The organism is Dorea longicatena (genome assembly GCF_025150085.1).
Taxonomy (GTDB): Bacteria; Bacillota; Clostridia; order Lachnospirales; family Lachnospiraceae; genus Dorea_A; species Dorea_A longicatena.
On record NZ_CP102280.1, the window covers coordinates 2,795,143 to 2,852,813 of the forward strand.

At 42.5% G+C, this 57,671-nt stretch carries 56 protein-coding genes and 1 pseudogene (1 of these 57 running past the window's edge); 9 read left to right on the forward strand and 48 right to left on the reverse strand.

The features are described from left to right. Positions 1-307: 307 nt before the first annotated feature. Together NQ508_RS13410 and NQ508_RS14405 are read right to left on the reverse strand one after the other, a co-directional pair. Positions 308-781, reverse strand: coding sequence for a DUF6147 family protein (locus NQ508_RS13410; protein WP_006428835.1), 474 nt, complete (start codon positions 779-781; stop codon positions 308-310). A gap of 73 nt (positions 782-854) precedes the next feature. Next, a complete protein-coding gene (locus NQ508_RS14405) occupies positions 855-1,388 on the reverse strand; it encodes a DUF4367 domain-containing protein (RefSeq protein WP_416387611.1) in 534 nt (177 codons plus the stop codon). Between the two features lie 518 nt (positions 1,389-1,906). Between NQ508_RS14405 and NQ508_RS13420 the strand changes: the two genes are divergently transcribed. Further along, on the forward strand, positions 1,907-2,974 hold the full coding sequence (locus NQ508_RS13420) for an undecaprenyldiphospho-muramoylpentapeptide beta-N-acetylglucosaminyltransferase (RefSeq protein WP_006428837.1): 1,068 nt from the start codon (positions 1,907-1,909) through the stop codon (positions 2,972-2,974). Positions 2,975-3,083: 109 nt separating this feature from the next. On the opposite strand, the gene NQ508_RS13425 is transcribed toward NQ508_RS13420, so the two are convergent. Together NQ508_RS13425 and NQ508_RS13430 are read right to left on the reverse strand one after the other, a co-directional pair. Beyond that, positions 3,084-3,647 carry an RNA polymerase sigma factor gene (locus NQ508_RS13425; RefSeq protein ID WP_049940550.1) on the reverse strand — a complete coding sequence of 188 codons (564 nt, stop codon included), beginning with the start codon at positions 3,645-3,647 and terminating at the stop codon, positions 3,084-3,086. 23 nt (positions 3,648-3,670) lie between these two features. Then, complete coding sequence (locus NQ508_RS13430) at positions 3,671-4,078, reverse strand: HIT family protein (protein WP_259829119.1); 408 nt, start codon at positions 4,076-4,078, stop codon at positions 3,671-3,673. 86 nt (positions 4,079-4,164) lie between these two features. Here NQ508_RS13430 and NQ508_RS13435 point away from each other — a divergent pair, with 86 nt between their 5' ends. Continuing rightward, positions 4,165-4,941 carry a sensor histidine kinase gene (locus NQ508_RS13435; protein WP_006428840.1) on the forward strand — a complete coding sequence of 259 codons (777 nt, stop codon included), beginning with the start codon at positions 4,165-4,167 and terminating at the stop codon, positions 4,939-4,941. On the opposite strand, the gene NQ508_RS13440 is transcribed toward NQ508_RS13435, so the two are convergent. The 18 genes from NQ508_RS13440 to NQ508_RS13525 all read right to left on the reverse strand — a co-directional run bounded on the left by NQ508_RS13440 (position 4,882) and on the right by NQ508_RS13525 (position 19,693). After that, the gene (locus NQ508_RS13440) at positions 4,882-5,496 is read right to left on the reverse strand and encodes a rhomboid family intramembrane serine protease (protein ID WP_006428841.1); all 615 of its coding nucleotides are present in this window, start codon (positions 5,494-5,496) and stop codon (positions 4,882-4,884) included. The genes NQ508_RS13435 and NQ508_RS13440 overlap by 60 nt on opposite strands. 105 nt (positions 5,497-5,601) lie before the next feature. After that, positions 5,602-6,357 carry a DUF6382 domain-containing protein gene (locus NQ508_RS13445; protein WP_006428842.1) on the reverse strand — a complete coding sequence of 252 codons (756 nt, stop codon included), beginning with the start codon at positions 6,355-6,357 and terminating at the stop codon, positions 5,602-5,604. 13 nt (positions 6,358-6,370) lie between these two features. After that, positions 6,371-6,778: a TadE family protein gene (locus tag NQ508_RS13450; protein ID WP_006428843.1), complete on the reverse strand. Its 408-nt coding sequence runs from the start codon at positions 6,776-6,778 to the stop codon at positions 6,371-6,373. Between the two features lies 1 nt (position 6,779). Continuing rightward, a complete protein-coding gene (locus tag NQ508_RS13455) occupies positions 6,780-7,211 on the reverse strand; it encodes a prepilin peptidase (protein ID WP_006428844.1) in 432 nt (143 codons plus the stop codon). Next, positions 7,199-8,035: a TadE/TadG family type IV pilus assembly protein gene (locus NQ508_RS13460; protein WP_006428845.1), complete on the reverse strand. Its 837-nt coding sequence runs from the start codon at positions 8,033-8,035 to the stop codon at positions 7,199-7,201. Before NQ508_RS13460 ends, NQ508_RS13455 begins: the two co-directional genes overlap by 13 nt. A gap of 114 nt (positions 8,036-8,149) precedes the next feature. After that, the gene (locus NQ508_RS13465; protein WP_006428846.1) at positions 8,150-9,586 is read right to left on the reverse strand and encodes a DUF5702 domain-containing protein; all 1,437 of its coding nucleotides are present in this window, start codon (positions 9,584-9,586) and stop codon (positions 8,150-8,152) included. Between the two features lie 6 nt (positions 9,587-9,592). Beyond that, on the reverse strand, positions 9,593-9,769 hold the full coding sequence (locus NQ508_RS13470) for a Flp1 family type IVb pilin (RefSeq protein ID WP_006428847.1): 177 nt from the start codon (positions 9,767-9,769) through the stop codon (positions 9,593-9,595). A 23-nt stretch (positions 9,770-9,792) separates the two neighbouring features. Next, the gene (locus NQ508_RS13475; protein ID WP_242654804.1) at positions 9,793-10,998 is read right to left on the reverse strand and encodes a type II secretion system F family protein; all 1,206 of its coding nucleotides are present in this window, start codon (positions 10,996-10,998) and stop codon (positions 9,793-9,795) included. Continuing rightward, positions 10,998-11,774 carry a type II secretion system F family protein gene (locus NQ508_RS13480; protein ID WP_006428849.1) on the reverse strand — a complete coding sequence of 259 codons (777 nt, stop codon included), beginning with the start codon at positions 11,772-11,774 and terminating at the stop codon, positions 10,998-11,000. The genes NQ508_RS13475 and NQ508_RS13480 overlap by 1 nt, the downstream gene beginning before the upstream one ends. Then, positions 11,704-12,948: a CpaF family protein gene (locus NQ508_RS13485; protein WP_006428850.1), complete on the reverse strand. Its 1,245-nt coding sequence runs from the start codon at positions 12,946-12,948 to the stop codon at positions 11,704-11,706. The genes NQ508_RS13480 and NQ508_RS13485 overlap by 71 nt, the downstream gene beginning before the upstream one ends. 6 nt (positions 12,949-12,954) lie before the next feature. Beyond that, entirely contained in the window at positions 12,955-13,872 is a 918-nt protein-coding gene (locus NQ508_RS13490) for a P-loop NTPase family protein (protein ID WP_044920673.1), read from the reverse strand. A 201-nt stretch (positions 13,873-14,073) separates the two neighbouring features. Then, positions 14,074-14,283 (reverse strand): pro-sigmaK processing inhibitor BofA family protein, encoded by a 210-nt coding sequence (locus NQ508_RS13495; protein WP_006428852.1) that lies wholly within the window; start codon positions 14,281-14,283, stop codon positions 14,074-14,076. 175 nt (positions 14,284-14,458) lie between these two features. Beyond that, positions 14,459-14,947 (reverse strand): deoxycytidylate deaminase, encoded by a 489-nt coding sequence (locus tag NQ508_RS13500; RefSeq protein WP_006428854.1) that lies wholly within the window; start codon positions 14,945-14,947, stop codon positions 14,459-14,461. Positions 14,948-14,963: 16 nt separating this feature from the next. Then, positions 14,964-15,593, reverse strand: a complete 630-nt coding sequence (gene upp, locus NQ508_RS13505; protein WP_006428855.1) for a uracil phosphoribosyltransferase — start codon at positions 15,591-15,593, stop codon at positions 14,964-14,966. Positions 15,594-15,619: 26 nt separating this feature from the next. Beyond that, complete coding sequence (locus NQ508_RS13510) at positions 15,620-16,672, reverse strand: L-threonylcarbamoyladenylate synthase (protein WP_044920734.1); 1,053 nt, start codon at positions 16,670-16,672, stop codon at positions 15,620-15,622. Between the two features lie 20 nt (positions 16,673-16,692). Next, the gene (locus tag NQ508_RS13515) at positions 16,693-17,373 is read right to left on the reverse strand and encodes an N-acetylmuramoyl-L-alanine amidase family protein (RefSeq protein WP_044920676.1); all 681 of its coding nucleotides are present in this window, start codon (positions 17,371-17,373) and stop codon (positions 16,693-16,695) included. Between the two features lie 75 nt (positions 17,374-17,448). Beyond that, positions 17,449-19,365, reverse strand: a complete 1,917-nt coding sequence (locus NQ508_RS13520) for a glycosyl hydrolase family 18 protein (protein ID WP_044920679.1) — start codon at positions 19,363-19,365, stop codon at positions 17,449-17,451. Positions 19,366-19,480: 115 nt separating this feature from the next. After that, entirely contained in the window at positions 19,481-19,693 is a 213-nt protein-coding gene (locus NQ508_RS13525; protein ID WP_006428860.1) for a hypothetical protein, read from the reverse strand. A gap of 439 nt (positions 19,694-20,132) precedes the next feature. Between NQ508_RS13525 and NQ508_RS13530 the strand changes: the two genes are divergently transcribed. Then, positions 20,133-20,879 (forward strand): adaptor protein MecA, encoded by a 747-nt coding sequence (locus tag NQ508_RS13530; protein ID WP_044920682.1) that lies wholly within the window; start codon positions 20,133-20,135, stop codon positions 20,877-20,879. A gap of 73 nt (positions 20,880-20,952) precedes the next feature. Here NQ508_RS13530 and NQ508_RS13535 read toward each other — a convergent pair whose 3' ends face one another. Together NQ508_RS13535 and NQ508_RS13540 are read right to left on the reverse strand one after the other, a co-directional pair. Further along, positions 20,953-21,174: a DUF1858 domain-containing protein gene (locus NQ508_RS13535; RefSeq protein WP_006427234.1), complete on the reverse strand. Its 222-nt coding sequence runs from the start codon at positions 21,172-21,174 to the stop codon at positions 20,953-20,955. A 446-nt stretch (positions 21,175-21,620) separates the two neighbouring features. Next, complete coding sequence (locus NQ508_RS13540; RefSeq protein ID WP_006427232.1) at positions 21,621-22,556, reverse strand: C40 family peptidase; 936 nt, start codon at positions 22,554-22,556, stop codon at positions 21,621-21,623. Between the two features lie 255 nt (positions 22,557-22,811). Between NQ508_RS13540 and NQ508_RS13545 the strand changes: the two genes are divergently transcribed. Beyond that, the gene (locus NQ508_RS13545) at positions 22,812-23,219 is read left to right on the forward strand and encodes a Fur family transcriptional regulator (RefSeq protein WP_006427231.1); all 408 of its coding nucleotides are present in this window, start codon (positions 22,812-22,814) and stop codon (positions 23,217-23,219) included. A 160-nt stretch (positions 23,220-23,379) separates the two neighbouring features. After that, on the forward strand, positions 23,380-23,922 hold the full coding sequence (locus NQ508_RS13550; protein ID WP_006427230.1) for an NADH peroxidase: 543 nt from the start codon (positions 23,380-23,382) through the stop codon (positions 23,920-23,922). Positions 23,923-24,090: 168 nt separating this feature from the next. On the opposite strand, the gene NQ508_RS13555 is transcribed toward NQ508_RS13550, so the two are convergent. Further along, positions 24,091-24,678, reverse strand: a complete 588-nt coding sequence (locus NQ508_RS13555; RefSeq protein WP_006427229.1) for an ECF transporter S component — start codon at positions 24,676-24,678, stop codon at positions 24,091-24,093. A 279-nt stretch (positions 24,679-24,957) separates the two neighbouring features. On the opposite strand from NQ508_RS13555, the gene trhA reads away from it, so the two are divergent. After that, positions 24,958-25,620, forward strand: coding sequence for a PAQR family membrane homeostasis protein TrhA (gene trhA / locus NQ508_RS13560; protein ID WP_022416418.1), 663 nt, complete (start codon positions 24,958-24,960; stop codon positions 25,618-25,620). A 281-nt stretch (positions 25,621-25,901) separates the two neighbouring features. Here trhA and NQ508_RS13565 read toward each other — a convergent pair. The 18 genes and pseudogenes from NQ508_RS13565 to NQ508_RS13650 form a co-directional block, all read right to left on the reverse strand. Beyond that, positions 25,902-26,135, reverse strand: a pseudogene (locus tag NQ508_RS13565) (GIY-YIG nuclease family protein); the annotation flags it as partial. Between the two features lie 182 nt (positions 26,136-26,317). Further along, complete coding sequence (locus NQ508_RS13570) at positions 26,318-27,148, reverse strand: M23 family metallopeptidase (RefSeq protein ID WP_022416416.1); 831 nt, start codon at positions 27,146-27,148, stop codon at positions 26,318-26,320. A gap of 44 nt (positions 27,149-27,192) precedes the next feature. Further along, positions 27,193-28,101 (reverse strand): SpoIID/LytB domain-containing protein, encoded by a 909-nt coding sequence (locus NQ508_RS13575; RefSeq protein ID WP_006427225.1) that lies wholly within the window; start codon positions 28,099-28,101, stop codon positions 27,193-27,195. An 84-nt stretch (positions 28,102-28,185) separates the two neighbouring features. Further along, positions 28,186-30,663 carry a glycogen/starch/alpha-glucan phosphorylase gene (locus tag NQ508_RS13580; RefSeq protein ID WP_006427224.1) on the reverse strand — a complete coding sequence of 826 codons (2,478 nt, stop codon included), beginning with the start codon at positions 30,661-30,663 and terminating at the stop codon, positions 28,186-28,188. 33 nt (positions 30,664-30,696) lie between these two features. Further along, a complete protein-coding gene (gene ileS / locus NQ508_RS13585) occupies positions 30,697-33,846 on the reverse strand; it encodes an isoleucine--tRNA ligase (RefSeq protein ID WP_044919824.1) in 3,150 nt (1,049 codons plus the stop codon). A 387-nt stretch (positions 33,847-34,233) separates the two neighbouring features. Further along, positions 34,234-35,844, reverse strand: coding sequence for a D-alanyl-D-alanine carboxypeptidase family protein (locus NQ508_RS13590; protein WP_006427222.1), 1,611 nt, complete (start codon positions 35,842-35,844; stop codon positions 34,234-34,236). Between the two features lie 49 nt (positions 35,845-35,893). Further along, complete coding sequence (locus NQ508_RS13595) at positions 35,894-36,832, reverse strand: LCP family protein (protein ID WP_006427221.1); 939 nt, start codon at positions 36,830-36,832, stop codon at positions 35,894-35,896. A 14-nt stretch (positions 36,833-36,846) separates the two neighbouring features. After that, positions 36,847-38,385, reverse strand: coding sequence for a tyrosine-protein kinase domain-containing protein (locus NQ508_RS13600; RefSeq protein ID WP_006427220.1), 1,539 nt, complete (start codon positions 38,383-38,385; stop codon positions 36,847-36,849). A gap of 5 nt (positions 38,386-38,390) precedes the next feature. Continuing rightward, positions 38,391-39,839 carry a polysaccharide biosynthesis tyrosine autokinase gene (locus NQ508_RS13605; protein ID WP_006427219.1) on the reverse strand — a complete coding sequence of 483 codons (1,449 nt, stop codon included), beginning with the start codon at positions 39,837-39,839 and terminating at the stop codon, positions 38,391-38,393. Further along, positions 39,829-40,737, reverse strand: coding sequence for an HYR domain-containing protein (locus NQ508_RS13610; RefSeq protein WP_006427218.1), 909 nt, complete (start codon positions 40,735-40,737; stop codon positions 39,829-39,831). The genes NQ508_RS13605 and NQ508_RS13610 overlap by 11 nt, the downstream gene beginning before the upstream one ends. Before the next feature lie 18 nt (positions 40,738-40,755). Further along, positions 40,756-41,523: a tyrosine-protein phosphatase gene (locus tag NQ508_RS13615; RefSeq protein WP_006427217.1), complete on the reverse strand. Its 768-nt coding sequence runs from the start codon at positions 41,521-41,523 to the stop codon at positions 40,756-40,758. A 75-nt stretch (positions 41,524-41,598) separates the two neighbouring features. Next, entirely contained in the window at positions 41,599-42,705 is a 1,107-nt protein-coding gene (locus NQ508_RS13620) for a radical SAM/SPASM domain-containing protein (RefSeq protein ID WP_006427216.1), read from the reverse strand. 82 nt (positions 42,706-42,787) lie between these two features. Next, entirely contained in the window at positions 42,788-43,156 is a 369-nt protein-coding gene (locus tag NQ508_RS13625) for a hypothetical protein (protein ID WP_006427215.1), read from the reverse strand. A gap of 245 nt (positions 43,157-43,401) precedes the next feature. Then, positions 43,402-45,198 (reverse strand): ABC transporter ATP-binding protein, encoded by a 1,797-nt coding sequence (locus NQ508_RS13630; RefSeq protein ID WP_006427214.1) that lies wholly within the window; start codon positions 45,196-45,198, stop codon positions 43,402-43,404. Further along, positions 45,199-46,113, reverse strand: coding sequence for a hypothetical protein (locus NQ508_RS13635; protein WP_006427213.1), 915 nt, complete (start codon positions 46,111-46,113; stop codon positions 45,199-45,201). It lies immediately after the preceding gene. Further along, the gene (locus tag NQ508_RS13640) at positions 46,107-46,394 is read right to left on the reverse strand and encodes a PqqD family protein (protein ID WP_006427212.1); all 288 of its coding nucleotides are present in this window, start codon (positions 46,392-46,394) and stop codon (positions 46,107-46,109) included. The genes NQ508_RS13635 and NQ508_RS13640 overlap by 7 nt, the downstream gene beginning before the upstream one ends. Positions 46,395-46,527: 133 nt before the next feature. Further along, entirely contained in the window at positions 46,528-47,322 is a 795-nt protein-coding gene (locus NQ508_RS13645; protein ID WP_006427211.1) for a dCTP deaminase, read from the reverse strand. Positions 47,323-47,413: 91 nt separating this feature from the next. After that, positions 47,414-47,854, reverse strand: coding sequence for a S24/S26 family peptidase (locus NQ508_RS13650; RefSeq protein ID WP_022416496.1), 441 nt, complete (start codon positions 47,852-47,854; stop codon positions 47,414-47,416). A gap of 399 nt (positions 47,855-48,253) precedes the next feature. Between NQ508_RS13650 and NQ508_RS13655 the strand changes: the two genes are divergently transcribed. Beyond that, positions 48,254-48,973, forward strand: a complete 720-nt coding sequence (locus tag NQ508_RS13655) for a LytR/AlgR family response regulator transcription factor (protein ID WP_006427208.1) — start codon at positions 48,254-48,256, stop codon at positions 48,971-48,973. Between the two features lie 79 nt (positions 48,974-49,052). Here the strand turns inward: NQ508_RS13655 and NQ508_RS13660 are convergent, their stop codons facing one another. The 4 genes from NQ508_RS13660 to NQ508_RS13675 form a co-directional block, all read right to left on the reverse strand. After that, entirely contained in the window at positions 49,053-49,385 is a 333-nt protein-coding gene (locus NQ508_RS13660) for a hypothetical protein (protein ID WP_044919822.1), read from the reverse strand. Between the two features lie 53 nt (positions 49,386-49,438). Then, positions 49,439-50,374: a metallophosphoesterase gene (locus NQ508_RS13665; protein ID WP_006427206.1), complete on the reverse strand. Its 936-nt coding sequence runs from the start codon at positions 50,372-50,374 to the stop codon at positions 49,439-49,441. A 495-nt stretch (positions 50,375-50,869) separates the two neighbouring features. Beyond that, entirely contained in the window at positions 50,870-53,545 is a 2,676-nt protein-coding gene (locus NQ508_RS13670) for a hypothetical protein (protein WP_006427204.1), read from the reverse strand. Between the two features lie 104 nt (positions 53,546-53,649). Continuing rightward, positions 53,650-54,909, reverse strand: a complete 1,260-nt coding sequence (locus NQ508_RS13675) for a nucleotidyltransferase domain-containing protein (RefSeq protein ID WP_006427203.1) — start codon at positions 54,907-54,909, stop codon at positions 53,650-53,652. Positions 54,910-55,098: 189 nt separating this feature from the next. Between NQ508_RS13675 and NQ508_RS13680 the strand changes: the two genes are divergently transcribed. Continuing rightward, positions 55,099-55,320 carry a hypothetical protein gene (locus NQ508_RS13680; protein WP_006427202.1) on the forward strand — a complete coding sequence of 74 codons (222 nt, stop codon included), beginning with the start codon at positions 55,099-55,101 and terminating at the stop codon, positions 55,318-55,320. Positions 55,321-55,461: 141 nt separating this feature from the next. Here the strand turns inward: NQ508_RS13680 and NQ508_RS13685 are convergent, their stop codons facing one another. After that, complete coding sequence (locus tag NQ508_RS13685; protein WP_006427201.1) at positions 55,462-56,478, reverse strand: DUF5050 domain-containing protein; 1,017 nt, start codon at positions 56,476-56,478, stop codon at positions 55,462-55,464. Positions 56,479-56,980: 502 nt separating this feature from the next. Here NQ508_RS13685 and NQ508_RS13690 point away from each other — a divergent pair. Further along, positions 56,981-57,671 carry the beginning of an eL24 family ribosomal protein gene (locus NQ508_RS13690; RefSeq protein WP_006427200.1) on the forward strand. 1,907 nt of this gene lie beyond the right edge of the window, so 691 of the gene's 2,598 nt are visible here — the first part of the coding sequence; the start codon lies at positions 56,981-56,983; its stop codon lies beyond the right edge, outside the window.

Sequence of the window (57,671 nt, forward strand, 5' to 3'; positions counted from 1 at the left end):
CTAGTATTGATGCATTACTTATCTTTTATTTGTTTTATGGATATTTGTCTTTATTAGTTTATGGTTTTTTTGTTATACATTATAATTACATATTTTTACGTCTTTGCCTTGTTATAAACTACCTTATTTTTCAATCCCTGCCAACTACATCTTTTACCACTGCTTTATAATCTTCTGCTTGCATCGGACCTTCGGTCCTTTAATTACCTCGAGTTATTCCGTCCTATTGTTCTACTTTAAACATTCATCGTCGTTTTTTTGCTTCTTGTGTTGTGTTTTTTGCTTCTATGCTCTTTTAAGGATTGTGCTATTCAACATAAACGCCATTTGTAAAAGAACTGCTCACGTCGCTGTTAGCTGCATGTGTGCAACGTACACGGTAATAATAATCACCTTCAACGTATAACGTCCTGTTAGAAGTTACACGATTCATATTCAGGTTTTCTTTCTGCCATCCGTCGTAGTAAGACCATTCTGTATCTTCTTCTTTGGCGCGTTCTACAAGTACACCTATTTGTACGCTGTCAACTACATGTGCTGCGATTGTCGTTCCACCAGCATAAATTTTTCCTTCTCCAAGTTTTGTACACTTAGAGTATCCGGCCATTAAGTCAACACCTCTGGTAATCTTGGTATCATAACCAATTGATTCATTTTCGTGCGTTAATTCCGAACCATCTATTACTTTATTTTCCGCAGCCTTCACTTCCAGCATCGATGTAAGCGATAATCCTCCGACCAGCATTACTGCCAGACACATAGACACTAATCTCCTCTTCATATTTCACCTCCATTCGTACTTATTTTTTCGCCCTCATATATTAATACACATAACTTTCAAAAAACTGTCGCATTTATTTTGGAAAAAATAAATTTTTTAATATTTTTTCAAAATTTTGTTCACTCATTGTTCCCATCAGTATATATTCTATATTCCCATATTTAAATTTAGCAACGCATTTAGGGACATTGCTATCTTCTATTTCATATAGTGTTATGTTTATCTTACATTTATGAATTTCTTTTGAATATTTCTTTTCTACCGAATCTTCAAAATCCACTCCCCATGAGCTATCTCTATATGGCATATTAATTATATATCCTATTGTTTCTCCATCATAACTATAATACATCTCCGCAACTTGCTTACTCTCATCCAGATTCATTGTATCGAACTTCATATCCGGTAAACAAACAAATACCTTAACTACATCTGTGTCAAATGTATCACGTATTTTCTGATATGCCTCTTCTTCTGCTTCACCCTCAATTATCTTATTTTGCTTATCTGTCTTATTCGAATCTACCTGTTCTACATCTCTATCTCCAACAGCCTGTCTCACCATCCGTACAACTCTTTCCGGTCCTCCCATGCTGGTGATTCCCATTGCCAGTACGCATACGATAACAGCGGCCAGTGCCAGATATATCTTCAGAGGTTTTCTGCGATAATGAACTTTCTTTTCTGATGTATCTGCCGTTCCAACTTCGGCCTTCAGCATCTTTCTTCCGAGTTCCAGTGCTCTGCGGTCTTCTTCAGACAGGTTATTGATGGCTTCTTCTCTTTCTCTGGCTTCATTTTCCGCCTGTTCGCGCTGATATTCTCTCATCTGTTCTTTTAATCTTGCAAGGACAGCCTCCTTCGTTCCCTCAGGCACAACAAGACTTGTATCTTTTTCAAGGGACTCTTCTTCCTCTTTTGCAATCTCCTCAAATTCTCTGGCAATGCATTCTTTCAATTCATCTTTCTCATTATTCATTTTGCTACCCTCAAATTTTTGACTGGTCTTCAAATTTCTCCATAGTTTTGCCACTTGACCTATTTCTTTCAGAAAGTATAATATAGGTATAATCTTTATTATATTATTGATTCGAAAATAATACATATTCAAGTCTGGAGGTAATTATGAAACGTATTATCTTAACCGGTGGCGGCACTGCCGGGCATGTTACACCTAACATCGCTCTTCTGCCACGCCTGAAAGAATTAAACTATGATATTCACTATATAGGTTCTTACAACGGAATTGAAAAAGAACTGATTGAACAGTTCGGTATCCCGTATCATGGAATCTCAACCGGTAAACTTCGTCGCTACTTCAGCGTTCAGAACTTTACAGATCCATTCCGTGTAATCAAAGGACTCGGCGAAGCGAAAAAACTTGTAAAGATTCTTCATCCTGATGTAATCTTTTCCAAAGGTGGCTTCGTATCCGTTCCTGTTGTTCTTGCCGGTAAAAGCCGTCATGTTCCGACCATTATCCATGAGTCAGACATGACACCGGGACTTGCTAATAAGATTTCTATGCCATCGGCATCAAAAATCTGCTGTAATTTCCCGGAAACCATCGAGCATCTTCCTGCTGGAAAGGCTGTTCTGACAGGCTCTCCTATTCGTCAGGAACTGTTATCCGGTGATAAATATAAAGCTTTAGAATTCTTGCACTTCACACAGGACAAACCGGTAATCATGGTAGTCGGTGGAAGTCTTGGTTCAGTTGCCGTCAACGATGCTGTCCGCAGTGTCCTTCCTGAACTGCTTCAGTCCTTCCAGGTTGTTCATCTCTGTGGTAAGGGCAAAGTTGATGAATCTCTGAAAGGCCTTCAGGGTTATGCACAGTTCGAATATATCAAAGACGAATTAAAAGACCTCTTTGCTCTGACAGATCTCGTTATCTCCAGAGCCGGAGCCAATGCAATCTGCGAACTTCTTGCACTGCACAAACCGAATCTTCTGATTCCACTATCTGCAAATGCAAGCCGCGGAGACCAGATCTTAAATGCCCGTTCTTTTGAGCGCCAGGGCTACAGTGTCGTTCTTGAAGAGGAAGAACTTAATCATGATGTTCTTCTTGATGCGATCATGAACCTGTATCAGAATCGTGAAACATATATTCAGGCCATGAAGAATTCTCCTCAGCAGAATTCTATCGACACCATCATTGATCTGATCGAGGCTGCTGCCAGACACTAATCCAGAAGCATTCTCATTCATTGATCTTATATGCAGAGAACCTGCCACTGGTAGTTTCTCTTGCATACTTTGGTATAAAAAACAGGTGGCTGTACATCCCACCTGTTTTTTATATATCGTGTAAGCGGTCATACTGATCTTTATACCTTTTTATCATCCATTTTCTTGCTCTCTTTAATATGCCTTCTAATGCATTTAATGTAATGCCCATTCTCTTTGCGACTTCTTTCTGTGGCATATCCGCATAATATACAAGAGTCACAGCTTTGTACCATCTCGCATTCTTCTGATACAGTTCCTGAAAAATATCAATTCCAAGTTCACGAAAGCATTTTTCTTTCAGCAGTGCAACCACCTGATCTTCCGAACTGTCATCGATCAATGAATTCGGATATCTTTCCTCTGACATCGTAATCTCTGCCAATGGAACTTCTCGCTTATGATCTCTTATATAATTCATCGCTCTGTATCTTGCGAACATAAGCATCCATGTTTTTATCTGCTGTTTTGATTCACTTCCACACTGTATATATGCGGTGAAAAAGGCATCCTGAGCAATCTCTTCTGCTATGTGATGGTTTCCAGAGTATTTTAATGCCTCTTTGTATACAACACCGAAGTATTCGCTGTATGCAGCCACAAAGGCATCTCCCTCTGTAAACTCTTTTTCCACTTTACGCTCCTATCTTTTATCTGTTAAATTTTCGATAAAACATCTTCTTTTTCTTCTTCTGTAAGTTCATGCATTGTCCATCCAAGTCCCACTTTATCATCTTTGTGTCTTGGAATCATATGTACATGATAATGAAATACTGTCTGTCCGGCTGCTTCACCATTGTTTTGGACGATATTATAGCCATCACAGTCCAGTGCTTTTGTAAGCTTTGTAATCATCTTCTTTGCAAGAATCATCGATTTTCCCGCAAGCTCATCATCCAGCTCATAAAGATTGGCATAATGTTCTTTCGGAAGGATGAGTGCATGTCCCTTAGCTGCCGGATTTGCATCCAGAATCACACGAAAATCTTCATCTTCATAAATAGTAGCTGTAGGAATCTCTCCATTTGCAAGTTTACAAAAAATGCAGTTATTGTCTTTCATAATATTATCCTTCTTTCTCTGAAAATAAATGATTGATTATTTAAACCACCAATGCTAAACTGATATCTCAGAAAGGGGCGGTAGTTATTATGTTATCATCGACAGACCATGACAAATTACAACAGATTATACAGGAACATCCTGAAACAGAAGAACTTTTTAATCGGATTTTTAAGTCTCATCAGATGGATATCAGCACCATCAGTCACGAAATCCGTAATCCTCTGACCCTCGTTTACAGCACGCTTCAACTTATCGAATCACAACATCCCGAAGTACTGGAATTCGCTCACTGGTCAGAGTTTCACCAGGACATCGAATATATGAAACTGTTATTAGAAGATCTGTCTTCTTATAACAACGGTGAACGGCTGGATCTTGCTCCGTTAAGTACCGGCAGCTTTTTCCGCAGAATTGCTCTGTCCTTTGCTTCTTCTATTATAGATACAGATATTGAATTCACTTCATACATACCGGAAGATCTGCCAGTTCTATCTGCCGATTCTGTAAAACTTCGTCAGGCACTGCTCAATCTTCTTCGCAATGCCACTGATGCGGTCCGTACCGAATCACCTTCTCAGGATCAGCACGATATGCCGGCACACTCCCCACAGATCTCATTGTCCGTAACCGCCGATGCAGATTTACTTCATATCGAAATCTCTGACAACGGCTGTGGTATTGCTCCTGAAGATCAGGAACACATCTTTGAACCATTCATCACTCACAAAGTTGATGGAACCGGACTTGGTCTTGCAATCACACGCCGCATCATCCAGGCTCATCACGGTACAATTACACTTAGATCAGCACGATATGCCGGTACGGTATTTATCCTTACGCTTCCGATAGAGAAGAACTCCTGATAAAAAGCCGGCAAGCAGGCCTCCTATGTGTGCCATATTATCAACACCACCACTGGTAAATCCATAATACAATGTCAGTACGATCATAAAGACCAGGCCTCTGCCGGATATGTCTCCAATCCGTCCTCTGTTACGGATTGCCACATACAGAAGTGCTCCAATGATCCCAAAGATAGCACCGGACGCTCCCGCCGATATAGCCATACTTCCGGTCTGTATATCCCACCATGCCGACAGAACATTCCCCGCCAGTCCACTTACGAAATACACAATGAGAAACTTTACTTTTCCTATGTCAAGTTCAAGATTCCATCCCATAGCTACAAGTACAATCATATTATTGACAAGATGATCATACCCAAAGTGAAGAAACATACTGGAAAATAGCCTGTAGTACTCTCCTCTTTGTATCAGATATGGAACATACATGGCTCCGTGCTTCAACATGAATTCACCATCTTCTGTCATCCCCAGAAAAGACAGGACCAGAAATACAATGACATTCACTGCTGCCAGTAATATCGTACATGGCGCTTTAATCGTATTCTTGTTCATTTATACGCTTCATTACCTTTCGCTTTGTTCATCTTCTGTCTCTTTTAGTATAACATAGATTACCTGAATTCTTAATCATTTTATTCTATATTTAACTGAATTTTATCACAGCTCTTCTTCCTCTATATGCAGTCCGTCCCAGTCACCCCATTTTGACTTCTTGTGTTTATTCAGGAAACGCTTTACCGGCATCCATAGATTATCCGTCTCTCTCATGATCGAACTCCCCATCTCCTGCTCCGATATCCAGTCATGTTCTCTGGTATCATAATATGATGTCTTTTCCCTTCGTTCCTCCAGCAATTCATCGATCATCGTTTCTTTTCTTATATCCGGAATCTTCGTTTCTTCTTTTTTCTTTTCTTCACATGCTGCAATTAGTTTTTCCAGACTGTAATTATCCTCCATTGTCTCTTTATGCAATAAAAATGCCAGACGGACACATTCTTCTTCCTGATAATCCGCAACTTTTACCATATACTCCGTCAATATATGAAACTTCTCCCATATATCCTGTTTTGCCAAAGGATAATAACAAAAGTAATATCTGCCCTCTTCATAGAAAATGTATTCCGGATCCATCAGGATACAATGAATATCCAGAAGATAACGTTCCGCTTCCTTAAGTACATTTCCTAACTGTTCCATAAAGTGCCTTATATCTTCTGCTTTTAATTTCGCTCTGGCATACATCGCCTGCATTGATACCTTACCACTTACATCATAATCATAATAACTGCTGCCATTAACACCTCTTCCTCCTACATGCAAAAAGCCCTCCGGCGAATTTGCTTTTAACATTTTCATCTGGTAATCCTCTTTATATAATACGTGTTCTTCTATCGTTATCTTTCGTTCCATTATCTGATCCTTCTCATTTTTTAATCCTTCTGATATCCCGGATATATTTCTCCGGTTCCGTCACCGCTGCACGGCTTTCTACAGATATTGCCATTTTCTTTCGTCTTGCAGCTGCCTGTACTTTAATTTCATCTTTTCCCACACTGCTTTGTACTCTTATTCTTGAAAATAAGATACACTTCCTTCCCACCCTTTCTTTGAATAACGCATTTAATTCACTCTCGCTGATTCCATCCTTTTCTCTCACCTTTGTACTTCCCGTAACCGCCGTTTCATATGCGGCTCCTGCAATAATATTCTTGTCATGATAATAAAAAGATATCCTTATACATCCCATGATCAGGAATAATATCATTGGTATCAGAAAAGCCATCTCCACGGTAAAACTACCCTTTAACCACCTTTGCTTTCTTTCCTCCATCTCAGATTCCTCCTATACATACCCCAAGCAGATATCCCACTGTCAGAAATGGATAAAAAGGAAAAGCAAGTCCTTTCTTTTTTCTTTTTATTACCACACAGATCAATCCGATAATTCCAAGGATGAAAAATGCCGTCATAAGCACTTCCAAAAGTCCCCAGATTCCCAGATATATCCCCAGGATCAGAATTGCCAGGCTGTCCCCATACCCAATCGCTTCATTGGTAATTTTACTAATCCATAAAAATAATATGCCGCTTAATCCACCGGCCACCGACAATTTCCAGTCTACATTTCCCGTCAGTACCTGATAGATGATCACCCCTGCCATACATAGCAGAAGTACATCCCGCGGAACTTTCCGTATTCTATAATCCATCATTGACAGTCCTGTTAATACAGCCATTGCCAGCACCTTGCTTATTGTCCACATCTGGAACAGGCCCCCTTTCCTGCCGCCTCCGATATCGGTATTGCATATATCGTCCGTTTTAAACCACTGCACGACAGCGAACTGTGATACCGGTCTCCCGAATTCGTAATATAAATGTTTCCCCCGTTTCCTTTTACACAGTGTTCACATGGATAGTATTTGCCTCCGTTTTCATTGCGAAGTCCCTCTACCAGTTCCAAATGAGTCATGCGGATCGACAGATCCAGATGCGAACAATGATAATCTTTATGATATACAAGTCCTGTTTCCGTTACATACACCGTATCATTTCCCGTATCCATCCACCCTTCCCGTTCATATCCGCTCCACGCCTTTATCTTCATTTTCTCACTGCATTTTACCGGAGCAATCCCAAATAGCGGCACCGGAATGACTACCTGATACTCTGCCGTTAATTTACCGATCCCGGTTCGGGCCGACATCTTCGACCGTGAACAGTCTATTCCACTGCTCCCGCCTCTTACAATACTTCTTCCAAGCCGTTCTTCACCCACTGCATACACCAGATCATTCTCTATCCTTGACGGCATCAGCATCTGCGTCACACAACTTTCTTTAGCTGCTTTTTTTCCTGCATATTGAAGACCGCTTCTCACTGCCGTATGTACTGCCATCATCTCCAGAAGATACAACATCGTAACGACTGCCAGAAAGAACACCGGTACAGCAACCGCTGCCTCTGCCGTCACGCTTCCTTTCTGTCTGTCATCGGAAAATCTGCGCAATAGTTGTGAGACGGATAAAGATACCCTTTCAAGGCCTGAATAACAGATAGGTTGTGAGGGGAGTAAATTGTTACTCATAATGCGAATCCTGCTCCTTTCTTTGTTTTTTTATTATAATTTTGGGATATTTTTGATGCCTGAAAGGGCATCTTTATCCGCCTCATACTATTACATCTTGTTCTCTGATTCTTTCTACTGATAACCGTAATATGTCCGGTACTGATACTTTATTCCTCTTCTTAGATTACACACTGTACGGATCTCCATTCTTCCTGCACAGTAATCGATCCGGAACGCCGGCTGTCCGTAAATGCTCTGCATGTTTTTCTCAATGATGCCCATTGCCCGCATAGACATGCGTTCCTTTCCTTCCAGAAATAAGAGCATCCTCATATAGTCTTTGTATCCCATACCATCCTGCATATCCATGCCGGTTCCTGTATCTTCATCTGTTCCAAGTTTCATAAGACCGGACAACGATAACTGCCAGTTCGTATCATCTTTGGTAATTGCGGCCTTTTGCCCGTCTAAAAGTGATCTGACATCCATAACAGATTCTCCATATGCCCAGGCAAGCAGGATTCCCTGCGCCGCTGCCTCTGTAACAGCCGGGACTGCCAGGAGTGTACATAAAGTTCCGGCTGCAGCCCTTGCTTCCGCCTGTTTTGTACTGCTCGTCTGAAGATAAATATAATTCGGCACAAATCTCAACATCACAAGCTTCTTTGCCACCGTTTCCAGATTCCCTTTGTCACTTTCCCGGCCCGCCAGAATATATTCCAGTTCATAATCAAGTTCTCCTCCTTTCGGTCCATCGGTAAAATCTGTAAAATGATCTATCACATATTCTCCGAGCAAAACGGACGTCAACGTTCCATCCTCCGGTTCCACATCTGAAAAAGCCCCATATCCGGTATGATTTTCTCTTTTTTCCGGCATCTCCTGTAATGATATCTGTTTCTCCGATATTGTCTTATCTTTCGGAAGCACAAGTTCTAAGATTGGTGAACGTTTCAATTCTGCTACATGCTGCATCGGATTTTCCTCTTCCGGAAGTTCTGCTTCCTGTTCTCCTAAAAGATCCTTAAGCTGATCATTTTGCTTTTCCTCTTCCTCAGTAAATTCATCCGCTTTCTCTTCCTGGTTCTTCCAGAGAGAGACATTTCCCAGATATTTATCCGCCCACGCGATCCCGTACTTATGTTTCATGTATTTTCCGACCTGATCACGAAATAACTCTCCGCTATTATCTGTAAACAACTGGATCCGCTCTATCTCATTTTCCATATCTGCATCGTAATAAGAAAGACGATCCAGAATATTCTGTTCCGTGTAAGTCCCAGTCTCATAACCGCAATCAATGGCAAATACGTCATAATTTTCCAGTAATTCTTTCTGATATTCTGCAAATACACATTCCAATGCCCGGTTCATATCTGCCCGCCTGTAATTCTTTGCCATCTGCACCGACGCACTTTCCACAAGAGCCAGTATCAAAGAAACAAACAGAACAAAAGTCAACGTCAGATAGACTGTAACTTCTCCATTCAAACAGTCCCTATCCGGCCGCTTTTCCTGCACTCTTCGGTATCTGCATAATCTACAGCCGGCCGCTTCTTTCGAATGCATAATAACTTAAATTCCCGAACTTTCACTGGTGATTTTTTCAAAGATTGTCTGCACCAGACTGGTAAGCTGGGATTTGAAGATGATAACAAGCCCAATGAGAACCACCAGGATCAATATCACTTCCACTACTCCGATTCCCCTGTCATCTTTTAATACCTGTAATGCATATCGTATTCTCCACATAACATCTCTTCCTTTCTTATCCTTTATATCTGCATGGTCAAAAAAGCCGGGACTATAACAATGATCAATACCACTACCAGCATCAGAAACATTGGCAAAAGCAGTTTCGTTCCTGCTTCTTCACCCAGTCTTTTCGCCCGCGCCTTCCGTTCTTCAAAAGCCTGTATGGATTCCAGCTTTAAAAGTTCTGATAATCCCTTCGTTCCTTTTCTTAAATTTTGTGACAATAGTGCTCCTAGCCTTATATAAATCTGCAGATCACATCGTCTTCCAAAATTTTCATAGCCTTCAGCTTCTGTTACGCCGCTGTCCATTTCATGGCAGGTCTGTCTCATTTCTTCATATACGTATCTTTCATTTTCGTCTTCTTTTTCCTTCATGTATCCTTCGGTTATCTTTCTCCATGCTTTCTTTACCGTCATTCCTGCACCAAGATACAATGTCAGTTTGCTGATGACTTCCGGATAATCTTCGATCATCTGCTTTTTCCTTTCTTCTTCTGCCTTTCGGATATTCTGTTTTTGTAATGCATACAGAAGTATCCCTATCATCATTCCCATTACCGTTATAACCGGTCCGCGTTCATTAAAGGGCTGATAATATCTGAGTTCATTTGTGCCCAGCATCTCTGGCAGAATTAGTTTTTTCTTTTCTTTTGTTGCTGTATCTGCTTTTTTTATTGCCTCTTCAACGTCCTTTTTTGTGCTTTCTTCTCCGCTTAGTTTTTTCGGATATACACATGCCACGCACTGATAAGAAGCCTGCTCTTTTTCGTTTGCCGTATAGTTAAGGACTGCATTCAGTTTTACAAGAACTCCTTTTTCAGAGATATTCTGCTCCTTAAGTTTGCCCTGGATATCCATTACGTCATACCGGTCCAGTTCCCAGGAGACCTTCACAGGCTCCCCCGGGATATCTGTGACCAGATCCAGGTCCTCATCCACACGATCCAATGTCTCATTACCGGCCAATATCAGCCTGTCCATTTTCCTGATGATCCTTGAGAATAATTCCTGTACCTCCTTCGCAGAATACTGTCGCTCTGATACCTCTACCGAAGTCCGGACCTTTTTCTTTTTATTTCCGATCTCCACATCCAGTTCTTCCACTTTTTTCCCTTTTCCGTAGTCATTTCTCTCTATGGATGGTGTCATCTGTATCCGGGAACATGCCGTATCCGCTCCCGTCACTAATATCCCCAAAGCAATGATCAGGCCTGCTGCCTTCACTATACGTCGATTCTCAGGAGCCTTACTCCAAGATAATAAGCGCCCACGTAGATTCCGAGACATAGCGTCATCACCCCTATTCCTGTTACATTCCCATACAATTCTTCCATGAAATCAGAAAAACTAAGTGACATATAAGCAATAATCCCATACGGAACCATCGACATGATCTGAAATTCATATTTCTTTGCGGCAAGTAGTGTATCAATCTCTCTTTTTACCTCTATCTTATCGCCGATCTGACTCGTTGTATTACGGATAATCCCGATCATATCCCCGCCACTTTTCTTCGCTGTTACAAATACTGTCACAAAGCTTTTTACATCCTCTGACGGAACCTTCTCTGCAAATTCTTCCAGGACCTGTTCAACCGGAATATGCATTCTTAATTTCCTTGTAATGAGAAGTAATTCTCTGGAAATCCTCGCTTCTTCAGGATATTGTATCTTAAGTTCTTTTTGCGTTTCATAAAATGCATTTTCCACCGAATATCCTGTATTAAGCGCCGACGACAGTGTCTGTATCATCTCCCGGAACTGTTTTTGAAATTCCTGTTCCTTCTTTTTACTTTCTTCTTCCAGGAATTCCCTGTACAGCCAGATTCCCGGCAGTATCAAAAAAATAACGGCCCACACTCTGCGATAATAAAGCCAGGCTGTAATGCCGATCATTCCGGCCGTCTTCATCCCTGCTTTTGTGCGTTCTTTAAATGTAATATCCTGCTGCCACAAGTTTTTCGCGGTGAAAAAGTTCCGCAACTTTTTTCCATTCTCCATGGACTTTATTTTCCTGATCCTTTTTTTCATTTTCTGTTACATTTTCATCCTCCTTACGAATCTCTTCATACCGGTAAATCGTCTGCAAATGGATCTGTCCATCCCAATATCCTAATACCTCTGTTACTTCCAGCATCTTCCTGCTTTTATCCCGAAGCCTTCCAAGATGTACAATGATATCCAGTCCTGACGCGATCTGACGCTCAATTGCGGGGAGGGGAAGGTCCATTCCCATCAGTACCATAGTTTCCAGACGGCTTATCATGTCCTTCGGACTGTTCGCATGCCCCGTACTGAGACTTCCGTCGTGTCCTGTATTAAGTGCCTGAAGCATATCAATCGCTTCCGCCGAGCGCACTTCTCCTACGATGATACGGTCCGGCCTCATACGAAGCGCCGATTTGATCAGATCTCTGATCGTGACCTCCCCGGTTCCTTCTACGTTCGCGTTCCTTGCCTCCAGTCTTACAAGATTCTTTATATTCTGAATCTGCAATTCTGCATTGTCTTCAATTGTGATGATGCGTTCATTTTTTGGAATGTACTGCGATAATGCATTTAAGAATGTGGTTTTCCCGGATCCGGTTCCACCACTGATGAATATATTGTATCCGGCGGCTACTAATGAAGCCAGAAATCCCGATACTTCTGAATTGATTGACTGCCATTCCATCAGTTTATTCATTGTAATTACTTCTTTTGCAAATTTTCGGATTGTAACGATCGGTCCGTTCAGCGCTACCGGTGGCAGCACAACATTTACACGAGATCCGTCCGCAAGTCTGGCATCCACTATCGGTGATGCCTCATTTACCAGTCTGTTAGATCCTGCCACGATCTGCTGGATCACATCTTCCAGCTTGTCCGCCGACAAGAATCTTTTATCTGACTGGGATATCCTCCCTGCCTTTTCAATAAAAATATTTTGTGTTCCATTGATCATAATCTCTGTAATATCATCATCTTCCAGAAATTCCTGCAACAGATCCAGTTTCCGGAATGCATTGAAAAGTTCTTTTCCAAGCATTGTCTTCTGATCAAGCGGCAGATATTCTTCCTGTGAGACTTCCTGAAGTACTTCATAGATCAATTCTGTCAGCTCTTCATCCTCCATGTCCCTTGTCATATCTAATCTGGCCAGGATTCTTGCATGGAGCTGCTCTGCTTCTATCATTCTTTATCATCCTTCCAGTTCTTTTTTTATCATCTTATGTCTGACATCATCGTATCCCATCAGATGTAACTCCTCTTCAAACTGGAACATCTTTGCCTGCGCCACCTCCTCTTTTATTACTGCTACATGTATCTCTGTACACATCCTCAGAAGTTCATATACACCCCGGATTCCTTCATCGATATCCAATATCAGCACTTCATATATGCTCTGGCTGGCAATCTGCTCTATGAATCTCATCCATTCTTCTATCTTTACTGCCTTCAGATCTTCCGACATCCTCATTGGCAGAAGATAGTCAAGCGGCCCCATATGCTTTACCATACCCGCAAGTGCTGCTCTTAAATGCTTCTTTTCCTGTCTCGAATAATAGAGTGCATCTGCGACTGTCTGTCCAATCTCAGGAAAATGACCGCCGATACCTCCATACATCTCGAGATTCAGATACAATACATTATATGTTTTGGCCAGATCTTTCCCCAGTCTCAATGCATATCCGGTCTTCCTGCTTCGATGAACAGGGGAAAATATTCCGATGATCCGAACCTTTTCTTTCTTCACCGTGCCAAGAAAGAAATTCCCCGGTTCTACCGACTCCTGGCACTGTTCGATCACATCTCTTAAGATGGCCTCTCCGGACTGATATTTATTAATAAGTTTCTCATGCGTCTCATGTGCCACGTCTTCCGATTGTGTCAGAACAAACACACTTTCTGCCCGTACTTTTTGCCGCTCTTCCTTTGGATAACCGCTGCCGATCAGAAGAATATCAATCGGTGATTCCTCCTGCAGTCTCAGGGCCTGCGCAACACTGTTACACACCTGCACTCCAAGCGCCAATTCCTTGGTCTTCATAAAAAAATGTGCAAGCGCCGCCGCATATCTCTCTTCCTGGTCGCAAATTACCAGATTTCTGCTTACCACATACTATCCCTCCTTCAATACATTATAAAAATGTCTGAAACGTCTTGCCGATATGGCACTGAATTCATTGAATCTTTTGAATCTAACAATTAGAACTACAAATCAGATACAAGCTACTTCGTAACTTGTAGGCTGATTATATACCTGATAATTTATATTTGTCTATGGTATTTTTAAAAATTTTTAATCTTTGTGCAATGTTCACATAATTTGATAGAAAGTTATACCGTAAAGCATGGCAACCCCAGGAAATCCAAGGATTCCCGATGTCAAAAATGTGACAGGATTCATTCCCACACACGCAGAAATCCCCTGTCCGTCAAGAAATCCGTTTACAAAAAATATGATTGCGAAGCTGACAATTCCTCGAACCAGGAAATTTACTGCAATTTTTGTTCCCCATTTCTTCATAATTGTTCTTATTTCTTTTTACTTTTTTTAATTATATGTCCTTTTATCCATACTTTATTCCACTCTTTTATATACTTTGGTATCTACAGAACCCGCCACCGGCAGTTTCTTCCGAACGCATGGCGATACAAAAAAACAGGTCCGGAATTCCTTTTCCAAACCTGTTTTTCATATCTTATAACGAAATCTTAATTTCCCTGTCCGTGCGGTGATACTTATGATAGTTTACTCCCGCCGCATCAAACATCTTCATGGAAGCCATTACCGCAGCTGTACCCTCGTATTTATTACAATCATAGATAACCTCTTTAATCCCGCTTTGAATGATTGCTTTGGCACATTCATTGCATGGGAATAAGGATACATACAATTTGGCTCCTTCAAGACTGCCGCCCCGGTAATTCAGGATCGCATTCAGCTCACTGTGAACCGTATATACATATTTGGTCTCCAAAGGATCGTCCCCTTCTCTTCCCCATGGAAATACATCGTCCGAGCAGCCTGTCGGCAGACCATTATATCCCATTGACAGAATCTTATTATCCTGACTGACTATACAACATCCAACCTGCGTATTTGGATCTTTAGAACGCATTCCCGAAAGTTTGGCAACTCCCATGAAATATTCATCCCAGCTTATATAATCCTTTCTTTTATCTCCCATATGTTTCTCCTCGTCACTATTTTGTTCCGAAAATACGGTCTCCTGCGTCACCAAGTCCCGGAACGATATATTTATGTTCATTCAAATGATCGTCCAGTGCACCGATATATACATCTACATCCGGATGTGCTTCCTGCAGATGTTTTACACCTTCCGGTGCTGCAATGATACACATAAAGCGCAGATGCTTTACACCTTTATCTTTCAGCATCTGAAGTGCTGCTATACATGATCCACCGGTTGCCAGCATTGGATCTACGACAAATACTTCTCTTTCATCGCAGTCAGATGGCAGTTTGCAGTAATATTCCACCGGTTCGTATGTCTGCGGATCTCTGTAAAGACCGATATGTCCAACCTTTGCAGATGGGATCATATTTAACATTCCATCTACCATTCCAAGGCCTGCTCTTAAGATCGGAACTACAGCCAATTTCTTACCACTTAACTGCTTACCTGTCATCTCGCAGATTGGTGTTTTTATCTTAACATCTTCCATCTTCAGATCTCTTGTTGCTTCATAACACATCAATGATGCGATCTCCCCAACGATTTCTCTGAATTCTTTTGATCCTACTTCCTCATTGCGGATGTAGTTGATTTTGTGCTGAATCAGCGGATGATCCATAACCTGTACTTTCGACATTGTTCTCCTCCTTGTTGTGCAATGTATCATACCAATTTTTCTATATGATGTCCTGCAGCCTTCAGAAGACGGTTCATGATCGCACTTCCGATTCCCGCAGTATCAAACGACTCACTGTAGATATAATCTACCTGGTCGTCATCAAACTCTCTTAATATCCGGAACAGATTCGCAGCAATCGTAGACTCATCGGCTCTTGTTCCGATACATTTTACATCACCGGATTTGTAATCAGCTACGGTTTCTTCTGTTCCGATCACTCCTACCTTATAGCCTGCTTCGGATTTTTCCTTTGCGCGCTTATTAATCTCTTTTACTACTTTTTCAAGCGGTCCTTCTATGATCGTCAGATCTGCTTTTGGTGCATAATGACGGTACTTCATTCCCGGTGCTTTCGGCACCTGTTTGCTGTCCGGTCTGATCAGTGTCCGGTCAACTGTAACCTCCCCGATTACTTCTTCGAACATTTCTTTTGTGATCGCTCCGGGTCTTAAGATCATCGGCGGCTCTACTGTCACATCCAGTATCGTTGATTCCACGCCAATCTCCACAGCACCACCGTCTACGATCATATCCACTCTGCCTGTCAGATCCTCTGCCACATGCTGTGCAGTCGTCGGGCTTGGTCTTCCCGATGTATTGGCACTTGGTGCGGCGATATAACCGCCACCCGCATCTATTACTTCTCTTGCGATCTCGTCTACCGGCATTCTGACAGCAACCGTATCAAGACCTCCCGTCGTTCCATACGGCACAATATCACTCTTATTAAAGATCATTGTAAGCGGTCCCGGCCAGTATTTTTCTGCAACTTTAACAGCTTTCTCCGGAACTTCTGAGACAATTTTATCCAGTGCTTTCATATTCGTGATATGGATGATCAAAGGGTTATCGGACGGTCTTCCTTTTGCGGCATATATCTTCTTTGCCGCATCTTCATTCAATGCATCGGCTCCCAGACCATATACAGTCTCTGTGGGAAATGCAACCAGACCTCCTTCTTTTAAGATCCGTCCTGCTTCTCTTATAATATCTGTATTTTTTTGATTTTTATCTATTTTCTCTATTATTGTTTTCATGATTTTCATTATACTACACTCTAGTTTTCCACACAAGCAATGATTCCTTTCGTAATTGCATCTGCCATTTTCTTCTGATACTTCGTATCGGTCAGCTTCGCGGCCTCTTCCGGATTACTTAAGAAGCCACACTCAACGATAATCGTCGGTACTTCCGTACGTTTGAGCAGATAGTATGTATCATTTGCTTTTGCCTGTCTTGTATTCGTCTCATCCACTGTAAGAAGGGCTTTTTGCATCTGCTCCGCCATTCTCTTTCCTTCTTCCGAATGAGAATAATAAAAGACCTGTGCACCCCGTATCTGTTCATCCTGATAACTGTTCTGGTGTATACTTACCGCTGCCTGCGGCATTGTTTTATTGATGATCTCTACTCTTGCTTTCATATCATGGATCTTATTATTTCCGGCCTGTGGATCGCCGAGCATCTCATCTTTTTCTCTTGTCATTACAACTTCCCAGCCTTTTTTCTCCAGTCTTTTTTTAATTTTTCTGGCGATCTCAAGATTGACATCCTTTTCTTTTGCCTGATTCACACCGATCTTTCCCGGATCATCCCCGCCGTGCCCGCTGTCAAGAACGATTATCTTATTTTTCGCTGTTACATTTCCACTGGATACAAGTTTTTGCAGATTCTTACTGAGCAGCACAAGTACCGCCAGAAAAAGTAACAGTACTGCCAGTTCTATTTTTTTTCGCAAATAAAAATACCTCCTGCAATTCATATATTCTACTATATGACTGCAAGAGGTATTTTATCTGTTATTTAGTTTTGATTAATTTACATATTTTTGAATCAGATTCCAGATATCCGTGCTTTCCTGTCCCAAAGACCACTCAGCGGTACCTGCAAGCTTATACTTCTGCATGAGCTTAAGTTTTGGTTCGATGGATTTGGCATCTTCCAGCCAGATCTCGTATTTTGCTCCGTCTGCTTCCCATGTTGCATAATTCTGTCCGGCCTTCTTGTCCCATGTCGTCTCAACCCCAGCCTGCTTAATCTGCGCCTGGGCATTATCCATACCATATGCCACACTTTCTACATTGACAGAATACTCTGCCGCATCTGTTCCCTTTTCACTTGCCAGCTCTTCTTCTGTCTTCGGTGTTTCTTTCCACAGACGTGTAAAGAACGGAATTCCACTGATAACTTTTTTAGCCGGAACTTCTTTTAATGTCTCCTCAATACCTTCTTTTACATAATTATATGAGGATACCGGTCCTGCCTCAGGGGAACCCGCATAATATTCATCATAGCCCATGATCACTACATAATCTGCTACAATTCCCTGCTCCTTACGGTCATACTGCGTATTAAAACTCTTCGGAACATAATTGTCCACCGATAATACCAGACCATTCTGTCTGCACTTCACCGATAATTCACGAATGAATTCTATATAATGTTCTCCGCATTTATCAGATATCTTCTCGAAATCTACATTAATACCGTCTACCCCAACACGCAACGCTTCAGCGATCAGCTGTGTGATCAGCGTTTCACGTCTTGATGTATAACTAAGCAATTCGTAAGATTCCTGTTCTGAACTGATTCCTCCGTCAAAGTCTCTGACGGTCATCCACACTTCGATATTCTGCTGATGTGCATAACTTACATAATCAGATGATGCAATAGATGTAATATTGCCGCTGGTATCTGCCACATGCACCCATGTCGGTGCCAGTGTCGTAAGACCTTTGGTCTGTGCGATCTTCTGTGCCACTCCCTTATTAGCATCCTGATTTGTTACATTATGCCATGCCATATTAATGGTGTAATCCTTTGAAATGCTTGAATAGTTCTGCTCATCGAATTTTCTTGTAATGTTCTTCTTCTCTTCATTCTTCAGAGTATTGTTCTTAACATATCCGATCACACCTTCTTTTGTGCGGATCTTCTTCCAGTTTTCTTCACTTTCGATGATTGTTACTTCATCTTTTTTCTTGAGTTCTGCCAGTACAGGGCTCTTTACTCCACCCTGATAACGCACCTGTGTATTCTTCTTTACAGTTGCCACATCCGTTTTGCCCCATTTGGTTCTGATCATTACATGATCCGGATTACTTGACATTTCATAATCAATATTGGTGTACTGCTGGACAAAATCCAACGCGATATATGCTGTGTTTCCTTCTGTTTTTAAAATGACGTAATCTTCGCTCTTTTTCTCTCTGGATACCGAATAATCCTTGCTGCCCACATCTACCGATATCATATCCTTCGGAAGCATATACAACAGTACATTCTCATTCGAATCCCAGTAAAAACGGCTGTTAATGTAATCTCTTACGACATCATACGCAACATAAGCCTTTCCGTCCGACAATTTACCCTTGGCCTCTACGACCTTGTTATCTACAGTGATTCCAAGCTGTCCGTCTTTTTCAATTCCATAATATTTCTTCATATCATATTGCTCTTTTGACGGGCTGTATCGTTTCCATATAACAATCCCTGCTATTGCTGCAATTACTAATATTATTAACAGGACAAGCTGGATCATGCGGTTTCTCTGTCGTCTTCTTCTCATGCGCGCTCTGTCCGCAGAACTTCTCCTACCTGTCGGTCTTCTTCCAGGCGTCTGTCCGGATGTCCTTCTGTTTCTGCTCTGCGAAGCCGGTCTTCCGGATGGTCTTGCACTTGTTTTTTTTCTGTTATTATATGTGCGGCTATTTCTTCCTCTGTCTTCCATGCTGCACCTCCTACAGAAGACATTATAGCAAAACGTTAGATACACGTCATTATATTTCGACATTTTCATCAAAACTTTCGTTCTGATCTGCGGGGTATTTACATATTTTCTTCCATTAAATTGTTATATTCTGGAACCACACTTCTTTCACATCGCCTTTGTCATTCAGCACATAATCCCTCATATAGGACTGGTGTTCACACATTGTATGCGCCTGTACGATCTGCATAGGACTGGCCGGTACCCCATTGATCCTGAGGCTTATATTTTTCTTTTCAAAACCAGTCAGTTCCTGAAACATCTCTTTCATCTCTTCTTTCTCCCCCATACTGCTTCCTCCTCTTTACCGGATGATAACCGTGGTTGTCACGCATATTTTACGGTCAGGGAGATGCTTGTGATACAATACTGTCCTTCTATGCAGCAACTGATAAATATAACTGGAAAACAGTTCCGGCAATTATGTAATTGTAAAAATAAATTGTTAACGTGAAATATCTGCCTGAAACGGCTGTAATTAATCTGATTTGTCATTGATAGATTCATTCCACCCGGAATGTGGAATTGAAATAAAATTCAGGAAATTCTTTTCCTGATGTTCTAATAACACAGTTATCAGGGAAAACTATCTTCCAGTAGGGCCATTATATCCGATTCATTTTGAAGAATCAAGTCTTTTTTATTTTTATATTCCACTTTGTTTATATTAAATTTATTGAACATCCAACATTTTGTATGATATACTATTTTAGAAGGAAGTGATGATTATGAAGATTGAAAAAATCAGTGACAACCAGATCCGTTGTACTCTGACACGTGCCGATCTTGCTGACCGTCAGTTACAGCTCAGTGAACTGGCATACGGAACCGAGAAAGCCAAATCACTTTTCCGCGATATGATGCAACAGGCAGCCTTCGAATTTGGTTTTGAAGCAGAAGATATTCCTCTTATGATCGAGGCTATCCCTTCTGCAGATTCGATCGTGCTGATAATTACGAAAGTCGAGGACCCAGAAGAACTCGATACTAGATTTTCAAAATTTGCACCTTCTTCCATAGCTGACGCCAAGAAGAAGAATACTCCAGGCAAGCTGGAAGGAGCAGAAGGTTTACTTGATCTGCTCGGAAAGGTTCAGGAATCTTTTGAAGCACAGGCAGCACAGACTGCAAAAGCAGCTTCTGAGACTTCAGATGATAATACAGATAAGAAGGATTCCGGTAACAATATCCGGCTCTTTTCTTTCCCTGTAATGGAGAATGTACTGAAGGCCGCTCATCTGCTGGCTCCAATGTACCACGGTTCCAATACATTATACAAAGATGATCAGGAAGAGATGTATCTGCTGGCACTTGCACAGTCAGACCATTCCACCGCAGATTTTAACCGTATCTGTAATATGTTATCCGAATACGGTGCATTAGAAAGTGCATCCGGTGCAACATTTGCATTTTTAGAAGAGCACTGTGAGACATTCCTTTCCGGGAATGCGGTTCAGCAGCTTGCGAATATTTAATCTGCATACTCTGGTATACTAAAAAAGCTCTACGGGATAATTCCCCGTAGAGCTTTTTTATACTCATTTTATATTATGCCTGGCTTGCTTCCAGTGTTGCATTTAACTTTGCAACTAAAAGGTCTGGATCGATTCCATGTCCCATAGCGCCTTCTTCGATAGATTCCATCTGAGAATGTGGGCATCCGATGCAACCCATTCCTGCTTCCATCAGATCGTCAACAAGCTTTGGACATGTAGAATAGTATTTGGAAAGCAGCTCACCAAATGTCATGTCTTTTGTAATCTGTGCCATCTTATCGCCTCCTTTTTATTTCAGTGTTTCCATTATAGTAGCTTTTTACCATTGTGTAAACATTTTCTGTAAATTTATTCTTAATATTTGACTACTTAAAAGTCAATACGAATTCCTTTTTTTTTCGACAAAACGTCATTTTTATAACAAGTCTACAAAACGTTCGTTCTTTTTCTATCCCCGAGTAATCCCCCGTTTTTCCCACTTTGGGTGTGGATAACGTGGATAACTTTGTGGAAATCCCCATTTTTCTACATTTTTCCTGTTTTTTTGTGTGGATAACTTTTTCCACCATATTTTTTAAGATTTTTTACGTTCGATGAAAAGTGTCGATTTTTGTGGATTTTGTACATTGTGGATAACTCTAAATTTATGTGGATAGTGTGGATAACCAAAAAGGGACGAAAGATTCGCAAAAATATTTTAAAATCTCCCGTCCGTTTCTGTTATACCAGTCGTCTCACCGTAACAATATTCGTATATGTTGCCGGCAAAATTCCTATCCCTTTTGCACTGTTAATTGCATTTACGATCTGCCCATTTCCCATATAAATTCCAACATGTCCGTCATATAGAATAATGTCTCCCGCAACAGCCTGATCGTAACTTACCGCAGTTCCTACATTCTCCATATCCCACGTCGTACGCGGAAGAGAAATTCCAAAGTGTGCAAATACCGACTGTACGAATCCCGAACAATCCGCTCCGTTTGTCAGGCTTGTACCTCCCCATACATACGGATTACCGATAAACTGGCATGCATAATCTACAATAGCCTGTCCGGTCTGTGCCGCCTGCGTCTGTTGTTCTTCCTGTTGTTTGGCCGCTTCTTCTGCTGCCTTTTTCTCCTCCTCGGCTTTTTGTTCTGCCTCTTTTTGAAGCCTTGCGGCCTCTTCTTCTTTTGATTCTGCATACGTAAATGCTTCCTTAGCATTTTCCGTATCCTTCTTCTGCACAAGTTCTTCTGCTTTTTTCTGTGCTTCATTTCCTACTGTTATATACTCGGAATATACATATCCGGTGACATTACCCGACTGCACTTTCGTCCATTCTCCTACCGGGCCTATGATTTTTGCCGCGTAATCCGGATATAATTTTCCGACCCATTCGCTTTCTGTCGTCGGTTCACTTCTTATATAAAGAAATGACTGTACATTGGCGAATGCCATATCTAAATACTCTCCCTTTTGTGTCGGTACAAGGTAATCCTTTACCGAAATTGTCTTCTCTGACGTGTAACATTCTCCAAGTACCTGCTCAATTCCTGCTGTCGGCATATCCTGCGTATCATCTATATCTGCAGCCTGCGCCATAATCGGAAACGCCGTTATGGCTCCTGTCACAGTAACCAGGAACAATCCTTTTTTAAGAATAGAATCCATAAACTCCCTCCTTTATGTTTTCTTATCTTTTGTAATTATTACAGAATTGTTACATATGTTACGTTTGTTATTATAACATTACAACACGTTTTGTCAAGGTTTTCTTTGATTATAATACATTTAATATTCGATTTATATTTATTATTTGTTACATTTTGTTACATTCATTCTTTTATATTGACAAAATATATCATCCGAATTATACTAAAGATATATCAATTATAGTAATTATTATCATTATTGAAGGGAGGATTTATGGCCGGTTTAAAATATAGCAAGCAAAGGGCCTCTATAAAAGATTACCTGATGCACACGACTTCTCATCCGACTGCTGATACCGTATATCTTCATATTAAAGAAGAATTTCCTAATATCAGCCTCGGAACCGTATACCGCAACCTGAACCTGCTTGCAGATATCGGAGAAGCGCTTCGGATTCCGACACCGGATGGCGGCGATCGTTTTGATGGACGCTGCGAACCTCATTATCATGTAGTATGCACCAATTGCGGAAATGTATTCGATCTGGAAATGGATGATTCCTATATCCAGAAGATTAATGAAGATGCGAATAAATATTTCGATGGAATCATCGAATCACACACCACACTTTTCCACGGTCTCTGTGGCGAATGTGCAAAAAAATTAAACGAGAATAAATAATAAAATTTATCAAAAACTAATTGACAAACACATAAGATTATGCTAAATTAATATCAGTAACAATTACTAATATTAATTTAGCGCAACTTAAGAGATTATAACTACTCTCTTATCAATCAATAACAAAAAAAATATTATAAAAGAAAAGGAGAACAACACTATGAAAAAATTTGTATGTACAGTATGCGGATATGTTTATGAAGGAGAAGCTGCACCGGAGAAATGTCCAGTATGTGGCGTAGGCGCTGACAAGTTCAAAGAGCAGACAGGTGAAAGAGAATGGGCTGCTGAGCACGTTGTAGGTGTGGCAAAAGGTGTAAGCGAAGACATCTTAGCTGACTTAAGAGCTAACTTCGAAGGAGAATGTTCAGAGGTTGGAATGTATCTTGCAATGGCAAGAGTTGCTCACAGAGAAGGATATCCTGAAGTTGGATTATACTATGAAAAAGCTGCATGGGAAGAAGCTGAGCACGCTGCTAAATTTGCAGAACTTCTTGGCGAAGTTGTTACAGACAGCACAAAGAAGAACCTTGAGATGCGTGTAGACGCAGAGAACGGCGCTACAGCTGGTAAGTTCGACCTTGCAAAACGTGCAAAAGCTGCTAACCTGGATGCAATCCATGACACAGTTCATGAGATGGCAAGAGATGAGGCACGTCACGGAAGAGCATTCGAAGGACTTCTTAAGAGATATTTTGGATAGGAACGATCTGATATAACAAGAATTTTTATTCCGATATCTTCCGGATGAAATAATGATTCAGAATCGCAAAAGGCAGATACACCACTTAAGGTATATCTGCCTTTTTATATCACCATAGTTCATAAGTATCTGCCAATTTCCAAAGGAAAAAGTCTGTGATATCCCCTTCTATGCCATGCGCACATAGATCTTTTTCACCGGCTGATACAGAATCGCAATTGCGATCACCATAAATACTGCATTGATCACAGTCGCCGGAAGTGATGTGAATGCTGCCACTGCAGCTGCTGCAAATCCACTTCCTACCATCATCATTGCGATCGTGCTCATAGTAAATTCCATGATTACGTTGATACATCCATAGATAAATGCGCAGACAACTGCTGCTCCGTATTCTTTCTTCTTGTCTCCGTCTGCTTTCTTCTTAAGCATCATGAAAAGTGCTCCGACGATCAGACATTTTACTGCTGTCTCCACAAATGTCTTCGGCGCATCCTGCATGTAACCATTCAGCATATCAAAGATTGTAAGTCCAAGTGTCCCTGATACAGCTCCTCTCTTGCCACCCTGAAGTAACAGTCCCATTACGACAAATATATGTCCAAAATGGAGAAATGGTGTTCCGACTGCTGCCGGAAGTGGAATCCTGAACGACTGAATTCCAAGAAATGTAATTGCGGTAAAGAATGCCGTGATCACAAGGTTCTTTACTTTATTATCATTCATTGTCCTGCCTGCTGTTATATTTGTACTCATTGTACTCTCCCTTCCTGCACACTTCCATCGTGTGTATAACAGATGAATCCCTCATCTGCCATAATTTAATACCGCATAATATATTATCACGAAAGTGGATGTGTCCATACAGCCAGTTGTTCTATTTTCGCACAGGCCAGTTTATATAATACTTTGATTTTAAAAATATTTTTGTTTTTCTACTTGATTTTTTTCAGTTTCGGGTATAATATACACATATAGCAAACGTAGTATTAAAAACTACATGTCATATTTTCGACATTCAGGAGGTGCATGATTATGGCAGAGCAGTTAAAAGAACACATTAAAGATCCGGGAAGCGCGATCACACATTTTATCGGAATGTTGATGGCAATCTTCGCAGCAATTCCATTGCTTTTAAAAGCGGCGCGCGAACCGAGTAAAATTTACATTATCGCAATTGCTGTATATGCGGCAAGCCTGATCTTACTGTACGCCGCAAGCACAACTTACCATACATTCGATAAATCCAGAAAAGTAAATACAATCCTTAAAAAAATCGACCACATGATGATCAGCGTACTCATTGCCGGAAGTTACACTCCGATCTGTCTGCTGGTACTTGGCGGCAGAACCGGACTCATCCTTCTGGCAATCGTATGGGCATTTGCCATTGCCGGAATCCTGATCAAAGCATTCTGGGTATTCTGTCCGAAATGGGTTTCTTCCGTGCTCTATATCGGCATGGGCTGGACCTGTGTCCTGGCATTTACACAGTTACTGAATTCCTTAAGCCCGGCAGCTTTCGGATGGCTGCTGGCCGGTGGTATCATCTACACCGTTGGCGGCGTGATCTATGCTTTGAAGCTTCCAATCTTTAACAATAAGCACAAATATTTCGGAAGCCATGAGATCTTTCATCTGTTTGTAATGGCCGGAAGTGCCTGCCACTTCGTAGTGATGTATGCATTTGTACTTTAAGTAATATCCATTTATCCTTATATTTCCGGTATACAGAGAACTTGCTGCCAGCAACATCTCTTGCATACTTTAGCAGCTTCTTTCGAACACATGGCGATAAAAAAGAGCCCGCATCACACACGGGATATTAAATAATATCTCTCCCGACTTGATGCGAGCTCTTTTTTCATTTATTCTGCCAGTTCTTTTGCTTCCCGTGTAAGTTTCTTAATCTTCTCAAATTCACCGGCTTTAATCATATCTCCCTTTACCATCCAGCTTCCGCATAAGTTTCCATTACCCTTGATCAATATCTCTTTTTCTTTCCTGGTCAAATGCTTGATCGCATATTCCCGGCTCATTGCCTCATTTTTTGTCTCATGCTCTTCATAATACACAAGCTTCACCGGTCTTCTGGTCTTTGTATACTTTGCGCCTTTTCCACTGTTATGTGCTTTTATCCGCTTATTCAGATCATTTGTCCACCCTGTGTATAATGTACTGTCCGCACACTTTACGATGTATGTATAATTCATGTAGTTGTCCCCACTTATCCACAATCGGTCCGATTTTTCCTGTAACAATCCACTTTATTTTATCCATTATCCCACGGAAAGTCAATTTTATCCCCTGTTCATAGATTTTTCCGCATACTTTGATATCGGCAGAACGCTAAAAAAGACCGGAAAATTTCTTAAGAATCTCCGGTCCCTTTCTGTTAATCCTGATCCGCCGTATACTCCACCGGATTCACCGGCTGTCCGTCTTTTCGCATCTCAAAATACACATTACAGCCTTCTTTGCTGTAATACTTTGTCGGCTGACTCACATAACCAAGCACACTCTTTGCTTCCACATAATCCCCAACTTTCACCGGGACTTCTTTCAACTGTCCATATAACAGCTCATATCCATTTCCGATATCTACGTTAACCGTTGTTCCGGTCTGTGCACTGACATCGATCGACTTGACGATTCCGGGCGCACCGCAGAGTACCTGGTCGCCTTCTGCGCCTTCGATGATCACAGCCGGATTATACTTGTACTGATCCAGCGTCTGGAAATATACTGTCTTATCCATGCTGTAGCTCATGATCACAGCTCCGTTCACCGGCCACAGGATGTAACTGTCTTCCGTAAAGTTGATATTGTGACTTTTTCCTGCCGTTGCCTGGGTTCCGGTATGACCTGATGATCCGGATGTTCCGGTTCCTTCGGATCCTGAAGTTCCGGTTGTCCCGGAATCTGTTGTCCCGGAATCTGTTGTCCCAGAGCCCGTTGTTGTTCCGTCTTTCCCGGTTCCGTTACTGTCACTTTCATCCGTATCACTTGTCATATCTTCGTTTTTAATCTTGGATGTTCCGGTTTCTTTTGCCGCTTCGCTGTCTTGTTTCGCCTTTTCTTCCGCCTTCGCCAATTCATTTTTCTGCGTTTTTCTGTAATCATTAAATGTATATGTTCCTGCTATTGCAATCGCTGCCACAAAACATAATACTGCTGCTACGGTAGCACGCCGTTTTGACATTGACGGTTTCTGATTTTTATTCATTTCATCACCACCTCTGACCATATTTTTGCCAGATTGTGATATAGTTATACACCTTTTACGATTTCTGTCACTTCTTTTATCTCCGTTCCATTAAAAAAATATTTTAAAATATTTTTATAGCTTTTTTTCTTCTTTGCCATCTCATTTGCCGTATACTGGCTCATTCCGATCCCATGTCCGGTTCCTCTTGTTGTCACCCGCAATTTGCCGTTATAACGCTGCAGGGTAAAACAGCTGGATGCCAGGTTATATTTATTTCGGAATTCTTCCCCGCTGATGGTATTATCTCCCACACGGATCTTTAATACATATCCTACAGAATCTGTTTCCACTACCTCCACATCCATCGTCCCTATATCTTTTTCTCCCAATACAACCGTCTGTATCTCATCTTCTGCATTCACATCCTCCGGGCATTCCACAATCTTCAGATAAGGATACTCCTCCTTTCCAAGAACCTCTTTCGCATCCCTGGTATATCCATTACTCAGATTAAAAAATGGTGTCATCGCCAGACCGTCTTCATAGAATAGCACTTGTCCTGCCGTGGATTCCAGCGCATTTTTTAACTTGCGGTAATTTTCTGCATATCGCATCCCCCACGCCGACTTCATCTGTTTCTCGGTCCAGAATTCTTTCTCAAGCTTCTGTCCTTCCCCCGCATCCCGGATTGCCCGGTAGACTTCTGTCCGCACCAGGATTGCCTGGGCCTTCAATGCTTCTTCTTCATATTCTGCCGGCATGTCCCTCGCCAATATTCCAATGCAATATTTTTCCACCGGCATCTTCCCACCGCCCTTTACATCTATTGTCATCTCATCTACTTTCGATGCAGTTACAATCTTTGGACCATTTACAAATACGGTTACAATATACGGTAATAATATTATGATAAGCGCCCAGCAGGCTGCCTTTTTTATTTTTTCTCTATAATAATACCTTCTGTTCCACATAAAAAAAGCCCTCCCATACCTCAATGTATGAGAGAGCTTCTCTTATTATTCATATACAAAAGAACTTGCCACTGACAACTTCTCTTAATATTCTAATTCATCCTCATCGATCACAACATGATCCAGATGCCAGATATCATCTACATATTCCTGGATTGTTCTGTCGGCAGAGAATTTACCACAACAAGCAGTGTTCTTAAGAGCCATCTTAGCCCATTTTTCTTTATCTTTGTAAGCTTCCATTGCACGAGCCTGAGCATCTGCATAAGAACGGAAGTCCTTTAAGATAAAGTACATATCTGCTCTTGACCCCCCCTGATTATTCAGAAGGCTGTTGTAAAGGTCACGATACATCTCTGTATCGCCGTTAGAATATGTTCCGTCTACCATCTGGTCTACCACTCTGTGGATATCCGGATCATTGTTGTAAATGTCATATGGATTATATCCGCCGTTCTGCTCGTAGTTGATAACTTCGTCGGCACTCAGTCCGAAGATAAATGCATTGTCGATTCCAACTTCGTCTACGATCTCTACGTTTGCTCCGTCCATTGTTCCGAGAGTCGGTGCACCGTTCATCATGAACTTCATGTTACCTGTTCCGGAAGCTTCTTTGGAAGCTGTAGAAATCTGCTCACTGATGTCTGCTGCCGCGAAGATAAGCTCTGCGTTGGATACGCGGTAATCTTCGATGAAGACAACTTTCAGTTTGCCGTTGATGCTGCGGTCATTGTTGATCACATCCGCAACAGAGTTGATCAGTTTGATAATCTCTTTAGCACGGATATATCCTGCAGAAGCCTTTGCTCCGAAGATATATGTCTTAGGATAGAAGGACATTTCCGGATGTTCTTTGATCTGGTTGTACAGATACATTACATGCAGGATGTTCAGTAACTGACGTTTGTACTCGTGCAGACGTTTTACCTGTACGTCGAAGATCGATCTTGGATCTACTTCTACACCGTTGTGCTCTTTGATGTAAGCTGCAAGACGTTCTTTGTTCTTGAACTTGATCGTCATGAATTCTTTCAGAGCCTCTTCGTCATCCAGCCATTCCTTCAATCCGCTCATCTTGGACAAGTCTGTAATCCACTCTTTTGTGCCGAGCTTTTCTGTTACCCAGTCAGCAAGCAGCGGGTTCGCATGCATGAGGAAACGTCTCTGTGTGATACCATTTGTCTTGTTGTTGAACTTCTCCGGCATCATCTGATAGAAGTCTTTCAGTTCCTGATTCTTCAGAATCTCTGTATGCAGCTTTGCAACACCATTGACAGAATAACCTGCAACGATTGCAAGGTGTGCCATCTTCACCTGGCCGTCCATCAGGATTGCCATCTTCTTAACCTTTTCTTCATTACCAGGATACTTTGCTCTTACCTGCGCGATGAAACGGCGGTCGATTTCCTGGATGATCTGGTAAATACGCGGAAGCAGTCTTGAGAACAGGTCGATCGGCCATTTCTCAAGTGCTTCTGCCATGATCGTATGGTTCGTATATGCACAGCATTTTGTTGTGATATCCCATGCTTCATTCCATCCGAGATTCTCCTCATCAAGAAGAATACGCATCAGCTCTGCTACTGCTACTGTCGGATGTGTATCATTCATCTGGAATGTTACTTTCTCCGGCAGTTTACTGATATCACCATGTTTCTTTTTAAACTTTGTAATTGCAGCCTGGATACTTGCTGATACGAAGAAATACTGCTGTTTCAGTCTCAGTTCTTTTCCTGCGATGTGGTTATCATTTGGATAAAGCACTTCTACGATATTCTTCGCAAGGTTCTCCTGCTCAACGGCTTTGTGATAATCTCCACGGTCAAAAGAATCTAACTGGAAGTCTACGATCGCTTCTGCATCCCAGATACGAAGTGTATTCACGATATGGTTGCCGTATCCTACGATCGGATAATCATAAGGGATAGCCATTACAGATTCATAGTTCTCCTGAACGAAGTGTGTCTTTCCTGTCTCATCGTATTCCACACGGATATTTCCGCCAAAACGTACTTCTTTCGCATATTCCGGTCTACGAAGCTCAAACGGATTACCATCTTTCAGCCAGTTATCCGGTGCTTCTACCTGATAGCCGTCTCTGATCTTCTGCTTGAACATACCATAACGGTAACGGATACCGCATCCGTAAGATGCATATCCCAGTGTTGCAAGAGAATCCAGGAAACATGCTGCCAGACGTCCGAGTCCACCGTTACCAAGTGCCGGATCCGGCTCCTGATCCTCGATCACATTCAGGTCGATTCCCATCTCTTCCAGAGCTTCTTTTACTTCCTTATATGCCGTCATGTTGATCAGGTTGTTTCCGAGAGCTCTTCCGAGCAGGAATTCCATGGACATGTAATATACGGTCTTCGGATCGTCTTTCTCATACTGTTTCTGTGTTGCAAGCCAGTCATCGATGATGGCTTCCTTTACAGCATAAGAAACTGCCTGGAACAACTGCTGCGGAGTTGCCTCTTCTACTTCCTTACGGAACAATGTCTTCACATTGTTCCGCACATCTCTTTTAAATACGTCTTTTTCAAATCTTGGATTATACATTTTCTACTTCCCTTCTTAAAAACTGGGCTTTGATTATCTCTTCTCTACACCAATCGTTACGGCTTCACCATTGATCTTCCACTCTTTTGTGTAACCGGCAGGTGCTGTCTTTGTAACTTCCAGTGCCAGTGTCTCATCTGCGATCGTAGATGCATTGTCTGCAAATACTTTCTCTGCTTTCTCTGTTCCTTCGTAAGTTACCGCGATCTTATCCATAACTTCGAATCCGGCTTCCTTACGCATGGTCTGTACTTTACTGATGATCTCACGAACAAATCCTTCTTCCAGAAGTTCTTCGGAAAGGTTTGTATCCATAACAACTGTGATTCCGTTGTCATTCTCAGATACATATCCCGGCATCTGAGCAGATTCGATCAGCAGGTCCTCACGGAACAGTGTCACTTCCTGTCCATTGATATCAAGCTTCAGGGCATCTGTAGCATTTAACTCATCCATTGCTGCATTTCCTTCGAGGTTTTCGAGTGCTGCTTTAATACCTCCTAACATTTTACCATATTTTGGTCCGACTGTCTTTAACTGAGGTTTAAAAGTATATGAAGTAAAGTCACGAACATCTTGTGTAAATGTTACATTCTTTACATTTAATTCATCTTTTACGATGTCTTTGTAAAATTCCGGAATTTCGAAATCAGCTTTTACATACATCTGTCCGATTGGCTGACGGTTCTTGATGTTGGCTGTATTTCTGCATGCACGTCCCATAACAACCAGTTTCAGAACGTTGTCCATGTTAGCTTCCAGCTCTGTATCGATATGTGCTTCATTTACAACAGGGAAGTCACACAGGTGGATACTTTCCGGTGCGCTTTCATCAACGCTTCTTACCAGGTTCTGGTAGATCTCTTCTGTCATGAACGGGATCATCGGAGCTGCTGTCTTGCAGATCTCAACCAGTGCTGTGTACAGAGTCATGTAAGCATTGATCTTATCCTGCTCCATTCCCTTAGCCCAGAAACGTTCACGGCTTCGTCTTACATACCAGTTACTCATGTCGTCTACGAAGCTCTGAAGTGCCTTTGCAGCCTCTGGAATCTTGTAGTTGGACAGATCATAGTCTACTGCCTTGATTGCTGAATTCAGCTTAGACAGAAGCCATTTATCCATAACAGACAGTTTGTCGTAATCTAATGTATATTTTGTTGCATCGAAATCATCGATATTTGCATACAGTACGAAGAACGCATATGTGTTCCACAATGTTCCCATGAACTTTCTCTGACCTTCTACAACGGCTTTTCCGTGGAAACGGTTCGGCAGCCACGGTGCACTGTTGACATAGAAGTACCAGCGGATCGCATCTGCGCCGTATTTCTCCAGTGCATCGAATGGATCAACTGCATTTCCTTTGGACTTACTCATCTTCTGACCGTTCTCATCCTGCACGTGTCCAAGTACGATAACGTTCTTGTATGGCGCTTTGTTGAAGATCAGTGTTGAGATTGCAAGCAGTGAGTAGAACCATCCACGGGTCTGGTCAACAGCCTCGGAAATGAAGTCTGCAGGGAACTGCTTTTCAAATAATTCTTTATTCTCAAATGGATAGTGGTGCTGTGCAAATGGCATAGATCCACTGTCGAACCAGCAGTCGATAACTTCCGGTACTCTGTGCATCTGTTTGCCGCAGCATGGGCACTTGATCGTTACATCGTCGATGTATGGACGGTGAAGTTCGATATCATCCGGGCAGTTGTCAGACATTTCTTTCAGCTCTTCGATGCTTCCGATCGAATGCTGGTGTCCGCACTCACATTCCCAGATATTCAGTGGAGTTCCCCAGTAACGGTTACGGCTGATACCCCAGTCCTGAACATTCTCAATCCAGTCGCCGAAACGTCCTTTACCGATACTTTCCGGGATCCAGTTGATTGTGTTGTTGTTAGCGATCAGGTCATCTTTTACTTCTGTCATCTTGATGAACCATGATTCACGAGCGTAGTAGATAAGTGGTGTATCACATCTCCAGCAATGTGGATAGCTGTGCTCGAACTTCGGTGCATCGTAGAGAAGTCCACGTCCGTCGAGGTCTTTTAATACTTCCGGGTCAGCCTTCTTAACGAATAATCCGGCAAATGGAGTCGTCTCTCCCATGTTACCTTTTTCGTCTACTAACTGTACGAATGGCATGTCATACTTACGTCCAACCTTGGCATCGTCTTCACCAAATGCAGGCGCGATATGAACAACACCGGTACCATCTGTCAGTGTTACATAAGTATCGCATGTAACGAAGAATGCTTTCTTGTTCTGCTTAGAAGCGCAGTCATAAGCACACTGGTATAATGGCTCATATTCTTTGTATTCGAGATCTTTACCTTTGTATGTCTCAAGAATCTCGTATGCTTTCTGTCCTTCTTCTGCAAGTTTTCCAAGTACTGTATCAAGAAGAGCTACTGCCATGTAGTAAGTATATCCGTCGGCAGCTTTTACTTTCGCATAGTCTTCTTCCGGGTTCACACAGAGTGCGATGTTAGACGGAAGTGTCCATGGTGTTGTTGTCCATGCGAGGAAGTATGCATCCTCTCCTACTACTTTGAAACGAACGATCGCAGAACGTTCTTTTACATCTTTATACCCTTGCGCTACTTCCTGTGCGGAAAGCGGAGTTCCACAACGAGGGCAGTAAGGCACGATCTTGAATCCTTTGTAAAGGAGCTTCTTGTCCCAGATTCTCTTGAGTGCCCACCACTCAGACTCGATGAAGTTGTTATCGTATGTTACATATGGGTCATCCATGTCAGCCCAGAAGCCTACGGTATTAGAGAAATCCTCCCACATACCTTTGTATTTCCATACGCTTTCTTTACATTTCTTGATAAATGGTTCGATACCGTATTTTTCGATCTGGTCTTTTCCGTCCAGTCCGAGAAGCTTCTCAACTTCGAGCTCTACAGGAAGTCCGTGTGTATCCCATCCGGCCTTTCTTGGAACTTCGTATCCTTTCATTGTACGGTATCTTGGAATCATATCCTTGATAACACGTGTCAGAACGTGTCCGATGTGCGGTTTTCCGTTGGCTGTCGGAGGGCCGTCATAGAACATATAGATCTCGTTGCCTTCACGGTCACGCATACTTTTTCTGAAGATGTCATTGTCTTCCCAGAATTTTTCTGTCTGTTTTTCTCTGTCTACAAAATTAAGATCCGTAGAAACTTTCTTATACATATTTACCTCCATAAAATTAAAACATAGAATAAAAAAAGCTTCCGCCCTGTATAGGACGAAAGCTGTACTTACGTTTATAAACCACCTAACATACCATCATATGTCTTCCCTGTAACGGAGGAATGCCGTCAGTTTTTACTTGGCAGTCAGGCTTTTGTTCACACCCTGAAACCGTTCAAAATCTGCAACTCAGAAGTGATATTCAGATATATCTTACTTGTACCGGACTTCCACCATCCCCGGCTCGCTGCTGCGTTCTGTTATATCCTACTGTCTTCGTCAGCGTTTTTCACATTCCTTATTATATGCAGTAATCCTAAAATCCGTCAAGGGTTTTTACCTTTTTTAATCGGTTTTTCTCCATATTTTTCATATATTTTCTATTTTTTATCTTCTACGGCGTATAAGCAGCACGATCAGACTGAAGATCAGAATCACCAGTGCTACGCATCCTCCGGCGATCATATATTTTTCTGTACTTGATTTTCCGGCAAATTTTTTCTGTCCGAAATCCCATACTGCTTCTACTTTTTGCAAAAAATTCTTCCAGATACTCTTTGCACTTGATTTTCCACCGTTTTTCTTCGAATCACCGGAATTATCCACATCCTTCGGCTTACTGTCCACACGTTCTTTCCTGGTGCTTACTTTCTGTAAATACTTATCCGTAAATTCTGCCGTTGCACTTCCAACCTGATGGCCGTCATATATATACCGGATCGTTCCCTCTCCGGTATCTTCATCTACATCCGTAATTTCATAATCTATATCTTTGTATGATACATCCTTCGGCAGGATCACATATCCGTCCTCCAACGGCTGATATTCATTTCCGCCTGTCTGCACGGATTCTGTATCCTCACTTCCATCTGACTGTGCCGATACAGCACTCTGGCTATCCGCAGCCGATATAAATTTCTCTACTTCATCCGGTTTCTTCTCATCTGCCACCTGGATCTTCTGGAAATTGTTAAATGCATATTCGAACAGATTCTTCGTATCCGGATATATATTCACACCGTGTGTCCGAAGTACGACACATACCAGTTTCATATTGCCATTATCGGCCAATGTGATCAGCGTAGATAATGCATTCGATGTATATCCTGTCTTTCCTGCAACCACATACTGGTAATAATTTTTATTTTCTTTGATCAGCATCTTATGATGCTGTGGAAATACATGTTCTTCCGTCGTATCGGATGCCGGGATCTTATAACTCTGCTCCTGGCAGATCTTCAGGAATTCCGGATAGCGCCAGATCTCTCTGCCGATCAAAGCCATATCGCGCGCACATGTATAATGATTGTCATCATGAAGCCCGTTCGCATTGACGAAATTGGAATTTTTGCCGCCAAGACTTTTACATTCTTCGTTCATCTGCTGGATGAACCAGTCGTAATCATGTCCGGCATTTTTCCCGACATTTTCCGCCACCGCATAAGCTGCTTCATTCGCTGAGGCAAGCAGCGTCGCATATAATGCCTGTTCCAGCGAGATCACATTACCTTCTTTTAATCCAACCGAAGAATCTCCCGGCTGCATAAAAGATATGCAGTCATTGGAAAATGTTACCTTGTCTGACAGATTGCCGTATTTTAAAGCAATAAGACTGGTCAGGACTTTTGTGATACTTGCCGGGTACTCATGTTCATCAATATTTTTCGCATATAAGATGCTTCCTGTTCCCGCATCCATCACGATTGCAGCTTCACCGTATGTGCCCGGTCCTTTTGGCCAGTTCTTCCAACCGTTCGACTGGATCTCCATCTTATAGGCATCTTCTTCTGCCTTCTTTTCCCGCTCTTCCGGCGTCATGTCTTCTTCTTTTTTCTCTTCCTTCTTATTGGAATCATCTTTTGATGCGTCTGCCGCCTGATTGCTCTCGCTGCCACCAGGTTCCGCATATACTTTCTGACTTACCGTTCCCGGTATTACTGTAAATAAGGCCAAGATCAATATTATAATCCTGGCCACAACTTTCTTGCTCTGTTTCATTATACTCGCCCGTTTACTGTCCCCTTATATTCATCTTTTGTAAATCCCTTTAATATAACAACTGCTCGATCTTCTTTTTATTCGCATCAAAATCAACCTTCAGTACCTGCATACCCTCATAAGTGATATCTGTATACGTTCCGTCCTGTGGAATGCATGTCTGCTGCATCTTCAGATCGTCTACCGACAGAACATCTTTTGCCATAGAGTACATCTCCGATACACTCATATTCGTCTTTACATGATTTACAGCGTAATTGATCAGAGGCAGTAATGCGCTTGGATCCTTCTTCTCCATAATCTTACGGTAGATTCCATACATTACACTTCTCTGACGTCTTGTTCTTTCAAAATCATTGCCCAGTGTACGGTTTCTCGCATGCGCAAGTGCCTGGGATCCGGTCAGTGTCACATCTCCGGCCTGAATATCCGGCATACCATTCTCTCTGTAATAAGCAGCCTCTTCTTCACTGATGAATACGGTCACACCGCCAATCTCATCGATTACATTTACCAGATCATCAAAGCTGATCGTAATATAATTCTGAATATCAAGATCATATGTCTTATTGATCGTGTTGATCGTAAGTCCCACTCCGCCGTATGCATAAGTATGGCCCAGACGGCTCTTTCCATGTCCGTCAATATCAACCAGCGAGTCTCTCAGGAATGAGATTGCTGTTGATTTTCCTTCTTTTTTGTTAAAGGATACCATCATCATACTATCAGAACGTCCCCGGTCCGCATCCGGATCTCTGGAATCCGTACCTACCAGAAGGACATTATATACATCCTTGTCTTTTCTCTTTTCTTTGGCGATCTTAACCTTCTTTGCATTCGGATCTACTTTGTCTGCCGACACAACCCCTACAGAGTCCCCGTAGAATTTCCACCAGATCGACCCGTAGATACCGCCAATCAGCAATACGATCAATAATATTATAATTCCTGCAATCTTACGTTTTTTGTGTTTTCGAAAAAACTTCATCTGTCGGTGTCCCCCTAGTCCTTGATCACACGGCCAAACTTGTCCGTCGAACCTTTTTCCATCTTGCCATAGTGACCGTAAGCTCCGTATTTACCATAACTTCCGTAGTGGCTTCCATAACTGCCGTAATTGCCGTAACGTCTGTATCCATAGCCGTATCCTTGTCCGCCGGATGAATTATCACCATTGAACACATATCCCAGCATATCGATTCCACTTAATGCAAGGCTTTCTACGCCTTCTCTGATCTCGCGAAGCTTCGTATAATCATAGCGGATCACATAAAGGGCCGCATCTACATATTTGCCCAAAAGCGGTGCATCTGCCAGAAGTTCGGATGGCGCAGTATCCAGGATGATAATGTCATATTTTGACTTCAGATCTTTGATCAGTGCTCTCATACGTCCGCTTCCTATCAACAGCGAATTCTCTCTATCCGGTGCGCCGCCGAAAATGACATGAAGGCTTCCGTTCTCATTCGTTCTTTCCTTCGGAAGCTTTACATTGGTAATTGCTTCAGATAACGGCACTTCTTTCTTAAGAACCGAGCCAAGTCCCGGATGTGGTTCCTGCTCGTTCATCACTCCTGCAATCGAAGGATTTCTAAGATCACAGTCGACCAGCAGTACTTTCTTTCCCTGCTGTGCAATGGAAATTGCCAGATTCGCCGAAAGTGTCGTCTTACCTTCTCCCGGGATCGAACTCGTAACAAGCAGGGTCTGGTATTCCTTTTTCTCCACATCTTTCATAATACGGATACGAAGCTTTCTTATCGCTTCCAGATAACTCATGGAGATTCTTTCATTTAACAGGCTCACTGAATTATAAAATGTCTCTTTTTTACGCTTTTTCGTGCGGACATACGGGATACTTCCCAGATCCTGCAGATTGATATTCTTCTTCAGATCCTTTCTTGACTTCACAGTCCTTCTGGAAAGCACATACAGCAGAAGAATCACACAACCTATGATCGCACCTTTTAAAGCTCCACGCTTGTAAGATCCACGTATAACCTCCACACGTTTGGTATCTGTCGGGATACCGGTCTCATCCAGAATCGTAAGCTTGGTCTCTCCAAGTACGAATTCCGCAACTTTCGGATAATTCTTTATGACTGATTTTAACGTCTTATATGCCATCTGCGGATCATTTCCCGATACGGATATTGTCAGAAGATTCGTTCCGTCATCCGCTTTAACATCGATCGATCCCGGCATAGAATCAAGCCCCATGTCCTCAGCAACTACATCCTTCAGTACACCACTGGTAAGAATATACGGGAACACTTCCGCCATCTGCTGGGCAGACTGTGCATTCACATAGTCCATGCCGCCGACAGATGTCACCGACACTGTTGCCGATGCCACATATTTTGACTGATAACTGGTACTCACCGAGAAATAAGACTGTACTGCGCAAATAATTATAAGCCCGATGAACAGCCACCACAGCCTCTTCACACCATGATAAACATCCAACATAATATTCGTCAGATCAATCTTCTCAGGCGCATCTACACGTTCACTTCCTGATTTGTCTCTATAATCGCCCATATACTCTACATTCCTTTACTTCTTCCATAATTGCCGTAACGTCCGTATTTGCTGTATTTACCATAATAATGTCCCACCGGACTGTCCACCAGGCCGGAGAACGATCTTACACCGTTCAGTACAACTCCCAGTACCTTACCTTCCTTGTCACGGAAAGCGTCCATTACTTCATTGATGTCTTCAGCCAGCATATAATTCTGCTTTGCCACGATCATAACCGCATCTGCACAATGTGCAAATATCTGCGCATCTCCGATGATTCCTGCCGGTGGTGTATCAATGATCACATAATCCACAAATTTCCTGCATGCCGTCATCAGCTTATAAAACGAATCCGAGTTAAGCATCTCTGTCGATGAGGAATAGCAGTTCTTTCCACCCATGAACAACATATGCTTTCTGGTACACGGAACCATGACATCCGCAAGAGATCCGTTTCCTCTCAGATACTCTCCCAGTTCATTCTCCTCTTTTGGCTCCATACCAAAGATCAGGAACTGCGACGGTCTTCGGATATCACCATCTACCAGCAGTACCCTCTTGGACTGTTCTGCCAGCGTGATCGCCAGATTGGCGGCAACCGTAGATTTTCCTTCATTTTCAGATACACTGGTTACCACAAGGACTTTCTGTTCATTCTTTGCCATCCGGTATTCTACCTTGGCCGCCAGTTTCTTATAACTTTCCACGAACCGGAAGCTTGCTACCGGATCATCAACCAGGATCGCTTTTTTCTTACGCCGGAATATATCCCGGATCGTCTTATATTTCCATTCATAACTGATGGCTCCGAGACTTCTGGCATCCAGCTTCTTCTCGATCTCATTCTCCTGTTTAATAGTATTCTTCATATAAGAGAACATTCCGAGGAGGATGAGCACCAGTGCTCCTGCCACAAGTCCGCCCTTCTTGGCCTGTCTGCCTGCATCCAGCGGATTATCCGGTGTATACGGAATCTTCGGCTCCTCCAGCACATCCATAACCGCACTGCCCACGGTATACAACGATACGCTGCTGTAGTTGTCCATGACCGTACGGATAATGTCTATGGACTCCTTCGGTGTATCCGCCGTCACACTTAAGACCAGCATATTCGTCCCTTCCAGCACCTTCGCATGGATATCTGCATCCAGCTCCTCTACTTTCAGCTTCTCACAGATCTTTTTCTCCATGATGTTACTTTTTAATATCTTCTCGAATGTCTTCGCCATTGTGTTGGCCGAACTCAGATTACTGTATGCATTCGCATCCCCTCTGGATGACACTACAAATGTCGCCTGCGTTGTATACTCAGGAACATATCTGCTGCTTACGACTACATAAGTCAGAAGTGCTCCCGCAATTGCCCCCAGAATAATCACCCACCAGTTGGACACTATATCATGCACAAGCGTATATGGATCCAGATCATTATCCATAAATACCGGCATGTCATTTCTATTACTACTCTCCATCCTGCGCTCCTTCCTGGTCCTGTACTACAACGAATAACTTTGTTACCGCAGTCGGTGCTCCTTCTGCCGTATAAAAATATTCCACCGGATAAACCCCTGCCTTGGAATAATCCACTTCTGATTTCACACTGATCGCTTCTCTTGTACCTGCAAGAGCCTCTCCGTCATCCGCATACGTATATGTTGCACCATTCATCTCCATACCTTTGACATAAGACATCGGATCGATTTCATGTCCTACTGTTGTATATGCGATATAATCCGATAATACCGGATATTCTTTCATCTGCTCCTGTCTGTCACCGGATTCTGTTACGGTCACTTCGAGAGGCACTGAACACACATCACCCGCACTGTTACTTACCTGTACGGTCACTTTGTAAATTCCTGCAGCTGCATTATACATACCATCATCCAGACTGGTACGTATCTGACTGGTCAGGTCACCATCAAGACAATCTTCCGCCGTCATATTCTCCGTAAGGTTCGCCTTTGACAATTCCGTTGTCGAATATCGAAGCGGAGCGGTCAGATGGATCTTCGGCGGGGTGTAATCTTCGTACTGCACGGTTCTTTCCAATGTTCCTGCCTGGTTCGCCTTATCGAATACCACATAAGTAATGGTACGTTTGCCCGGCGCAATAAAATGTGACATCGACGCGATACGTACAGACGATGTCAGGTCACCGTCACGGTTGTCTTCTGCTTTGACACCTTTCAGAAGTGCTTTCTTCTGCTTCTTCTGATCGGTCTGCACACTCAGTGTCACCGTCTTATCCTTGCATGTGATCACCGGCGGTGTATGGTCTTCCAACATCTTGGACTTCACAGTATATCCGGCAAATATGACACAGGATGCCACAAATATCAGGCATACTGCTATTTTTAGTCTCCTCATAATTCTTCTCCTTTATTGTTAATATAGCTGTTGCCGTCCGGAATACGGGACCGGTTCTAATCTCAGGATTTCCCGGTTGTCACAGATCCTTGCCGGATTATACTGAAACAGCACATCCAGATGGTTCTCGGAATACTCCCGGCTCAGTTCTTCATACACATCCATCATATACGGCGTCCTCTGAAGCGGGCTGTGTGCATCACTTGCGATCACAGAAATCAGATTATGCCGCAAAAGACTGTCGGCCGCACGCTTCGGTCCTCCTCCGAATCTTCCGAGGAAGCTTCCCTTATTCGCCTGAATCACATATCCTTTTCTGAACCAGCGGTACGCGATCTGCGGATAATCCTGTATAAATTCATACCTTTCCGCATGGGCGATCACCGGTCTTGCTCCGACTTCTTCAACTCTCTTCAGAATAGAATCCGCAAATTCAGGATCTTCATCAAATGCAAATTCCATCAGTATGTACCGGCTCTGGTTAAGCGGCATGATCTTATGATTCACGATCAGCTCCGGAAGGTCTTCTGTCGAAAATACTTCCATTCCCGGCAGGATCTCTATCGGGATCTTCTCTTTTCTGACCGCTCTGACCACACTTTCATATCTGTCAATATATTCTCTTCCGAAATAGTTCCCATACATTCCCGGGATATTGCAATGCGGGGTCGCTATGATCTTGTCCACTCCGCTGTCTGCTGCCATACGTGCCATCTCCAGCGTATCATACACATCTTCGGCTCCGTCATCAATCCCCGGGAGTATATGCGCATGTATATCTATCATCTCATCATCCTTTGTAATTTATAGTCTTTTTTATTATATCATTTTCAAATTATGGAGTAAAGAAAACGATACTTACTATTTCTTACTTGTCTCCTTCAGATATCTGACCGTTGCTTCTGTGTATCTGCACAGATATTCCGGCACGCCGTCTGCCTTTCCGGTCTCCGCAATTGCCGCTGCCACACAAGTGTTACATACCTTTCTAAGCTTACAACTACTGCATCTGGCCGAAATTCTAAGACTCTCTGTTTCTTTTTTTGTAAACTTCCACGCTTCCTCAAACTCCACATCCCGAAGCGGTATGCTTGGCTTATCCAGTACCACACAGGATCGCATCTCGCCCTGCCAGTTCACCACAAAAGAACTCTTACCGGCGCGACACGCCATCTGTCCCGGAACGGCCTCTCCTTCCGGAGTATTCTCTGCTTCGTCTAATCGGATCTTGCGGTATTGGGCAAATACTTCTTCTCCCATCTCTCTTTGCAAAACTTCCACTCTTGCTTTTGCCGCCATCTCCGGATCCAGTCTGGCCTGATTATTATAGGCATGATTTCGTTCTCTCACGGACGGATACATATAAGTATCGATCCTCACCGGAGCATCCAGTGATTCACCAAGCTCTATGATCTTCATTCTGTCATCTACATTCGCCTTTGCAAGACTTCCATTCACTTTCACATCAATGTTCCTCTCCCGCAAAAGCCGGATGCCGTTCACCGCCTTATCGAATCCTCCCGGATAATGGCACAAACGCTCATAGGTCTCATTGCTTGCACCATATAATGTAATATTGATTCTTCTTGGTTTATTTTCCGCAAAAAAATCTGCCCACGCCTCATCGATCAGCGTTCCATTCGTGTTAATCGTAATAATCATCCCCAGTTCACGGAGTTTTTGATATAACTCGCGGAAATGTGGATACAACAGCGGTTCTCCACCTGTCAAAAGAACAAATAACGTCCCGGCTCTCATCATATCTTCTGCCGTTTTCGTCCATTCTTCCATCGTACGCAGCCTTCCCACTTCTTCCATCTCTTCTCTGCTCATACGCACATAACACATATCACAGTTCAGATTACAAAGCGGCAGCAATTCCAGCACTCCATATAGCGGCACTTTCTTCTCTGCCGCCATTGCAAACATCTGTTGCTCTATTGTCGTTCCATCTTCCATTAATTCCATATTACACCCTCAACAATTCCTGTAGATTTTAAAAAAGAACCGGAAATCCGGTTCTTTTTCGATATGTATATAGATTTGTTTTTTATGACTTTGCTTTCTCCCAATTTTCCATATGAATGTTTGTTGTACAATGAGTATTCTTACCATCTTCTCCACGCCATACTTTAACCGGCGTCACAGTAAGTCTTCTCACATAATAGCCATCCAAAAAAACATCTGCAGTATTCGCATCATGTGTTGTCCCACAAGCATGATACCCACTTAGATACGTATCGCCCAATGGCTGGAATCCTTTCCTACCATTAGTTTCTAGATATACATCTCCAGATTTACCACCGCCAGCATCACATTTAAATTTATACACCGTTCCTTTATCGCCACAAGCTGCCACATACTCATTAGCTACAAATCTTTCGCCTACCATAGTAGGTCTAACATACGCCCTCTTCATACTTATACACTCCTTTTATTATTTTACTCTTGTTATCCATAAACCTCTGTCTATATTACTCTATTATATAAAAGTCTAATGCTAAATTCAATACTAAACTCCTTATTGTTATAGACAATTCTTATTATCTATAATTATAACTACATTTTTTAATATTTTCAATACTGTTTACTTGTCATTTCACGTCGTTTTATTACACTTTTATGCGTGATTATGCACATTCTACTAATAATTACTTGTACTAATTAGAAATCCATCGCCATCCGGCTCGATTCTTCCTCATCTAGTTCCGTAACCTTCGTCTCCATAACACGGTACACCCTCTGGCACATATTCAACACACTTGGTCTGTGTGTTGTCACAATACAAGTCTTGTTCGGTTTCTGCTCGATAATGTTACGCAGTACCTTTCGCTCCGTTGTTACATCCAGCGCCGACGTCGCCTCGTCTAACAGAAGGATCGGTGCATTACGAAGAACTGCACGTGCGATAGAGATACGCTGTGCCTGTCCTTCCGAAAGGCCGCGTCCACGTTCTCCGAGCGCACTGCTGATCGTATCCGGAAGCTTCTCTACAAATTCCCATGCACAGGCAATCTTCAAAGCCTCGATAATCTCTTCATCCGTAGCATCTTCTTTGACCATCCGCATATTCTCAGCAATCGTACCGGAAAGGATCGTATTTCCCTGAGGTACATAGGCGAAGAAATGTCTCGTCTCTGCATTCAGGACGATTTTTCTTCCGTTGGATGCAACGATCACAGCCTCTCCTTCCTGCGGACGGATCAGTCCAAGGATCAGACGGATCATCGTCGTCTTTCCTTCTCCCGAAGGTCCCACAAGCGCCACGATCTCGCCCGGACACGCTTTAAAATACGAATCCGTAATAACTCTTGTCCCTTCTACGTATGAGAAATTCACATCCTTCATCAGCACCTCGAATCCATCCTCTGCGAACGGATCCAACTCCTCACTCTCACTGATATGCATCTCTTTCGGGAGCTCTACCAGTTCACGGATTCTATGTGCCGACACCGAACTATTTAGAAATGACGGGATGATTGAAACCACGTTATTGAATGCGCCCGACAGATTACTTCTCTGCTGCAGGAATAATGTCATCGTTCCGTATGTGATCGTATGGGTCCACAGTAAGAATAGACAATATCCGAACGCAATAAATTCCACACCCGTGCCCATAACCGACAGCAGGATATTGGTCTTGATGGAGAACATATTGTACTCCAGACTGACATCTTTGAATTTGCCCTGCCACCAGCGCATTAACCGGCTGTAATGCGGTGCGATGCCAAATGATTTGATCGTATCAAAATTGTAGAATGCTTCCACCTCGAACGTCATCAGCTTACTGCTCATTTCCCTGGTCTTCTGACTATATTCTCGCTGCTTCTTGATCATGAACCTCGACATCAGAAGCATGAACGGTGCGCTTGCCAGTGCCAGAATTGCCATCACCGCATTATAATGAAGAATAACCAGAAACGTCGCTATGAAATTATAGATTGCGATCACGATCGTCGGGAGCCAGCTGATCGCATTGCTGCTGACCGTTCCGATATCTCCGTTGAAGCGGTTCAACACATCCCCGTTGGAATACTTATTAATCTCCAGCCAATCGGCATCCACAATCTTATCGAATATATCCGCCTGGATATCATTATTGATATAAATACTTAATTTGGTCGAGATACGGCTGATAATGCTGCTGAACAGAAGGCTGAACAATGAACTTCCTACCATAATAATGATCAGGATCATCAGTTTATTCGTCTTATATCCGGTAATGATATCAATCAGATATTTACTCGCCACGCTGCTGACAAGTCCCATAGACGTACTGAATATACCCAGGATCGTATAGAATACAATCGCCCACTTATACCGGACACTGTAGCTGAATATCCATTTCCAGTCATCAATGATCTCCGAAAATGTCCCGTCCTTCCACTTTGCGATCAGAATATCCAGAGACTCGAAAGACAGGCCGTTCTTTCCTTGATTTTTATCATTATTTTCTTGCATTTATTCCTCTCCTCGTCCACCGGCAAGTACATCTTCCAGACATCTCACCGCATCTTCGGATATGTCGCACTCCAGATGATATACCGGAACCTCCTTCAGTAAAATCTCAAGCTCATCCATTGCCTGTATCTGAAACTCGCTGTTCCATGCATTGATTGTAATCTGTTCCATTACTTTCCGCAGAGCCTCAAGCCCTTTCAGACAGCTGATACGGTTCTCCTTCGCCTGTGACAGCATAACGATTGCTCTGACCGGATAGGACTTATTGTTACAGATCTCTGAGCTTCCACATACCGGCCATCCGTTCGCATACCATCCATCTTCTTCACGGATAAGAAGCGAACGGTCGCCATTCACCGTCCATGTCCCGCGATACTTTTCCCACAATCCTGCCTGCGTGGATTTTCCCGTCTCAGACGGCGCAGAAAAGAGCACTGCCGTATCTTCATAACACATATATGCCGAATGCAGTATCATCGAATGATCTTTAATAGCCTGCTTTTCCAGCGAGAAGGCCGCCAGGTATACCGTATCCTGGTCAAGCATCTCTGCCACTTCGGGAACAAACCAGACATGATATTGATTCACACCCTCCTGGCTGCTCACCGCATAATGCCAGTCCATTCCAAGAAAATTAATAAAGCGGCATTCCCCGCCGGATGTCTGAAATACCGTAAGATTATCACGGTAGATCACTCTTCCCGTCTTTTTCCCAAAAAGATCTTCTTTGATCTCATCAAGATTTTCTGTCATCTCTACCTGATAGTGGATGACCTCATCATCCGGCCTCTTTGCCTGCCCGGTCCGGAATTTTTCCAGATTCCGCGGACTTTTCATAGATAACGGAGCCGTAATCTCAATCTCCGTATGCCCGATCCTGTACAGGCGGGTGATTGACTCATTCTGTTCTACCATGTTCCATCTTCCCTCGTACACTCAATAAAGCCATTCTCCACAAGCGCACCGACAAAAGCGATCGTATCCCTTCTTGCAGTCTCTTCATCAATCTCATATGTATCCAGAACCATCTGGATCATCTCTTCCAGGCTATCCACCTTTTCGATATTCTCCCAGATGAATTTAGCCGTATCACTGATCGTGATCATTCCATTGAACTCCTGCGAAGTTGCCCCCGTCGGCACCAGTACACATTCACCTGCGATCTCCCTTAATATAAATTCCTTTACAATCTTCATATAACTTTTCTCCTTGATTTTATTGTTCCATCATAGCATTGCCGCCGTCTGTATGCAACCGGGTCACTTTTTACTTTTGTTAAAAAAACAGAGTTTTTCATGAAATACTGTCACAAAAAACTCTGCCTTATCTTTATAGTGCAACTAAAAGCATTATAATTAAGATTATTAAGATCACAATATATGCTATCAGGAATCCTTTGCTCTTTGCCTTATTAAGAAATATCAAAATCAATCCCATAAAAAGTGCAATAACCACTCCGAGCGAAAGATTCATCGGTACTATAAATCCCTTGGTCAACGTTCCTTTCGTAATATTTGAAAAATTAACCATAATTAAAGAAAATATCGAAACAAAGATTCCCATAAATGTAAGAATATTAGCATATATATGATTTTCTTTTTCTTCCAGAGATTCATTTGCCTTCTTTAATTCTTCGGTTCGAGCCTCATATTCATCCCGGTAATTTGCCAGTCCGCGATACTGATATTCATCATTAAATGATGCATCTTCCTGTTCATCATATGCTTTTTCCGGAACTGACTCTAATTGTTCAAAAATTATCTGCGCAATACTGTCATTTTCCCTTATAGTTATATTGGCACATGTTATATTCTGAATCCTCAAATAAATATATGTTTTATGCCCTGGATAATAATGCGGACCTGCCACAGACAACCCCTGTCTTATACGGGAATTCTTTTCTCCAATCCTTCCTATAAGATCTTTCGGCATATGTATCATTTCCCTTGTCTGAACAAATATAAATTCTCCCGGATGTAATGTATAACTATCCTTTAAGGCATCATCGCAAATTACACCTTTAATGTGAAGGTCATAGGAAATTGCATTTACATATTTTTCCGCATATCCCTCGCAAAAAATTTCTCCGGAGCGTTCCTTTATGCTTTTATCTACTAAAATCATGATACCACTCCTTCCCTTTTATACTAATCCATTATATCCATCTGTTTTTTAAAATGCAAGGAAAGCACCTAAAACAATACAAAATATTTTATCATTTAATCACCTTCGCATAACACCACATAATCCCCCGGCGGAGCGGAATCATATGCAGCCATACATGCTCGAAGAATTCCCACCAGAAATCTCCCGGCTCCAGCCACTTTTCTTTTCTTCTGACTTTGGTGATCAGAGCAAATATCTGCTCTCTCTTTACCGGTCCTTCTATCTGTGTCTGTGCATCGCCCACGATATAATACCCCTCCGGCCTGATCTTCCATATCCGGTGCATGACGAACTGCCCGCTCTTTCTCCGAAAAAATACAATATCACCTTTTTGAAGCTCTCTGTCCGGCTTTTTGAAATATATCATATCCCTTGCATGGATCAGAAACGGTGCCATACTGCTTCCAAAGACCAGCATGCTGACTTCCTTTCCCTCTTCCGTCAATTCCTTAAGCATACCAACATATTCTCTTGTATCTACAACTTTCATATTCCTCATCCTGCTTCTCTCTATCCGCACTTCGTCCGTCCCGTTTTTTCGCAAATTATGGTACAATTCTCAGCACATCCTTCGCATTGTTTTTTATGTATACATTAAATAGTACTCAATTTCTTTTTTATCATACCATCGCGGTTTTCTTCCTGCAACATCAAAATATTGCTTTAATTTTTCTACGTTTTTCGACAAATCTTCGCATTAATTTTATATTTTTCTGTTTGATTGCTCCAAATTCTTATATTTTTCTGTTAATATATTCCATTTACTGTCCATTTGTATCATTTTTCTATCTTTTCACTCTTAATCTATGTTATATTATAATTACATAGAGCATATTCCATTTATATTTATATAAAAATACGTTTTATCTGTTCGGGAAGGGGGCTATATATGAATATTGCAATTTGCGATAGATATGATACCGACATAACACGTATTAGTGAGTTCTTGGACGCCAATATTAAGAATCATATGCTCAATCATGCATTATTAGAAGTAGATACCTTTACTTCAACAGACGAGTTGTTAGCATCCCCGAAAGAATATTCCCTCATTTTTTTGGGAATTTTAATGCCGGGGACAGATGGTATAGAGGCTGCCAGACAATTGAAAGATGGTCCAAACCCTCCAATAATTATCTTCACGACCAAAAGCACTGAACATTGCCTGGCAAGCTATAATCTTGGAGTTGAAGGATACATTCTGAAGCCAATCAGAGAAGACGATTTTGAGAAAGTCTTTACCAGACTTTTGCTTCCGATATTCCCTTCAACCCATACACTCAATGTATATTCCAACCGGCTTTTATATCACATCCCGGTTTCTGAGATTTTTTTTATTGAAAGCATTGGAAGAAAATGCATGATACATACTTCCAGAAAAACTTACGAAACCAACATGGCGTTAAATCATATCGAGAGCACGCTGAATGACAATTCTTTTATCCGTTGTTATCGCAGCTATCTTGTAAACATGAACTATATTCAGGACATTCTGGATACCGAAATTCAATTAACCAACGATGACTGTATTCCACTGACCTTACGTAAGCGGAGTCAGATTGTCAAATTATTCAACAAATTTCTGATATCCCATTCGGCATCAGAATAATGCATGTGAAACCAAAGGAACCTGCACGCTATCATGATATGACAGCCGTGTCGGGTTCTTTTTTATCTTATTATACTCTTTAGGATCCTGCCTTTGCAGTATTTACATTCGACTGCACCGTAAGCTCGCCTTCTTTATCTGCCGAATCAAAGTATGCATTTGGATCAAATGCATCTCCGACAGAAAGGTAGATCAGATAATCTTTTAATTTCACATCAATCCCTGCATAACTTTTATCGGAAATACTGATCTGCGTCTTCAGATACACTGTATTCCCGCCGCGGTCCATAACCCTGAACTCGATCGGATACTCACCCGCAGCCTGCGTATTGACCGTCTTCTCCAGTGAATACTTGATATTTGATGTAAGATCTCCGTCCAACACACTGTCCGCAGTAATCTTTGATGACACATCACCGGAACGACTGTCCTTCTAACCATCTTTTTACCTCTTCATCCCTCTGATCAGTGTACGTTAAGCACCGCAATCTCCGGCCGGTTATTCCATCTCGGGAGCTTCTGTTTCTCACTGCTTAATCCACTCGTCACGAACAGCCGGATCCTTCCTGTCCGGTACAGTCCATGCACATATGGCGGGAACCATCCCTGATCACCACCATATAGTCCTCCCTTGAATGGAATGACTACCTGTCCTCCATGATCATGTCCGCTGATCACAAGATCGATCTTCCAGTAATCGGATGCATCACCGAATACAAAACTATCCGGTCTGTGGCACAACATAATCTTGTACCGGTCTGTATTCTGAAACTCCTCCAGAAAATCCCGTACATTACCTGTCAGATTCTCTGCACTGTTATCTCCATCCAGAGCAAATGCATATTCATACATCCCACCGATGCGCACCTTACATCCACCGATCTCCACGTCCCGGTAACCTTCTTCCAGCACACATGCGCCGGCATCTGTAAGATCCTTCACCAATTCGGAATTCTCCGGGTGCTTTTGCATCTTCTTCCCTTCTGCAGTGCCGATATAATCCAGTTCATGATTCCCAAGCGCATAATACACCGGCGCAATCTCTGCCAGACCTTTTACCAGTCTGACCGGCACCTCGTCACTCTTCGAATCCTCATTCAGCATATCGCCATCCAGAATGATCATCTCCGGATCCTGTTCTTTTACACACCGGATCAGCTTCTCATTGTCTTTCCCGAATTCATGATCATGAAGATCCGAAATCACCACCATCTTGAATCCTGCATCTGTAACCGTATCCGCATACCGCAGATTCCGTACCTGCACCGGATACCGATTCACTTTCATCCAATGGTAAGAAACCAGAATCTCTCCGACAAACCATAACAGGGTCAAAAGAATGATCAGAAGTAATATAACGGTTTTATTCTTTGTTGATCCGGATTCTCCTGTCTCTTTCATCACGAGCCTCCTTTACAGAATAATACCTTATACTATACCAAATCCACCGGTAAGGTACAAGGACATTCCCTTACGGTGTAACCAAAGCACTTTATGCCGCCAGTTCTCGGCAAATTGACTCAATATCATATTCCGGCGCATATTTCTCCGCTACTTCATATATCTTTCGGATCTTTTCTACCGGTTCTTCGAAGAGTTCCGCGGTTATTTCACATGAGACGTCTTTTCGCATTTTTTTGAGCACCATTCTAACTAGATTTTGTAGTTCTCCATAGTTTATTCCTGTCCGGAGTCCTTCTTCTCGGCCTTCCCGGAGCACAAATTCTTTGTCAACCCTTATCTCTATCGTCCCTTAATCTCATATAATATCTAATTTTAATATCTAGCTTTCGTATCATTTCCACCACATAGATATTATATCTTAATTGTTTCTTGATTACAATACAAAAAGCCCCTGGTAGAACCAGGGGCTGCTTTACAATATTATTTTGCAATTTATTTTGTAATCTTGAATCCACGTTTGATCGGTGCTGCCTGATAATCTCCACCAAGTGTTACTACCGTCATCACATAACTTCCCGGCTCTGTCGGAGGAGTTGTTGTGCTGGAATAGATCTTCCATTTGCTTGTGAATCCTGAATACAGATAGTGTACATTATCCTGTGCGATCGTTACATCTCCGTCTGCTGAAAGTGTTGCTTTGAAATCAAAATTCTTTGCTTCTTCTGCAGTAATCTTTCCGTTTACGAATCTCTCATTCCAATTAAGCTTCACGCCCTTAGAACGCATCTTCACAAGAAGTGTTCCGATGCCTACACCTGTCTCGTAGTTCTTACTATCTGTAACTGCTGTTACTGTATAGAGACCTGCATGGTTCGGTGTACCGAATGATACTCTTACAGAATCTGCAACGGATGGCATCTTATTGATTATTGTAAGAATCTGTCCAAATGTACCTGTGTCAATATGAAGCTTCTCAAGAAGGTCTAACAGTTCCTGTGTACTGAGCAGTTGTCTCAGTTCTCCTACTGTCATTCCGTCGTTCATCATCTGTGTAAATGTCTTTCCATAGAGTTTCTCTACAATCGGATCTAACAACTTCAGAACCGCACTGTTCGTATATTTGTCCGGAAGATCCAGATAAAGTGACAGGTTCGCATTGCTTGTCAGTCCACCGTATACTGTGTATACATCGAATTTATCTGCTGGATTCATTGTTACAAAGTCTTCCGGCAGAGTTGCATCTGCATAAATGCTGGTTGATTTTACTTTTACTTTTACCTTAGCTTTATTAACCGTTACTGTGCTTTCTGTCTGTGCTGACGGGCGATACTGCGCATTTCCTTTATAAGTAATGCGGATCTTCTGCTCTCCTGCTCCCATCCGTGCATAGGTCAGAAGTGTTACGGTACCACCTTCGATCGGTGCCCACTGTTTCACTCCGCCGTCGATATCACCGGCAAGTGTATTGCTTCCAAAATATTCCATCGTGAAGTTATCCACGGTCAATGTATCTTTTGCAGGAAGTGTACTGTTCTCCCAGTCAATCACGTTGTCAAAGATTGCCTGCTTCATTACAGCTGCATCCATGTTATAAGTAAACGATACGCCTTCTTTGCATACAATGGCACTTGCAAGACGGTTGTCTGTTACATTAACCTTTACCTCTGTTGTTACACCTTTGTATTCTTTATTACCTGCCCAAGAGAACTGAATCGTCCATTCGCCAGGTCCGAATTTCGTAAATGTGCTTGTCCAGTCTGTTGTATTCAGTGGCTGCCAGTTCTTAATCTTATCTATTCCTGCGTTGTATCTGATTGTTACATCGTCTGCTGTCAGATTCTCCGGAACTGTAGATGCTACAACTGCATTGTAGATTGCTTTGGCTGTGGCATCATAATCATATGTCTGATCCTCGTTAAATGCCATCGGAACTTCATAAGAAGCAGCTCCTTCTGCCGGTTCATTCAGATTGAATGCTGACTGTTCACGATCTATTACCGTGATATCTGTCTCTGCTGTTACGGCAGCATTCTCTTTGTCTCCTGCATATGTAACACGGATCTTCTGTGTTCCTTCCGGAATTCCAGGATAAGTAAGACCGTTAATCTTGCCGCCTTCGATCGGTGCCCATGCGTTTCCAAAACCCATTGCTGCTCCTGTTGTCGCTGTTGCATAGTATTCGATTGTCAGGTTATCAAGTGATAATCCTTCCGGGCTGCTTTTCTCAACGTCGATCACATCATTCATGATCGCTTCTTTAGCTGCCGCATAATCTACTGTGAGATCATCGTTATATACAAGCTTGATCGTCGGATTCTTTTTGAATTCGATCACTGACTTCTCTCTGCCGATATCGATATTAACCGTTGCTTCTGCACTTGCTCCGGAATATGCATCCGTTCCAGCATAAGAAATCTTAATCTTCTGGGTTCCATCTCCCATTGCCGGGTAGGTCAGAGGAATTAGTGTTCCACTCGTTCCACCTTCTAACGGCATCCATTCTTTTCCAAAACCTACTGCTGCTCCTGTTGTTGCAGTTGCATAATATTCAATCGTTACATCATTGACCGTCAGCTCCGGAGTTGTAGATTCTACAACTGTATTGAAGATATTCTTACGTACTTCGTCATAATTGATGCTTCCGTCCTCGTTGTATACAAGGTTTACATTTGTATTATCTTTTATTGATATAGCTGAAGTTAATTTCTGCGTCTTTGTCAGAGTTACTTCCGTTGTTGTGCCTTTCAGACGCACCTGATAGTCTCCATCAGTATTTGCTGCCAGAGATGGATGGGTAAATGTAACTATCTTCTTACTTGTAAATCCTCCGATACTTCCCCAAGATTTATTACCGGGTACTCCTAATCCGGTCTTACCTTCACACTTATACTCCCAATCCAGACTTCTCAGATCCACCTGATCCGCATTCTCAACCAATGTCTTACCAAGGATATCTTTCACCTGATTCAGGTCTGCATTCGCCGGAATTACTGCCGTTCCACTCTTAAGAACTGCTCCCGTTGTCTCTGCCGCCGGGCTTACTGCCTGCTCCTGCTGCACTGCATCCGCATTACCTTCCGCGAACACCATCTGTGCACCTACCGGCTGCGCCAGCATTGCTGCTGTCAGCGCTACTGCCAGCAATTGTGTACTTTTCTTTCTTTTCATACTTTTTCCCTTTTTGTATTTCTCTCACATCAATGCACTTATACAATGCATATAACATATATATTATATCCTATACATACCTGTTACGTCATCAACATTTTTTATCATTTTTTAATGATTCCATATTTCTTCATAAGTTCAATTCTCTGATTTCCAATCTTCACGGAATCTGCCGCAGCGTTATCCCCTCCTGCCACTGTCTCTTTACGGTATTTTAAGATACGGTCTGTCCACGCAATCGGAAGAAGAATCGGATGTTTCTTAAGATACGGATACCGCCCCTCGAGCTTTTTTGCCGATGGGAACAAAGACTTTAAGACCGTATTCCCGGCTTTCTTTCCATTCTTGTCTGCTGCCACCGCATCCAGCGTCATATTACTGCTGTGTTTCCGGCTCATATTCGCATTTCCATAGATACCACTGTCCAGAAGATCCATCAGCATATCCGTCTCATCCACACAGATCCCCTGCCATACTTTCGGATAATGCGCCTTCTCCGGATCAAACGTCAGATATTTCTCACCGATTGCAAATAATGCCGCAGCAAAAAGATCCGCATGTATCTCCCTACACTGTCTCAGAACCTTCTCCCAGTCAATCGCATCCCCGTATTCATTGGCAAATAATATGATGTCGCATACCTGACGGATCCCGAATCCACTGTGCAGGAAATGCTTGAACGAATGACAGATCAGATAAAACAGATGATCCGTGTATCCCATTGTCCGGATATCCGTTCCATCGATCCTGATATCAATCGCATCTTCATGTACATTTGCAAAAAAGCGGTTCAGATCCCCGTATGCCTCTGATTCCGGCGGGAATAAACTCTTGTGGAGCTCTATGTAGATAAGGCTTCCCTTCTTCCCGTATGGTACTTCGTAAACCGATTCCAGTTCTTCCGCATCCATATCCTGCTCCGATGTCTGCATTCCATATTCGCGCAACAGATCGTGGCATTTTCTAAAATCCTCCGGCCGGATCAGCAGATCCTCATCTCCGGATATCCGATAATCCGGATTCGGATAAATGTTCCTGCACACGATCCCTTTCACCACTAACGGACAGATTCCGCTCTCTCTCAGATATCTGTAAAGCGGCTCGAACTCTCCCGTCTTCTGCGTCTGCATGATCACTGTGCGCACCATCTGCGCCTTCGCCGGAGCCAGGATCTGCGGATCCGCCTGCCCGGCGGCCGGGCTTCGGTATACGGCCTCATAGATCATCGGAAGGATCTGGTGCACTTCCGCCATGCGGAACAGGTCCATCCATTCCTGCGCTTCCAACTTGTTATTCCATTCTACCTGTTCATTTTTTAATGCGGCTTTTAATGCCTCTAAAAATAATTGCTGTGTGTGTTGCATATGTTGCTCCTGTTTTTATCTTCCTTCATTTAATGCTTTCTTCTTATTCTTCAATGTTACGTGATAGTATTCCAAATTGCAACGCCATTTAACCACAATCTAACATATATTTAATCCCATCCCCACCACAAATTTCATATTCCCACATTACATTAATCATACAGTCCAACAAAAAGGAGCGATTCAACCATGCAAAATCATATAACCCGAAGGCGCCTGATCGGCCCATCAAATAATGTGATCGAAACTACCGGTCAAGATACCGCCACCGGAACCGAGCTTGCTTCCTTTACCGACAACGGAACTGTCACCTATACAGCCAAACCAGTGATCGGAAGCAAAGGACAGAACCTCGAACCGGGAGTAAATTATACCGGGACTATGACATTTGGGATTGGGCTTGTGGAATAATTGTTGATTATACATAAAACCTGCCAGTGACAGCTTTTCTTGCATACTTTTGTATATCTACAGGACCTGCCACTGGCAGCTCCTTACGAATGTAGGTAATAAAAATGCTCCTGACAAAAATCAGGAGCATTGTCATTTGTTTCAATCTTTCCCAGCTTCGTTTCCAACCGTTTTCTCCATCCCTCCATCCACATCACACACATACATCTGCTCTTTCTTCTGATCCATTCTCCTATAATATACCTTGTCTTCCTTCTTATCCATCATAACCACATCTTTCTTAAATACCCTGACCTCTTTGCCGTCATAGCTGACCGACACAATCTTCGACCCCTTCTGCGCATACAGCTTCACGCCGGCAAAAAAGTACTGAATATGATCCGCCAGTTCCTTTCTCTTGCCCGTCGACATATCACAACGGATAAGCTTCTCATCCTCCGTACAGCAGATCACATATCCACCGATTACGGCAAATTGCTTTACCGGATCCTTCGTCCAGGTCTTTCTCTTCCTTCCGTCATAGGTTACAGATTTCAGAACATTATGATCTTCCATATCAATATAGAAAATCCGCTCCCGCATCGCTATGATCTCTCCCACCGGTCCATTGATCAGTACACTGTCTTTCGTACTGCCATCTTTAAGCTCTTTCACACGTAGAGTACATGTATCCGGATCCCGGTACACTTCTTTTCCATCGATGCGGTTCTTATACCGTCTTTCATCCTCCGTCTGCATAGCCGGATTCCCAAGCGCCTTATTATTCCTGATGCCCAGCATCTGCTTTTCATACCACTGTATGCACCTTTCACTATCCGCAGTCGCCTCTCTTAAAAGCACCTTCTCCAGCTGTTCCGTATGCTCTTTCGTAAGGTACAGGTACTGATCCCGCTGCACCTGTCCCGGGATATTGGCCGCAAGCATTGTCAGCACAGTCAGACCGATAAATCCAAGCGTGAATAACCAGGTTCCCCTTTTCTCTTCTTCCGCTTTCCTGATATCCTCACCGACCCAGTACCGAATCGCAAGTACTGCAAATATAATCATCACAATAACCTTGCAGATCAATATATAACCAACCTTCAATACCGCCGCCAGTACAATCCCAATCATTATAATCGTTACAAATAATTTCTTAATAAATTTCCGTATCGTCATATCTCATCTTCTCTTTCATAATCTCTCTATATATAGCTAATTCCGGGGCCCTACACATAAAGCCCCGGAATTATAACACCGGTGGACGATATCCAAATCCTCCGGCGATTTACAGTATCCCACAACTCCCAAAAATTTACAGTACGTTTATCAATGCACACATATCAATATTTATCAATACTCTATTATTTATATTCATCGGATTTTTTCATTTCTTTGAGTATTTCCTGCGTATGTAAATGATGGGGTGCGGGGCTGTAACCACAGTTCACATGCAATCTCGACATAGTCTTTTTCGATTGCTCCAATCTATATAAATTCTTCTTTTTGTCTCCCTCTATATATTAATACACATAACTTTTAAAAACCTGTCGCGTTTTTTTCAAAAAAATTTAATTTTTTTATTTTTAGCTGTAAAATACGCAAAAAAACGATTTACAACAGGGGTTCGCCTATAATACAATCATCTATGAAACTAACAATTTAATAATGGAGGAAAATTATGAAAAAGAGATTTTTCCAACTCGTACTGACAGCAGTTCTTTCTGTGTCCTGTGTTGCAACAGGAGTAAATGTAAGCGCTGCCCCACTCTCATCCGAAGGTTACAGCATCGAGAAAGTATCTCATCCGGAAAGAGGAGCCGGTGAGACTGACGGTATCCTGTCATTCGATGCTATGGGAGAAGAGAGCAACCGTAACCAAAGCTATGTATGGTCCTGCGTAGAACATGGAAATTATATCTACCTTGGCACCTGCTGGAATCCAATCTCAGGTATTTACTACCGCAATCTCAAGAACAATCTGACCAAATTGTTCCAGAACCGCGGGGATGAAAATCCGGCACAGAAAGCCGGCACCGTAGCAACCAATATTCTGAATGTTGTGTACAACGGTAATTTTCCTGACGGAGCAACATCTACCAACGGAACTCCTTGTATCATGCGTGTGAACAAATACACCTATGAGACAGAAGTTGTCTACATCGAAAAAGAGAGCTCCGCATTCGTCAACTGGAACGGATACCGAATGGCCGTAGAATACAATGGCAAATTATATTTTGCCTGCGCCGGTTTCCCGACATCCCGTCTGCTTCAGATCGATCCTGAGACAAATGAAACCAAAGTTGTTATGCAGAAGACTGCAGAGAACTCCGGATTCGCCAACGGGATCCGCGGACTCACCGTTATGGATG

What these genes read in the sequence shown, in the direction of transcription:
- NQ508_RS13510 (WP_044920734.1), bottom strand. Translation starts at nt 16,672, where the DNA reads ATGAAAACAATAATAGAGAAAATAGATAAAAATCAAAAAAATACAGAT.
- NQ508_RS13580 (WP_006427224.1), bottom strand. Translation starts at nt 30,663, where the DNA reads ATGTATAATCCAAGATTTGAAAAAGACGTATTTAAAAGAGATGTGCGG.
- NQ508_RS13610 (WP_006427218.1), bottom strand. Translation starts at nt 40,737, where the DNA reads ATGAGGAGACTAAAAATAGCAGTATGCCTGATATTTGTGGCATCCTGT.
- NQ508_RS13675 (WP_006427203.1), bottom strand. Translation starts at nt 54,909, where the DNA reads ATGCAACACACACAGCAATTATTTTTAGAGGCATTAAAAGCCGCATTA.
- NQ508_RS13645 (WP_006427211.1), bottom strand. Translation starts at nt 47,322, where the DNA reads ATGATTTTAGTAGATAAAAGCATAAAGGAACGCTCCGGAGAAATTTTT.
- NQ508_RS13600 (WP_006427220.1), bottom strand. Translation starts at nt 38,385, where the DNA reads ATGGGCGATTATAGAGACAAATCAGGAAGTGAACGTGTAGATGCGCCT.
- NQ508_RS13410 (WP_006428835.1), bottom strand. Translation starts at nt 781, where the DNA reads ATGAAGAGGAGATTAGTGTCTATGTGTCTGGCAGTAATGCTGGTCGGA.
- NQ508_RS13555 (WP_006427229.1), bottom strand. Translation starts at nt 24,678, where the DNA reads ATGAGTACAAATATAACAGCAGGCAGGACAATGAATGATAATAAAGTA.
- NQ508_RS13625 (WP_006427215.1), bottom strand. Translation starts at nt 43,156, where the DNA reads ATGAAGAGGGCGTATGTTAGACCTACTATGGTAGGCGAAAGATTTGTA.
- trhA (WP_022416418.1), top strand. Translation starts at nt 24,958, where the DNA reads ATGGCAGAGCAGTTAAAAGAACACATTAAAGATCCGGGAAGCGCGATC.
- NQ508_RS13640 (WP_006427212.1), bottom strand. Translation starts at nt 46,394, where the DNA reads ATGAAGATTGTAAAGGAATTTATATTAAGGGAGATCGCAGGTGAATGT.
- NQ508_RS13655 (WP_006427208.1), top strand. Translation starts at nt 48,254, where the DNA reads ATGAATATTGCAATTTGCGATAGATATGATACCGACATAACACGTATT.
- NQ508_RS13470 (WP_006428847.1), bottom strand. Translation starts at nt 9,769, where the DNA reads ATGTGGAGAATACGATATGCATTACAGGTATTAAAAGATGACAGGGGA.
- NQ508_RS13450 (WP_006428843.1), bottom strand. Translation starts at nt 6,778, where the DNA reads ATGGAGGAAAGAAAGCAAAGGTGGTTAAAGGGTAGTTTTACCGTGGAG.
- NQ508_RS13535 (WP_006427234.1), bottom strand. Translation starts at nt 21,174, where the DNA reads ATGGCACAGATTACAAAAGACATGACATTTGGTGAGCTGCTTTCCAAA.
- NQ508_RS13525 (WP_006428860.1), bottom strand. Translation starts at nt 19,693, where the DNA reads ATGGGGGAGAAAGAAGAGATGAAAGAGATGTTTCAGGAACTGACTGGT.
- NQ508_RS13605 (WP_006427219.1), bottom strand. Translation starts at nt 39,839, where the DNA reads ATGGAGAGTAGTAATAGAAATGACATGCCGGTATTTATGGATAATGAT.
- NQ508_RS13630 (WP_006427214.1), bottom strand. Translation starts at nt 45,198, where the DNA reads ATGCAAGAAAATAATGATAAAAATCAAGGAAAGAACGGCCTGTCTTTC.
- NQ508_RS13485 (WP_006428850.1), bottom strand. Translation starts at nt 12,948, where the DNA reads ATGATAGAAGCAGAGCAGCTCCATGCAAGAATCCTGGCCAGATTAGAT.
- NQ508_RS13455 (WP_006428844.1), bottom strand. Translation starts at nt 7,211, where the DNA reads ATGTGGACAATAAGCAAGGTGCTGGCAATGGCTGTATTAACAGGACTG.
- NQ508_RS13570 (WP_022416416.1), bottom strand. Translation starts at nt 27,148, where the DNA reads ATGAATAAAAATCAGAAACCGTCAATGTCAAAACGGCGTGCTACCGTA.
- NQ508_RS13440 (WP_006428841.1), bottom strand. Translation starts at nt 5,496, where the DNA reads ATGAACAAGAATACGATTAAAGCGCCATGTACGATATTACTGGCAGCA.
- NQ508_RS13545 (WP_006427231.1), top strand. Translation starts at nt 22,812, where the DNA reads ATGGCCGGTTTAAAATATAGCAAGCAAAGGGCCTCTATAAAAGATTAC.
- ileS (WP_044919824.1), bottom strand. Translation starts at nt 33,846, where the DNA reads ATGTATAAGAAAGTTTCTACGGATCTTAATTTTGTAGACAGAGAAAAA.
- NQ508_RS13685 (WP_006427201.1), bottom strand. Translation starts at nt 56,478, where the DNA reads ATGACGATACGGAAATTTATTAAGAAATTATTTGTAACGATTATAATG.
- NQ508_RS13595 (WP_006427221.1), bottom strand. Translation starts at nt 36,832, where the DNA reads ATGAAGTTTTTTCGAAAACACAAAAAACGTAAGATTGCAGGAATTATA.
- NQ508_RS13480 (WP_006428849.1), bottom strand. Translation starts at nt 11,774, where the DNA reads ATGGAGAATGGAAAAAAGTTGCGGAACTTTTTCACCGCGAAAAACTTG.
- NQ508_RS13465 (WP_006428846.1), bottom strand. Translation starts at nt 9,586, where the DNA reads ATGCATTCGAAAGAAGCGGCCGGCTGTAGATTATGCAGATACCGAAGA.
- NQ508_RS13615 (WP_006427217.1), bottom strand. Translation starts at nt 41,523, where the DNA reads ATGATAGATATACATGCGCATATACTCCCGGGGATTGATGACGGAGCC.
- NQ508_RS13620 (WP_006427216.1), bottom strand. Translation starts at nt 42,705, where the DNA reads ATGGAATTAATGGAAGATGGAACGACAATAGAGCAACAGATGTTTGCA.
- NQ508_RS13495 (WP_006428852.1), bottom strand. Translation starts at nt 14,283, where the DNA reads ATGAAGAAATGGGGAACAAAAATTGCAGTAAATTTCCTGGTTCGAGGA.
- NQ508_RS13670 (WP_006427204.1), bottom strand. Translation starts at nt 53,545, where the DNA reads ATGAAAAGAAAGAAAAGTACACAATTGCTGGCAGTAGCGCTGACAGCA.
- NQ508_RS13530 (WP_044920682.1), top strand. Translation starts at nt 20,133, where the DNA reads ATGAAGATTGAAAAAATCAGTGACAACCAGATCCGTTGTACTCTGACA.
- upp (WP_006428855.1), bottom strand. Translation starts at nt 15,593, where the DNA reads ATGTCGAAAGTACAGGTTATGGATCATCCGCTGATTCAGCACAAAATC.
- NQ508_RS13500 (WP_006428854.1), bottom strand. Translation starts at nt 14,947, where the DNA reads ATGGGAGATAAAAGAAAGGATTATATAAGCTGGGATGAATATTTCATG.
- NQ508_RS13550 (WP_006427230.1), top strand. Translation starts at nt 23,380, where the DNA reads ATGAAAAAATTTGTATGTACAGTATGCGGATATGTTTATGAAGGAGAA.
- NQ508_RS13420 (WP_006428837.1), top strand. Translation starts at nt 1,907, where the DNA reads ATGAAACGTATTATCTTAACCGGTGGCGGCACTGCCGGGCATGTTACA.
- NQ508_RS13520 (WP_044920679.1), bottom strand. Translation starts at nt 19,365, where the DNA reads ATGGAAGACAGAGGAAGAAATAGCCGCACATATAATAACAGAAAAAAA.
- NQ508_RS13650 (WP_022416496.1), bottom strand. Translation starts at nt 47,854, where the DNA reads ATGAAAGTTGTAGATACAAGAGAATATGTTGGTATGCTTAAGGAATTG.
- NQ508_RS13665 (WP_006427206.1), bottom strand. Translation starts at nt 50,374, where the DNA reads ATGAAAGAGACAGGAGAATCCGGATCAACAAAGAATAAAACCGTTATA.
- NQ508_RS13540 (WP_006427232.1), bottom strand. Translation starts at nt 22,556, where the DNA reads ATGGATTCTATTCTTAAAAAAGGATTGTTCCTGGTTACTGTGACAGGA.
- NQ508_RS13575 (WP_006427225.1), bottom strand. Translation starts at nt 28,101, where the DNA reads ATGTGGAACAGAAGGTATTATTATAGAGAAAAAATAAAAAAGGCAGCC.
- NQ508_RS13680 (WP_006427202.1), top strand. Translation starts at nt 55,099, where the DNA reads ATGCAAAATCATATAACCCGAAGGCGCCTGATCGGCCCATCAAATAAT.
- NQ508_RS13445 (WP_006428842.1), bottom strand. Translation starts at nt 6,357, where the DNA reads ATGGAACGAAAGATAACGATAGAAGAACACGTATTATATAAAGAGGAT.
- NQ508_RS13590 (WP_006427222.1), bottom strand. Translation starts at nt 35,844, where the DNA reads ATGAAACAGAGCAAGAAAGTTGTGGCCAGGATTATAATATTGATCTTG.
- NQ508_RS13435 (WP_006428840.1), top strand. Translation starts at nt 4,165, where the DNA reads ATGTTATCATCGACAGACCATGACAAATTACAACAGATTATACAGGAA.
- NQ508_RS13635 (WP_006427213.1), bottom strand. Translation starts at nt 46,113, where the DNA reads ATGGTAGAACAGAATGAGTCAATCACCCGCCTGTACAGGATCGGGCAT.
- NQ508_RS13460 (WP_006428845.1), bottom strand. Translation starts at nt 8,035, where the DNA reads ATGAGTAACAATTTACTCCCCTCACAACCTATCTGTTATTCAGGCCTT.
- NQ508_RS14405 (WP_416387611.1), bottom strand. Translation starts at nt 1,388, where the DNA reads ATGGGAATCACCAGCATGGGAGGACCGGAAAGAGTTGTACGGATGGTG.